We start from the raw sequence: 57671 nt of genomic DNA, 5'->3' as shown, positions 1-57671 counted from the left end.
GTCTCGCAACCGTCAGGGCGGTTTCAAAGGTCGACGCAGCAGCCGGGCGTTCGGCGCCGGAACTGCAGTGAGTGCGTTTCTCGCGTTTGGGTTGGGGCCGCTAGCTGCGGCGCCCGCTGCGCACGCAGACATCGAAGACGTGTGGGTGGATCTGTTCGGTCAGGATCTCGGTTCGGCCGTCGCGGATCTCAGCGTCAACTGGGGCGACCAGGCTGCCTGGGGAGTCGTTTTGGACTCGGCCAGCTGGGACGGGGTCTTCGATTCGTGGGGCGACACCGCCACCTGGGATGCAGTGCTGGCTGATCTGAACCTCAGCGGTATCGGGGCGGCAGACTTCGGCTGGCCGGGTTCTGCGGCAGGGTCCTTCAACTGGGGCGAGATCAACTGGCTGATGCCGTTCGGTAACGGCGCCGATGGCACGGCCGCTAACCCCGACGGCGGCGCCGGCGGCTGGATCTACGGCAGCGGCGGCGCGGGATGGGACGCCGATGGATCGGGCGGCGTCTACGACGGCGGTGCGGGCGGTCAGGGTGGCCTGTTCGGTGGCAACGGTGGCCACGGCGGAGACGGGTTTGACACCGGTGCCGGTGGCGATGGCGGTGCCGCCGGCTGGTTCGCCTGGCTGAGCCACGGCGGCGATGGTGGTGACGGTGGAACCGCGGTTACCGCGGGCGGCGACGGTGGTGCCGGTGGTGTCGGCGGCGACGCTGCGCTGTGGGCGATATGGAGCACGGCCGGTGCCGGCGGTACCGGTGGTGACGGTGCGGTCGGCGCGGCGGGGCTGGCTGGTGTGCTGGCCGGCGCCGATGGTGGCGCGGGACAAAACGGTGGCGCCGGCGGCAACGGTGGTGCCGGTGGCCGCGGATCGAACTGGTTCGGTGACGGCGGTAAGGGCGGTTCCGGTGGTACGGGTGCCGCCGGTGGTGTCGGTGGCCACGGCGCTGATGGCGCGGACGGCACCGTCAGCCACGTTGACGCGATCAGCGGCGGCAACGGTGGTGTCGGTGGTCACGGTGGTGCTGCTGGTAAGGCCGGCTCGGGTGGCGCCGGCGGCTGGTTCGCCGACTCGGGCGCTGCCGGCATCGCGGGTGGCCAGGGTGACGGAGCGATCGGTGGCAACGGCGGTGTCGGTGGAGACGGCGCCGACGGTGCCGACGGCGCCAACGGAAACGCCTCGCACGTTGACGGGTTCGCCGGCCAAACCGGTGGCGCCGGCGGCAACGCGGGTCAGGGCGGTGCCGGTGGCCAAGGTGCCAGTGGTCAGGCAGCCAGCGGTTCCGGCGGTACAGCCGGTACCGGCGGCCGGGGCGGTAACGGGGGAGCGGGTTACGCCGGAGCTGACGGCAGCGCCTCGTCGCACGACGGCGCGGCCGGCGGTAATGGCGGCGCCGGTGGCAACGGTGGTCAGGGCGGCCTAGAGGCCGATGGCGTGACGCGCGCCGCCGAAGGCGGCGGTGGCAACGGTGGTGATGGTGCCAAGGGTGGCCGCGGATATGACGCGCTCGCCGAGGGTGCGGCGGCGGGTACCTCGGGTGGACACGGCGGTGCGGGCGGCAATGGCGGTGTCGGCGGAACCGGCGCCACTACCGGTACGCATGGTGTCGGCGGCGTCGGTGGCAACGGTGGTTCCGGTACCGACGGCGGCGACGGTGCCGCGGGTGTCACGGGCACGGCATCGACCATGAACGGCAGCGCGGGCGGCAACGGCGGCAATGGTGGTAACGCCGGTGTCGGTGGCGCCGGTGGTGATTCCGGTGGCGGTAACCACGCCGCGTCGGGCACCCACGGTTCGGCCGGCAAGGGCGGCGACGGCGGCGTCGGTGGCAACGGCTACGACGCGGCCACGGACCCCGGCGCGCTTGCGGGCACGGCCGGCGGCAACGGTGGCGCCGGCGGTAACGCGGGCCTAGGCGGCCTGGAAGCCGACGGATCGCGCGCAACCTCCGGCGTCGCCGCGATCGGCGGTAACGGAGGCGACGGCAAGGACGGCGCCCACGGGGTCGATGGGAACGCCAACCACATCGACGGAACGGCCGGTCAAGCCGGTGGCCGTGGTGGCAACGGCGGGCAGGGCGGTCTGGAGGCCGACGGCACCTCCCGGGCTACCGATGGTGTCGGCGGCAACGGTGGCGCCGGTGGCAAGGGCGGCAGCGGGTGGGACGCGGTAGGCGCAGGGGCGGCCCCGGGCAGCGACGGTGGCGCCGGCGGCGCCGGTGGTAACGGTGGCGCGGGAGGAACCGGCTCGGTTTCTGGGCTGCACGGTATTGGTGGTGTCGGCGGCAACGGCGGCTCGGGAACCGCCGGCGCCAATGGTGCGGTCGGTACGGCCGGTAGTGCGCTGAACCCCGATGGTGGTGTCGGTGGCAATGGTGGCAATGGTGGTAACGCCGGTGCTGGTGGTGCCGGTGGTGATTCCGGTGGCGGCAACTACGCCGCGTCCGGCGCCAACGGTGTGGCCGGTAAGGGCGGCAATGGTGGTGTCGGCGGCGCCGGGTATGACGCGGCAGCCGATGGTGCCGCTGCGGCTGGCACGTCCGGCGGCAACGGTGGTGTCGGTGGTAACGCCGGGCTGGGCGGCTTGCTGGTCGGTGGTGGTCGTGCCGCGGACGGCACCGCCGGTGTCGGCGGTAATGGTGGCTCGGGTAAGGCGGGTGCTGCTGGTACGGCGGGTACCGCAGGCAGCGTCGACGGCACGGCCGGTACCGCCGGTGGTAATGGTGGCAACGGTGGCCAGGGTGGTCTGCAGGCCGATGGCAGCCATGCGGCGTCGGGTAAGGGCGGCAACGGTGGCGCGGGTGGTGCCGGTGGTGCCGGGTATGACGCGGTCAGTGCTGGTGCGGCGGCCGGTACGTCGGGCGGCAATGGCGGGGTAGGCGGCAACGGTGGTGTTGCCGGTACGGGTTCGACCGCTGGAACCCACGGCGCCGGGGGCGTCGGCGGTAAGGGCGGTAGCGGAACCGCCGGCGCCAATGGTGCGGTCGGTACGGCCGGTAGTGCGCTGAACCCCGATGGTGGTGTCGGTGGCAACGGTGGCAATGGTGGTAACGCCGGTGCTGGTGGCGCCGGTGGTGTCTCTGGTGGCGGGGTCCAGGCCGCGTCGGGCGCCAACGGTGTGGCCGGTAAGGGCGGCAATGGTGGTGTCGGTGGCGCCGGGTATGACGCCGCGAGCGACGCCGGTGCCGCCGCGGGTACCTCGGGTGGCAATGGTGGTGTCGGTGGTAACGCCGGGCAGGGTGGCTTGCAGGTCGGTGGTGGTCGTGCCGCGGACGGCACCGCTGGTGTCGGCGGTAATGGTGGCTCGGGTAAGGCGGGTGCTGCTGGTACGGCGGGTACCGCAGGCAGCGTCGACGGTACGGCCGGCACTTCCGGCGGTAACGGTGGCAACGGTGGCCAGGGTGGTCTGCAGATCGATGGCAGCCATGCGGCGTCGGGTAAGGGCGGCAACGGTGGTGCTGGTGGTGCCGGTGGTGCCGGGTATGACGCGGTCAGTGCTGGTGCGGCGGCCGGTACGTCGGGCGGCAATGGCGGGGTAGGCGGCAACGGTGGTGTTGCCGGTACGGGTTCGACGGCCGGCACCCACGGCGCCGGCGGTGTCGGTGGCAAGGGTGGTTCGGGCACCGATGGCGCCAACGGCGCGATCGGTGCGGCCGGTAGCGCGCTTAACCCCGACGGTGGTGCCGGTGGCAACGGTGGCAATGGTGGTAACGCCGGTGCTGGTGGCGCCGGTGGTGTCTCTGGTGGCGGGGTCCAGGCCGCGTCGGGCGCCAACGGTGTGGCCGGTAAGGGCGGCAATGGTGGTGTCGGTGGCGCCGGGTATGACGCCGCGAGCGACGCCGGTGCCGCCGCGGGTACCTCGGGTGGCAATGGTGGTGTCGGTGGTAACGCCGGGCAGGGTGGCTTGCAGGTCGGTGGTGGTCGTGCCGCGGACGGCACCGCTGGTGTCGGCGGTAATGGTGGCTCGGGTAAGGCGGGTGCTGCTGGTACGGCGGGTACCGCAGGCAGCGTCGACGGTACGGCCGGCACTTCCGGCGGTAACGGTGGCAACGGTGGCCAGGGTGGTCTGCAGATCGATGGCAGCCATGCGGCGTCGGGTAAGGGCGGCAACGGTGGTGCTGGTGGTGCCGGTGGTGCCGGGTATGACGCGGTCAGTGCTGGTGCGGCGGCCGGTACGTCGGGCGGCAATGGCGGGGTAGGCGGCAACGGTGGTGTTGCCGGTACGGGTTCGACGGCCGGCACCCACGGCGCCGGCGGTGTCGGTGGCAAGGGTGGTTCGGGCACCGATGGCGCCAACGGCGCGATCGGTGCGGCCGGTAGCGCGCTTAACCCCGACGGTGGTGCCGGTGGCAACGGTGGCAATGGTGGTAACGCCGGTGCTGGTGGCGCCGGTGGTGTCTCCGGTGGTGGCGTCCAGGCCGCGTCGGGTGCGAACGGCACCGCCGGTAAGGGTGGCGACGGAGGCGCAGGTGGCGCCGGGTATGACGCGGCCTCCGATGGTGCTGCTGCGGCTGGTACGGCCGGTGGTGACGGTGGCCTCGGCGGCAACGCCGGCAAGGGTGGTCTCCTGGTCGGCGGCGGTCACGCCGCGGACGGCGCCGCCGGTGTCGGCGGTAATGGCGGCGACGGTAAGGACGGCGCTGCGGGCTCCGCGGGTGACGTGGTCAACGTCGACGGCACGGCCGGCGGCAACGGTGGAGCCGGCGGCAACGGCGGCCAGGGTGGCCTGCAGACCGACGGCAGCCACGCCGCCCAGGGCAACGGCGGTAACGGTGGTGCCGGAGGCGTCGGAGGTCAGGGCTTCAACGGTCTGGCCGGAGTCGACGGGGATCCCAACGGCGGCCACGGTGGCGCCGGTGGGGTCGGTGGCACCGGCGGTGCGGGCGGAACCGGCAATGTCGGTGGCACCGGAGGCAAAGGCGGTACCGGTGGTTCTGGTGGTAACGGCGGCGAAGGCTTCAGCGCCACCGGCGGAGACAACTCCGGCGGTAATGGCGGCAACGCCGGAACGGGTGGCGCCGGCGGCGAGGGCGGCACCGGGGGTAACGGCAGCCTCGTCAACGGCAATGGTGGCGTCGGAGGCGACGGCGGCAACGCAGGAACGGCCGGCACCGGTGGTGATGGCGCCGGCGGAGGTGGCGGAGACACCGCCGGCGCCGGCGGTAACGGTGGTAACGGCGCCGCCGGTGGCGCGGTAGGTGGCGGCGGTGCCGCCGGTACTGGTGCGGGAACGGCAGGCGTCGACGGTGCGGCTGGCACGACGTCGGGCGCGACCAGCGACGGCGGCAACGGCGGCAAGGGTGGCGACGGCGATGGTGTCGGCAGCGATGGGCTGCTCGGCCAAGCCGGTGGTATCGGCGGCACCGGTGGTGCCGGTGGTGCGGCTGTCGATGGCGGAGCGGCCGGTAAGGGCGGTGACGGCGGTGCCGGCGGTACCGGCGCCGGCATTGGTGCTGGCGCGATCGGCGGCACCGGTGGTGTCGGCGGTAGCGGTGCCCTCAGCGCCGGCGCGGATGCCGGCTTCGGCGGTGCCGGCGGTGGTGGCGGTGGCGGTGCCTATGTGGGTGGCACCAACGGCGGTACCGCTACCGGTACTGCCACCGGTGGTAAGGGCGGCGACGGGGGCGCTGGCAGCACGGTCGCGGCCGGCGGTCACGGCGGAACCGGCGGAGGTGCGACCATCCACGCCGACGGCCCGGGCAGCACCATCACCGACGGCACTGTCGATGGCGGCAACGGCGGCAACGGTGGTCAGGGCGGTGTTGTCGGCGAGGACGGTGCCAGCAACTCGCTGATCGCTGCCGACGGCGGCTCCATCGAAAACACCACGGTGTCTAGCGGGCTAGACAGCGAAAACGCCCTTGGTGGCGGCGCCTCGCTACTGGTCACCAACGGCGGCAGTGTCGCTGGCAGCACAGTGACCGGCGGCAACGCCGGCGACGGCTTCGACGGCGGCGCGGCGGCAATTGTCGCTGACGGCGCGAACAGCAAGGTCACCAACGCCACGGTCACCGGTGGTAACGGCGGTTCGGGCGGTGCCGGCGGCAGCGCCAGCGTGACCGCGACTGACGGCGCTGTCATCGACACGGTCTCGGCCGCCGGCGGCAACGCCAGCGAGAGTGCGGCCGGTGGCGCGGCGAGCATCACCGCTGACGGGACGGGCAGCACCGTTGTGGGCAGCTCGGCGACCGGCGGCAACGCCGGGGCAGGAGATGCCAACGGTGGTGCCGGCGGCGTCGGTGGTGGCGCGACGGTCGAGGCCAACTCGGGTGGCAGCGTTGATAACGCCATCGTCACCGGTGGTGTCGGCGGCGCCGGCAGCGCCGGCGGCACGGGTGGTGCCGGTGGTGGCGGGTATGCGAGCGCAGGGCAGGGTGGCCTCGTCCACGACGCGACCATCACTGGCGCCAGCGGCGGTACCGGTAGCGATGGCGGCGTTGGTGGTGCCGGCGGTGCCGGGGCGGTCTATGCCGGCCTGGAAGGCTCCGGGACCGGCGGTGACGCGTCCGGCACGGCGACCGGTGGGGTCGGTGGCAGTGCCACGGGCGTCGGCAGTGTCGGCGGTGCCGGGGGCCTCGGTGGTATCCAGGCGGCCTGGAGTGACGGACAACCCGGTGGTTTGGGCGGAAACGGTGGCACCGCGTCCGGCACTGCGACGGGCGGTGCCGGTGGCAATGCGACCGGCGGCGGTACCGGTGGCATCGCCCGCAACGGTGCGATTATGGCGGGCGGTGCCGGCTCAGAAGCCTCAGGCATCGCGGTCGGCGGCTCGGGTGGTGATGGCCTCGACGGTGGTACCGGCGGCAACGGTATCGGCGGTCAGGTGTCGGCGCTGGCCGACGGCGCCAAGGCGGACGGCGAAGCCTACGGCGGCAGCGGTGGCGACGGCATCGGCGTGGGCAGCACGGGCGGCGACGGTGGGCTGGGCTGGGTCCGCTCTGTGGGCGAAGACTCCACGGTCACCGGTGCCCAGTCGAGCGGTGGCAATGGCGGTACGGGTAGCGATGGGCTGACCGGCGGCAATGGCGGCACGTCCTACGTACAGGCCAACTCGGACAACAGCACCAGCACCGACAGTTCGGCGATCGGTGGGCGAGGTGGCGACAGCGCTGATGGCGTCAACGGCGCCAACGGCGGCCGCGCGACGAACTTTGTCGGGGCTGAAGGCGCCAACCCGGGCACTGGTAATGACCACATCACCGACAGTCACGTCACCGGCGGCAACGGTGCTGCTGGGAGTGCTGGCGGAGCCGCCGGCATAACCGCTAGCAACGGCAGCACGGTCGAATCGAGCTCGGCGACCGGTGGCAACGCGTCTACCACGGCGGGCGGCGGAGCCGCGTCGATCACCGCCGACGATGGCAGCACCACCACCAACAGCCACGTCACCGGTGGTGACGGCGGTAGCGGCGGCAGCGGCTTTGCGCGCGGTGGCTTCACCACCTTCGCTGTCGACGGCACGGACGGTGCCGGCGGCGATGCCTATCTGATCGCCACCAACGGTGGTGTCATCACCGACACCATCGCGGTGGGCGGTACCGGTGGCCATGGCACCAACGGCGGCACCGGTGGTGCCGGCGGTGTGGGCTATGTCTTGGCCGATGGGGCTGGCAGCTCGGTGACCGGTGGTCTCGCCGTCGGCGGTGACGGCGGTATCGGCGACGGCGGTATCGGCGGTGCCGGCGGCACGGGCTACCTGGATGCCACCAACGGCGGCCAGATCACCGGCGACGTGGACGACCCGTCCGGCATCAGCACCGGCACCGGCGGCACCGGCGGCGACGGCACCAACGGCGGTACCGGTGGTGCCGGCGGCCTGGGGCACGTCACCGCCGGTCAGGACGGCACGTCCTACGGCCAGGCCACCGGGGGCAACGGCGGCAACGCCACCGACGCCGACAGTCAGGGCGGCAAGGGCGGCAACGCCGATGTCACCAGCGCCAAGGTGGCTCCCAACGCTGGTGCCGGCGCCAACGGTGGACCCGGTGGCACAGCGCACGGGACGGCGATCGCCGGTCACGGCGGCAACGCCACCGGCGGCGGCACCGGCGGCAACGGCAGCTACGGCAGCATCCTGGCCGGCGGCCAGGGCTCCGAAGCCAGCGGCACCGGCCACGGCGGCAATGGTGGTGACGGTTTGAACGGTGGCGTCGGCGGTAACGGCCAGAACGGCCAGGTCTCAGCGCTGACCGACGGCGCCAAGGCCAGTGGCACCGGCCAGGCCGGCAACGGCGGCACCGGCGACGGCGTTGGCAGCCGGGGCGGCGACGGCGCCATCGGCTGGGTGCGGGCGCTCGGTGAGAACAGCACCATCACCGACGGCCATGCCGTCGGCGGTGACGGTGGCGCGGGCAGCGCCGGCAACAACGGCGGCAACGGCGGCCAGGCCTACGTACAGACCAATGCCGAAAACGACGCCATCGCCAACAGCACCGCGACCGCCGGCAACGGCGGCGACAGCGCCAACGGCGTCAACGGCGGCGTCGGCGGCCGGGCGCAGGTCTTCGCCGGCAACCCGAACACCGTGACCAGCGGCAGTGACACCATCACCGGCAGCAGCGCCACCGGCGGTGACGGCGGCGCCGGCCACAACGGCGGGACCGCACTGGTGCAGGCCACCAACGGCGCCACCATCACCGGCAGTGCGGCGACCGGCAGCGACAGCAACGATGCCGCGACCGGTGGATCGGCCTCCATCTCCGCAGACGGAGCAACCACTTCGGTGGTCGACAGCAGCGCTACCGGCGGTAAGGCGGGCAGCGGGAGCGGTGGCGACGGCGGTGCCGGAACGATTCTGGCCACCGACGGCAGCCACGTCGACAACAGTCACGTGACCGGTGGCGACGGCTCGGACAGCGCCCGCGGTGGCGCCGCCGTCATCACGGCAGGTGGGACCCTTCCGTCGCTGGCGACCCCGGCGCCGGGGGTTGACCGGCTGGGCGGCCACGTCACCAACGTCACTGTGACGGGCGGTAACGCCGGTGCCGGTGATGCCAATGGCGGTGTCGGCGGCGCGGGCGGTGCTGCACAGGTGGTGTCTCAGCTGGACGGCAGCGTCCACGACGCCACGGCCACCGGTGGTAACGGTGGTGCCGGCGTCGACGGGGGCCGGGGTGGCGTCGGCGGTGAGTCGACGCTGTGGACCATCTACCAGGACAACGCGCACACCGCTCATGCCGGTGGCGACGTCACGGGTGCGACCGTCGGCGGCAACGGTGGAACCGCCACCGGGGGCGGCAGCATCGGTGGCGACGGCGGCTCGGCCCGCATCTCCACCGGCGCCTACTACCAAGACGGTGGCTCGGCCGCCGGCACGGTGACCGGCGGCAACGGCGGCAACGCCACCGCTGATGGCGCGGGCCACGGCGGGCACGGCGGTGCCGGGGCCGGCGGGCGGATCTACGCCGCCGGCGACGGCGCCACGGTCGACGCGAACAGTGTGGTCACCGGCGGCAACGGTGGTGACGGCCTCGACGGCGGCACCGGCGGCGGCTACACCTACTACGCGCAGATCGCCGCATTCGGCGAGAACGCGCACGCCGGTGGCACCGCGATCAGCGGCAACGGTGGTGACGGCGTGGGCGTGGGCAGCACCGGCGGTATCGGCGGTGACGCGCAGATCCGCGCCGACATGCAGAACGGTGGCGGTGGCAGTGTCACCGGCGTAGCCCGTGGCGGCGACGGCGGCACCGGCACCACACTCAACGGCGCGGGTCACACCGGTGGTGCCGGCGGAACCGGCCGGATCAGCGCGGGCGGCTACGGCGGCGTCATCGCGAACGGCTCGGCCACCGGTGGCAACGGTGGTGACAGTGCCGGCGGCCTCAACGGCGGCGCCGGTGGCGAAGGCAGGATCGGGCACGCCATCAACGGACCCGACGCGGCCGACGCCGGCATCAACGTCACCGACAGCAGCGCCACCGGCGGTAACGGTGCCGCCGGTGCCGCGGGCGGTAACGGCCTGGTGCAGGCGACTAACGGTGGCGCGATCTCCGATGGACACGCCATCGGCACGGCCGCCACGACGGGGGCTGCCGGCGGCGACGCCTCGGTGACTGCCGATGGGGCCGACAGCTCCATCACCAACAGCACGGCCCGCGGTGGTGACGCCGGCACCGGTGACGCCAACGGCGGCCAAGGGGGTGCCGGCGGCTCCGGTGGCCTCATCGTCACCAACGGTGCTCAAATCGCCGGCACCGAGGTCACCGGTGGAGCCGGCGGTAATGGCACAGACGGCGGTAAGGGTGGCACCGGCGGTGTGGCTATCGCCGATGCCAACGGCACCGGCAGCACCATCTCCGGTACCGCAAATGGTGGGACCGGCGGCGTTGGTGACGGAGATGGCAGCCAGGGTGGAACCGGAGGGGCGGGCTACCTGGTGGTTGACAACGCCGGCGGCACCGTCGGCGGCGGCAACGACGCGACCGCGATCGGCGGTAACGGCGGCGCCGGCTACGACGGCGGCAAGGGCGGCAACGGTGCCTTCGGTGAAGTCGAGGCCACCGGCCAGGGTGGCCTGTCGTACGGCACGGCCACCGGTGGTAGCGGCGGCACCGCCACCGGTGTCGGCAGCACGGGCGGCAACGGCGCAACCGGTGTCATCAACAGCGCCAGCGGTCATGCCGGCGGCAACGGCGGGACCGCGCACGGTACGGCCACTGGCGGTGACGGCGGTAACGCCAGCACCGGTGCGCTCGGTGGCGGGACCGGTGGCAACGGCGGCAAGGCCAGCATCATCGCCGACGGTGCCGATGCGGAGGCCAGCGGCTCGGCGACCGGTGCCACCGGTGGTGAGGGCATCAACGGCGGCACAGGCGGCGGTGCCGCCAGTGCGTCGACGCAGATCACCGCGCTGGGCGAGGGTGCCATAGCCACTGACAACACGGTGGCCGGCGGAACCGGCGGCGCCGGTATCGACGGCGGAAAGGGCGGCACAGCCGGATACGTCCACGTCGGTGCGACCGGTCCGGGCGGGCCGAATAACCCCGCCAGCGCCGGTTCGTACACCAACGGTGACCTCCAGGCCGGCAGCGGCGGCGCCGGTACCGGCCCCGGCAACACCGGTGGTAATGGCCAGTCCAACGAGAAGATCAATGGTGCTGGCCAGAGCAGTGACGGGGTGCAGTGGACCGGCAACAACGGCGCGGACAAGCCGTAGTTCCCCTCATCACATCGCCGCGGCCCGGTCTGTCGACCGGGCCGCGGGGCGTGCCGATACCGCTGCCGGCCCCCGAACTAGCTCAAAGTTTACTGAGATTATTTGCCCGTCGGCTGCCGGGTGGCGCCCTCTTCAGCAGTGCCCACACGGGGATAGGGGCCGGCATCGTCGGAAATTGCGGCAGCTGGAGCCCGGTAATTAGTGCATCAAATCGGGATTAGCCCAGATGGGACGGCTGCCGGGGTCGCCACGACATCTATGGGGCAGCACGGTCCGTCTGCTAGAGCCGGTGTTGACTAAGCGAAGGATGCCATTAGTGTGATCGCCAAGTTAGTAGCGGTTATCTTTCGCTGGGTGGGGGTTGGCATGTCCGGTCGGTCGGGCCGTTCCAATGGGCGTCGCGCCCAGCGGATCGTCGGCGCTGGTAGTGCGGTCGGCACGTTCCCGGCGTTCGCCTTGACCCGGTTGGATCTCGAGCCGACCGCACAGGCGGATGTGATCGATAAGTTCTTCGGCGATCTCAACGCACGCGGCTGCACCGGCAGCGTCACGTTCGACACCCTGGGGGGTTCCACCGAGGCGCTCTTGGGCGCGATCCGCGGGATGCGGCAGACCGCCGTCGTTGGGCGCGACTGCTTTGCTGTCGACGCGGACCCGTCGATGCTCTACCAGGCGGACGAGTCCCTGCCGGCCTGGCGGGTCACCCCGGATCAGATCGCCGAACCGGGCAACGCCGCGTGGCTGGACCCGATCAATGATTTTGCGACCCTGCTGAGAGAGCGTGACTTGATCGGCAATGGTCTCGACGGGCTGGCGGATGGCCGCGGCGAATTGATGGGCCTGACTGGTTCGGTCGGCCAGCAAGACCTCGGGGGCGTCGGAGGGAACGGTGGTGCCGGTGGCGAGGGGACCACCGGCACCACCGGCGCTGATGCCGGCCCTGCGGTCGCCCTGGCCTGAGTTAGCGCGCCCGGAAGATCAGCGTCCGCTGTACGACGAAATTGATCACGGTCGCCGTGCCCTGCGCCGCCACGAACGCCACCGGCAGCGCCCACCGCTGGTAATCGAGTAGCTGCAGGCATAGATGGTTGATTCCCACCTGCACGCCGAACGTCAGCGCGTAGAGCGCCATGACCGCGACGAACCGCCCGGCATGGGATGAGGACTGGAAGGTCCATCGCCGGTTGATCAGATAGGCGGTGGTGGTGCCGGCAACGAAGCTGATCGCCTTGGCTATGTCGACCGGAACGCCTGCCCCCAGGTACAGCAGCAGATACAGCCCGAAATCCACGACCGCCGACAGTGCCCCGGTGACAAGGAATCGCCATACCTGCGTCGACAACTGCAGGGGGCGCGGTGTTATCTCGGCCACCCGCGAATCCTAATCAGCAACTGCGCCCGACAGCCGGCCACGGCCGCAACGGTGACGACAGCGACTCGCGTCTCGCAGGACGCTCAACGGGCCGCCAGACCGCTCTAGTGAACCAAGGTGCACAAGCTTGACCTGCGGAAACATGACAGAAAACCTACGCGTTTCACAGTTTTCCGCTCAGCATGAGCATATTGCGATTTGCTGTGATCCGTTTCATATTTAGACACGTGTCCAACTAAACCCGTGGCAACTTCGGTAAACAAACTGTTCACGGGCATTTCAACTACCTGCCAGGTTCTTGATGTCGGCTCGGTTGCCTGAGTTGCTGCCCCTCTGTTACCTTAACGGCGGCTTAGCAATTTACGACCCTGTCAGCCGCCAATAGCTAATCCTCACCTGAAGGGAAAACATGTCGAACCGATCTGCCGCCAAGAGTAGGACTCGTCGCCTCAGTCGCGCCGTGGGCGCCACCAGTGCCGCAGGCGCATTCCTTGCGTTCGGCTTGACGCCGGTCACGGCGGCGCCTGCCAGCGCTGATTTCGAGGACTTCTTCGGCGACCTGTTCAGCTGGATCGAGCCGTCGGCTGCCGACACCTCCGGGTTTGACTGGTTGGGCTTCAGCGCGTTTGACGGTGACCTGGCCGGCGCAGCGGCCGCGAGCCCGCTCGATGGCCTCAACACGCTGGTGGCCAACACCCTCAACACGCTGATCTACCAGCCGATCTACGGCATCAACCAGTTCCTGATCAACGACCTGGGCCTGCGTATCGACGGTGTCTTCGACAACGGCGACAACGCCTACGTGGGCTTCAACGAGGACGGCGACCTGGTCTACAACGCCGCCTCCGCGGGTGGCTTCCTGTTCGGCGACGGCGGCAGCGGTGCGTTCCTCAACGCTGACGGTGAAGTGCTCGGCGCCAACGGCGAGGTCCTGCTCGACGAGAACGACAACGTTGTCACGCTCGCGGGCATCGAGAACGGCACCTACTCGTTCGCTTCGAACGACTTCAACCTCAACGGCGGCAACGCCGGCTTGATCGGCAACGGTGGCGACGGCGGCAACTTCTTCGGCCTCGGTGGCGACGGCGGTGCCGGTGGCTTCCTGATGGGCAACGGTGGCGCTGGTGGTACCGGCGGCATCGGTGACATCGGTGCGGTCGGCTTCGCCGGTGGCGTCGGTGGTGACGGTGGCTTCCTGATCGGCAACGGTGGCGCTGGTGGTACCGGTGGCATCGGTGGTACCGGCGCTGCCGGTGGCATCGGTCAGGCCGGTGGCGTTGCGGGCAACGGCGGCGCGGGCGGCAACGGTGGTGTGGCCGGCCTGTTCGGTAACTCCGGTGCCGGTGGCACCGGTGGTGTCGGCGGCGTCGGTGGCGCCGGCGGTGCGGGCGCTGCTGGTGCGGACACCGAGGACGGCAACGGTGGCAACGCCGGTGTCGGTGGTGTCGGCGGTAACGGTGGTGTCGGCGGTAACGGTGGCGCCGGCGGCTTCTTCGGTGTGCACACCCCCGGTGCTGCGGGCAACGGTGGTGCGGCCGGCGCCGGTGGTATCGGCGGTAACGGTGGCGACGGTGTGACCGGTGCGAACGGCAGCTTCGCCGACGAAGGCTCCGGCGACGGCTTCAACGGCGGCAACGGCGGCAACGGTGCCCTCGGTGGCGCTGGCGGCGTCGGCGGCGCAGCCGGGACTGGCTCCGTCGCGGGTGTGGCTGGTGCCAACGGTGACGGTGGCCTCGGTGGTAACGGCGGTCGCGGTGGCGACGGCGGTGTCGGTGCAGACGGCCTCGCGGTGAACGGCGCCGGGGCGAACGGTATGGCCGGCGGCAACGGCGGCAACGCCGGTAACGGTGGTGCTGCGGCTGCCGGTGGTGCCGCTGGTGGCGAAGGCGCCAACAACGGTGCGGCCGGTGTCGATGGCGACGGTGGTAACGGTGGTAACGGTGGTAACGCCTCCGCCGCGACCAACGGTGCCGACGGACAGGACACCGTCGACGCCCCCGCCATCCCCGGCCAGAACGGTGGCGTCGGTGCTGAGGGTGGACACGGCGGTGCCGGCGGCAACGGCGGCGGAACCGCCGGCAACGGTGGCAACGGCGGTGTCGGCGGTGCCGGCTCCAACGGTGGCAACGGCGGCAACGGCTCGGTCAACCAGCACTCGTCTCACGACGAGGTCCACGGGTTCTACGGAACGCCCGGTGACGGCGGTGCCGGCGGTGCCGGCGGCAACGGTGGTGCGGCCGGTCAGGGCGCGGCCAACGGCACCGATGGCCACATCGGCGACGGCGGCAAGGGCGGTAACGGCGGTTCCGGCGGCGACATCGCGAACGTGACCGTGGGCACGGCCATCGAGGGTCCGGCCGGTTCCGGCACCTTCGGTCCGCAGGGCGCGGCCGGTACCGGTGGCGCGGGTGGTGCCGGCGGCTTCGGTGCCAACGGCGGTGCCGGTGGTAACGGTGGCAACGGCGGCAGCGACCCCTACGCGGGCGGTAGCAACGGTGGTGCTGGTGGCGCCGGTGGCGCCGGCGGCGCTGGCCTGGCCAACACCGATGGCACCGGCGGTATCGGTGGCGACGGTGGTGCCGGCGGTAACGGCGGCGACGGCAGCACTATCCGTTGGGGCGACCCGAGCCAGGAGACCCAGTCCAACGACAACTCCTCGGGCCCGATCGACGGCATCCAGGGTGGCGCCGGTGGCGACGGTGGCGCTGGTGGCTCCGGCGACGTCCACGGTGGCAACGGCGGCAACGGCGGCAACGGCGGCAACGCCGTGGTCCCGGAGCTGGGTGACCCGGAGAACCCGAACGGTGGCGCCGGCACGACCCCGGGTGCCGACGCCCAGGGCGGTGCCGCAGGCGCCGGTGGCGCCGCTGGCGCAGGACCGGACGCCGAGAGCAACGGAACCGCCGGCCAGCCCGGTACCCCCGGTACCGCTCCGCAGCCGCCGGTCATCGAGGGTTAATCCCGGTAGTTCGGACAACGCAAAAGAAACACCCCGCACAATCGTGCGGGGTGTTTCTTTTGATGCATGGGGACCGCCGTGCCGGATTAAAAGTGCGGCCACCGCGCATGCGTTGCGTGTGCGCGAATCCCGCGCGGCGACACTAGCCGCGATACCGGCTAAATACCTTGTCGCAGTTGCCGTTTGAGCCCGGTGGACGTGACTGGTCGCCCGGATGAGCAACGCCGCAAATCACTGCCCACGGGTCGCAAACGATTTCATCTCAGTGTTCAGTTTTGGGTTCGAAAATTCCGTTGCACTGCAATACACTCAGTCCCTATGTGGACTGCGTCGAACGGATATTCTCGGGCCATCGCCAGCGTTGCGACCGCTGGTGTGGTCGCGTTTACGGCCGGCGGCGTCACGCCCATCCCTGCCGCGGCGTCCCCCGTGGCTCTCCCGCCAGCCGCCGTCTTCACCCCGGTCGAGTTGACGGCGCTGTCCTCCGACTCCAGCCTCATGGACATCATCGGCACTTTGACCGGATTGAACTGGATCATCCCGATTCTGGACGACCCGGGAACCCCGTGGTTCCCAGTGGTAATCGGCCTCGAGGCGCTCGGCGAGTTGTTCTTCGTCATCCCGCTGACGCTGCTGGTCGGTGCGCCTCTGCTGGTGCTCACCGAGGGCTGGCAGGGTGTCGAGGACACCATCACCTTGCTGGGCACGGCCGGCGACGCCCTAAAGGACCTGTTCGACAACATGGTGGAGTGGTACGAGACCCGTAACTGGCTTACCGGTGAATTGCTCGACCCCAGCTCCAGCGAGGCCGGCATCTTCGGCCTGGCCGATGTCTTCCACCCGGGCGGCATCGATGAGGTTGTCGCCCCGGGGAGCCTCGACGATGCGTTCACCGTGGGCGCTGTCGACGCCGGGCTGACCCCGGACGGATTCGATGCGGTGCTCACCGACTTGGGCCTGGCTGACCTGATCGCCTGACCCGCGGGGCGCTGGGCTCGAGCCTCGCTGAACCGCGGGCTCCTCGCGCGGTCCGAGCTTCGGCTCTCCTCCGTCGAGCTTCGCGCTGAGCGGCTACCCGCAACGCTGCGCGGATGCGTGCGAGGCGAACATCTAGATGGAGGCTAGGGCAGCCTGAGGCTTTGCCAGCCCAGGCTTATTGGTAAGACTCAGTCATCCTAGGTAACGCACAGTTCTTAGCCCAGGGCCGGGTGTAAAGCGAGTCGTAAAAACTCCCCATATACGAACCGATGTCTTCTGGATAAGACTCATTTCTACGCATATCTCCAGGTTGCCCGCGCTGCATGGCCCTTGACGCGGCGTATCGGCGGAATTGATTACCACCCTGTGGCGCCTCTGTTAACTTATCGCACGCTAAGCATTTTGCGTGTTCCGTCACCAGCTCATCTCGCCTTAGGGGAAGTCATGTCGCACCGCTCGGTCGCTAAAAGCAGGAAGAGTCGCCTTGGTCGCACCGTGGGCGCCACCAGCGCGGTGGGTGCGTTCCTCGCGTTCGGCATGACACCGCTGACCGCGGCGCCGGCCAGTGCCGACGGCTTCTTCGACGATCTGTTCAGCTGGATCGACCCGTCCCCCGCCGACACCTCGGCGTTCGACTGGTTGGACCTCGGGGCGTGGTTTGGCGGTGACCTGGCCGGCTCGGCGGCCGCCGTCGACCCGCTGCAGGGTCTTAACGAACTGGTCGCCACCACGATGAATACGGTGATCTACCAACCGCTGCACAGCATCGGTCAGTCGTTGATCAGCAGCGGTCTGCAGATCGATGGCGTCTTCGACAACGGCACCAACGCCTACGTCAGCCTCGACAGTGACGGCGGTCTGGTCTTCCACGCTGCGACCGGTGGTGGCTTCCTCTTCGGTGACGGTGGTAGCGGCACGTTCGTCAACGCCGACGGTGAGCTGCTCGGCGCCGGTGGCGCCGTCCTGCAGAACGCCAATGGCGACGACATCACCTGGGCCGACGTCGAAAACGGCACGTACCAGTTCATTCCGGGTTCGACTGTCAGCCTCGACGGCGCCAACGCCGGCATGCTCGGCGACGGCGGCGACGGTGGCAGCGGCCTGCTGCTCGGCCTGGCAGGCGGCGACGGTGGCGCCGGCGGTACCTGGATGGGCAACGGCGGCGACGGCGGCGCGGGCGCCTTCGGAGTCAACGGCGTCGCTGCAGGCGGCACGGACGGCCTGGCGGGTGGTGCCGGTGGCGCGGCCGGCTTCCTGTTCGGAAACGGCGGCAACGGTGGCGTCGGCGGCAACGGCGGAAACGGCGCGGCCGGCACGAACGGAAATGCGGGCACGACGGGTCTGAGTCCCAAGGGCGGCAGCGGCGCCACCGGCTTCGACGGAGGCAACGGCACCGACGGCACCAACGGCTTTGCCGGTGGCAACGGTGCCGCCGGCGGTAACGGTGGTGCGTCCGGCCTGTTCGGAAACTCCGGGGCCGGCGGTAATGGCGGTGTTGGTGGCGCCGGGGGAGTCGGCGGCAATGGCGGTAACGGCGGTGCCGGCGGCGACGGCGACCTGAACAACGGCCCCGTCATCGGCATTCAGGCCGTCGCCAGCGACCCGGGCGGCGACGGTGGCACGGGCGGAAACGGTGGTAACGCCGGCGCCGGTGGGGCCGGCGGCGTGGGCGGCGCCGGCGGTAACGGTGGTGGCGGTGGGTTCTTCGGCATCCACACCTCTGGGGCCGCGGGTAACGGCGGTGCCGGTGGTGCTGGCGGCGGTTCCGGGCAAGCCGGCAACGGTGGCAACGGTGGCGCGGGTGGTGCCGGTGGCGATCGAGCGTTCGAGTTTGCCCGTGCCGCTGACGATGACGTGACCGTCGGCGGCGGGCGAGGCGGCGACGGCGGCCAGGGCGGCAACCTGGGCGCGGTTGGTCTAGGTGGCAAGGGTGGCGCAGCCGGGGTGAGCCCGGGAACCATCTTCAGTGGACCGCACGGCACCGCGGGCGAGGACGGCGCCGACGGCACGCTGCCCACCGCAACCGGCAACGGCGGTAACGGTGGCGCTGGTGGCGCCGGGATCGGCGCCACGGGTGTGGCCGGCGGTGACGGCGGTAACGGTGGCGCCGGCGGCGACCACGGCAATGGCGGCAACGGCGGCGTGGGTGGTAATGGCGGCCAGGGCGCGGCCGGGTACGACAGCTACGACGTGACCACACCCGGCGGCACCGGCGCCGTCGGCGGCAACGGCGGTGCGGGCGGGCTCGGCGGTGCCGGCGGTTCGATTGCCGGCGACGGCGGCAACGGTGGTGCCGGCGGTGTGGGCGGCACGGGCGGCACCGGTGGCCGGGGCGCAGATTCGGAGACCCAGGGTGTGGCCGGCGGCAGGGGCGGCAACGCCGGCGACGGAGGCACGGGCGGCAGCGGCGGCAACGGTGGTGCGGCGGTCAACGGCAACGGCGGAAACGGCGGCAACCAGGGCCGCGGCGGTGACGGTGGCGTCGGCGGTAGGGGCGGCCACGGTGCCGACGGTGGGACCAGCAACGGCGGCGATGGTGGTACGGGTGGTAAGGGCGGCCAAGGCGGCGCTCTGGCCGGGGTGGGAGGCAAGGGTGGCGGTGGCGGCACCGACGGCACCTATGGCTTGATCGGAAACCTCGGTAACGGTGGCTCCGGTGGCGCGGGCGGTGACGGCGGCAACGCGGCCGCCAATGGCGGTTTCTATGCCGCGAACGGCGGCAACGGCGGCAACGGCGGAACCGGGGGCACCGGCTACGCGGCCGGCACCGGCGGCAAGGGCGGCACCGGCGGCGTAGGCATCACCGGCGGCACCGGTGGTAACGGCGGTACCGGTGGCGCGCTGACCGCGCAGGCCGACGGCGGCACGGGCACCGGCGGTAATGGTGGCACCGGTGGAACCGGTGGCCAAGGCTCGGCTCACGGTGGTATCGGCGGCCAGGGTGGTGCGGGCGCCGCCGCGACCGGCAACGACACCGTCGGCGGTAACGGTGGCACCGGCGGCGCGGGTGGCGACACCACTGGTGTCGGCAACATCGGTGACGGCTCGCTGACCGGTGGCAACGGCGGCGCAGGCGGTGTCGGTGGTAGCTCCGAGAACGGCAGGGCCGGTGTCGGCGGTACCGGCGGCAACGGTGGTTCCGGTGCACCGGCCGGCAACGACGCCGAGAACCCGGTGTTGACCACCGGCGGCACGGGCGGCGCCGGGGGTGCGGGTGGTGCGACTGTCGGCGGCCTCGCTGGCCGCGGCGGTGCCGGCGGTGCGGGCGGCGCGGGTAGCTTCACCGGCGGCCGGGGCGGCGTCGGCGGTAGCGGCGGCGGTGTGATCGACGGCGGTACCGGCAGCGCCGGAGCCGGTGGCTATGGTGGCGCGGGCGCCAACGGTGGCGGTATCGGCGGCAACGGCGCGACCGGTGGCGCCGGCGGCAACGGCGGCAGCGGTGCGGCTGCCAGCGGCAAGACCTCCGGGCTCGGCGGCGGTGGCGGCGGCGGTGGCGGCGGCGGCATCTTCAACCAGCTCAACGGCGGCACCGTGACCACCAGCACCGCGGTCGGCGGCAAGGGCGGGGACGGTGGTGCAGGCAGTCTGACCGGTACCGGCGGCAACGGGGGCAACGGCGGCTCTGCTTCCATCACCGCCAACGGATTCGGCATCAACAATGCTCATGTCACTGGCGGCAACGGCAGCAACGGTCAGGCCAACGGCGTGAACGGTGCCAACGGCGAAGACAAGCACATCCCCTAGGGAGTCATGATTCCGCGCAGCTGCGACGACTGCGGCCCGGTCGAAAGTCCGGGCCGCAGTCGTTTTTTCGGTGCCGCCTGAACCTACGAAGCGCTGGGTTCCGTACGCGTAGGTCGCGCCCAACGGACACCTGAGTCGCCCATGGCTACCGCAGTGCCTGGTTCTCAGGCTCGTGGATCGCCCGGTGTTGCCGGCGCAGCTACCACCCGATCCTGGCGCGCGGGCCTTCGAATTGCCCGTTAGCCCGTGGTCGGAACGGTGCTGCTTGCAAACAAGCACCCTTATCGCGACTTTGCTAGCAACGCAGGCAAAACGCCGGCCGTCCGTTTCCGGTGGACCAGAAAATGGACATAACACTCCTTATTGTCGCACCAAAGTCCTCTCGATAAGACTTCTTTCTACGCAAAGTGCCTGGTCACAGGGTTGCAGGCGGAGCGTGCACGACTTCTATTTGCCGCAATTGGTTGCCGAATTTAAAAAAGGTCTGTTACCTTAACGCCGGATAAGCAATTTACGTCCCTGTCAACAGTCAAGAGCTAATCTGCCCCGGGGAGATCTCATGTCACACCGCTCCGCTACCAAGACTGCAACTAGCCGAGTTCGCCGCGCCGTGGGCGCCACCAGCGCTGTGGGTGCGTTCCTGGCCTTCGGCATGACGCCACTCACGGCCGCGCCGGCCAGCGCTGACGGGCTCGACGGCCTGTTCGATGACTTGTTCAGCTGGATCGAGCCGCCCGCGGCTGACACGTCGGGGCTTGAATGGCTTGGATTCGACGCGTTTGGCGGCGACCTGGCCGGCACGGCGGCGGGCACCGACCCGCTGCAGGCCCTCAACGAGCTGGTGGCCAACTCGATCAACATGATCATCTACCAGCCGCTGTATGACATCGGTCAGTTCCTGATCGGCAGCGGCCTGCACCTCGACGGCATCTTCGCCAACGGTGCCAACGCCTACGTGGACTTCAACGCGGACGGCGACCTGGTTTACCACGCGGCGAGTGCCGGTGGATTCCTGTTCGGTGACGGCGGCAGCGGGTCGATCGTCGATGCCGACGGCGACGTACTCGCCGCGAACGGCAGCGTCTTGCTCGACGCTGATGGCAACGAGGTCACGCTGGCCGACATTGAGAACGGCACCTACAACTTCGCTGCCGGCTCGACGTTCACCCTCGACGGCGGCAACGCCGGCATGCTCGGAAACGGTGGTGACGGAGGCAGCGGCATCGGGCTCGGCCTGGTGGGCGGCAGCGGCGGGGCCGGCGGCTCCCTTATGGGCAACGGCGGCGACGGGGGCGCGGGTGCCTTCGGCATCGACGGCATCGGCGCGGCCGGCACGGACGGCTTAGTGGGTGGCATCGGCGGCGCCGGTGGGTTCTTCTTCGGTAACGGCGGCAACGGTGGCACCGGCGGAAACGGCGGAAACGGTGCGGCTGGGACCAACGGATCCGTGGGTGCGGACGGTCTGAGCCCGGTGGGCGGTACCGGAGCTGACGGAGTCGACGGCGGCAACGGCGGCGACGGTGGCGATGGGTTTGCCGGTGGTAACGGGGCCGTCGGCGGTAACGGTGGGGCCGCTGGCCTGTTCGGTAACTCCGGTGCAGGCGGCAACGGTGGCATCGGCGGCAACGGCGGTGTCGGTGGTAATGGTGGGAACGGTGGCTCCGGTGGCAACGGCGATGTGAACAACGGGCCCGAGGTCGTGCCCGCCGCGCTCGTTCCCGCCAGTGACCCGGGTGGTAAGGGCGGCGCGGGCGGAAGCGGCGGTAACGCCGGCTCCGGCGGCGCCGCTGGCGCCGGTGGTGCAGGCGGCAATGGCGGCGGCGGCGGCTTCTTCGGCGTGCACCCCTCGGGTGCAGCGGGCAATGGTGGCGCCGGTGGCGTTGGCGGTGGCTCGGGCCTTGCCGGCAACGGTGGCGCCGGCGGAAACGGTGGCGCCGGTGGTGGTAGCGCTCCGGAATTCGCAACTGAGGCGGTCGGCGACGAGGTTGTCGGCGGCGGTGCCGGTGGCGCCGGTGGTGCCGGCGGCAACCTCGGTGAGGTGGGCGCCGGCGGTGCGGGCGGCGCGGCCGGTGTCAGCGCTGGTCCCTTCGGCGGCGCGCCCGGCACCGCGGGTGCGGCCGGCGCCGACGGAGCGCTGCCGGACACGGTGTCGGGCAACGGCGGTGACGGCGGTGCCGGTGGCGCCGGAATCGGTGGCACGGGCGTGTCCGGCGGTACCGGCGGCGCCGGTGGTAACGGTGGCAGCCATGGCAACGGCGGTAACGGCGGGGCCGGCGGCAACGGCGACCAGGGCGCGGCCGGTTTCGACAGTCAAGACCCGGCCACGGCCGGCGGTGACGGCGCCGTCGGCGGCAACGGTGGCGCCGGTGGTGTCGGCGGGAACGGCGGATCGGTCTCGGGCAACGGCGGTAACGGTGGTGCCGGTGGTGTCGGCGGCACGGGCGGCACCGGCGGTCGCGGCGCGGATTCGAACGACACGGCTGTGGCAGCAGGCGCCGGTGGCAACGCCGGCAATGGCGGCAACGGTGGTGTCGGCGGCAACGGTGGTTCGGCGACCAACGGCAACGGCGGCAACGGCGGCAACAGCGGCAAGGGTGGCAACGGCGGCGTCGGCGGTGAAGGCGGCAGCGGAGCCAACGGCTCGAGCGTGTCCCCGTCGCCGGCCCCCACCCCGCCCAATGGCGGCGAGGCGGGCGCCGGCGGCAACGGCGGCAACGGCGGAGCGGCGGGCGCGACGGCCGGAACCGGTGGCCAGGGCGGCGGCGACGGCCACACCGACGGCACCGCCGGCAGCATCGGCCAGATCGGCAACGGCGGTGACGGCGGGGCCGGCGGCGTCGGCGGCAACGCGCCCACCGACATCAACACCGGTGACTTCATCGGCAACGGTCTGAGCCCGGCCCACGAGGACGCCACCGGCGTCGGCGGCTCCGGCGGCAGCGGCGGGAACGGCGGCACCGGCTACCAGGCCGGCAACGGTGGTTCCGGCGGCACCGGTGGCCAGGGTGTCTACGGCGGCACCGGTGGTAAAGGTGGTACCGGCGGTGCGGTGACCAGCACCGCCGATGGTGGCAACAACACCGGCGGCAACGGTGGTGTTGGCGGTGCCGGTGGCGAAGGTTCCGGTCATGGCGGCTATGGCGGCGACGGCGGGGCGGGTGCCAACGCGACCGGTGACCAAACCGCCGGCAACGGCGGCAACGGTGGCAATGGCGGCAACACCACCGGCCAAGGCAACATCGGTCAGAACGGGACGCTGGCCGGCGGTCACGGTGGCAACGGCGGCGCCGGTGGCACCTCCGAGGACGGCCAGGCCGGCAATGGTGGCAGCGGTGGCAATGGGGGCACCGGCGCACCGGTCGTCGGTGCTCTACCGGACGTGGGCTTGAGCACCGGCGGCTCCGGCGGCACCGGCGGTGACGGTGGCGCCGCCAGCGGTGCCGGCCACGGCGGCAACGGCGGCTCCGGCGGCAACGGCAACACCGGCAGCTTCGACGGTGGACACGGCGGTGCCGGCGGGAACGGCGGCACCTCCGGCACCGGCACCGCCGGTAACGGCGGCGCCGGTGGCGCGGGCGCCAGCGGCGTCGGGATCGGCGACGGCGCGACCGGCGGAAACGGCGGCAGCGGCGGTGCCGGCGGGGTCGCCGACGGCCAGACCGCGGGTCAAGGCGGTGGCGGCGGTGGCGGCGGCGGTGGCGCCATCGTCGGCGAAAGCAACGGCGGCACCGTTACCGACAGCACCGCGAGCGGCGGAAACGGCGGCAACGGCGCGGCGGGCAGCACCACCGGCGTCGGCGGCAACGGTGGAAACGGCGGCTCCGGTGTGATCGTGGCCGATGGTGAGGGCAGCACCATCGATGGAGCCCACATCTCTGGCGGTGACGGAACCGACGGCGGCGCAGGCGGTGTCAACGGTCAAGACGGCGCGGACAACTCACTGATCAACAATGGCGGTGGCGCGGTCAGCAACGTCACGGTGGCCAGCGGCCAGAATGTCGGCGACCACGTCGGCGGCGGCGCCACGGTGACCGTCGGCAACGGCGGCAGCATCTCCGACAGCACCGTCACCGGCGGTGACGCCAGCGCAACCGCCGACGGGGGTGCGGCCAGCCTGACCGCGACCGGAGCCGGCAGCGCCATCACCAACAGTCACGCGACCGGCGGCAATGCCGGTGTGGGCAGCGACGGCGGCGCCGGCGGTGCGGGAGGTGCGGCGAGCATCGTCGCGACCGACGGCGCGATCATCGACCAGACCACCGTCACCGGCGGCGCCGGTGGCACGGCACTGAACGGTGGCACCGGCGGTAGCGGCGGTGAGGCGGTTGCCTCGGCGACGGGTGCATACAGCACCATCACCGGCACCGCCACCGGCGGCAGCGGTGGCACCGGGGACAACGGCACCGGCGGTGACGGTGGGGCGGGCTACCTGGTCGTCGACAACGCCGGGGGCGGCATCGGCGGCGGCAACGACGCGATCGCACAGGGCGGCAACGGCGGTACCGGTACCGACGGTGGTGTCGGGGGCAACGGCGCCTGGGGTGAGCTGGAGTCCGGTGAGCTCGGGCAGGGCAGTGCTGCGGGCGGCAGCTCCTATGGCACTTCCACCGGCGGTGACGGCGGTAACGCCACCGGCGAGGGAAGTCACGGCGGTAACGGCGGCAGTGCGGACATCCAGAGCTCGAAGGTGACCAACGGCGGCACGCTGGGTGGTCCGGGCGGAACGGCCAGCGGCATCGCGACCGGCGGCAACGGCGGGGACGCCACCACCGACGAGGCCGGCAACGGTGGCACCGGCGGTGACGGTGGCAAGGCCAGCATCGCCACCGGCGGTGACCCGGGCAACGTCGCGAACGGTGTGGCAACCGGCGGCAAGGGCGGTGACGGCCTCGACGGCGGTACCGGCGGCAAGGCCGGGTCGAGCCGGCTCGACGCCTTCGGCAACGACGGCGGCGGGGGCACTCCATCCACGGCCACCAACGGCACCGCCACCGGCGGCAACGGCGGCAGTGGCACCGGCTCCGGTGCCACCGGGGGCAACGGCACCGACGGCAACATCGTCAACCAGGGCGGTACGCAGTCGGACGGCCAGACCGCAACCGGCAACAACGGGGCGAACAACCCGTAGCCCCAGACAAGAAGGGCCCCGGCTCTGGCCGCCTCTGGCGGCACAGGGCCGGGGCTTTTCTGTTTACTGCGGTGGATCCTGTGCAACATCTGGCCACCCACATGGCCCTGGGGCGGTACACAAGTGACGGTTGTGACCCGCTCTGGCCAATCTCAGCCAACCCGGCCGGCCCAGCGAACCGGCTACACCCAGTACGCCACCCGAGCCCGGTACTGGCGCAGCACCAGCGCGGCCACCACCCAGCCGACCACGGTGAGCACCAACACCACGGCCCAGTGCCGCAGTTCCTGGTGCGCTCCCAGCAGCGGGGCCCGCACGATGTCCAGGTAGTGCATCAGCGGGTTGAACTCCACCACCGCCGTCCAGCGCGACGCCCCCTGAGCGCGCAGGGTGTCGTAGTTCCAGATGATCGGCGTCATCAAGAACAGCAGCTGCACCACGGAGAACAACAGCGGGGCGATGTCGCGGTAGCGGGTGGCCAGAATGCCGAAGCATAGTGACACCCACACACAGTTCAGCGCGATCAGCAACAACGCCGGGATCACCGAAAGATCCGCCCACGACCAGGGTTTCGGGAAGATCAGCGCGATCGGTATATAGATGACGATGTTATGCGCGAACAGGATCATCTGTCGCCACACCAGCCGGTAGACGTGCACGCTCAACGGCGTCGGCAGCTGCTTGATCAGCCCCTCGTTGGCGACGAACACATCGGCGCCCTCCAGGATGGCCGCGTTCAATAGGTTCCACACGATCAGCCCCAGCGTCACGTACGGCAGGTGCAACGCCAGGTCGAGGTGGAACAGCTTGGAGTACAGCCCGCCCATTGCCACCGCGGTGGTGGCGGTGCCGATGGTGATCCAGAACGGGCCCAGCACGCTGCGCCGGTAGCGCTGCTTGATGTCCTGCCAGCCCAGGTGCAGCCACAACTCGTGACGGCGGAACCCGGCCACCAGATCGGCCCGCGCCCGCGCAAACGTCTTGGACTGCGCGGCAACGTCGTCGAAACTCATGATCTGCCGAACCTCTCTCGACGTCCCAAGCGGCGCAACCTGATCCACTCACGCAGTCCGGCCACGTCCCCGCGGCGCGACACCACGAAGAACCAGCCGAACCGCAGCCACTCCTGGACCAGCAGCCGGCGCATCCCGGGCTGGGCCATCAGATAGCCGCGATTGCGGTAGGTGAAAAAGCGCTTCGCGGCATTATCGGGATACTGCGTGTGCATCCGGCCGCCGAGGATCGGCTTGAATTCCTCGGTACCGCTGGGGTGTAGGTACGCCGCGGTCAGGCATGTCCCGAACGGCAGCCCGGAGCGCACCAGCCGCCGGTGCACCTCCACCTCGTCGCCGCGGATGAACAGTCGCAGATCCGGCACCCCCACCGCCTCGAATGTCTCGGCGGTGAACAGCGCCCCGTTGAACAACGATGCGATACCGGGCAGCAGATCGTCTCCGTCACGGACCAATTCGTCGACCCGCCGCCGCCATACCAGGCCACGCCGCAGCGGAAACGCCAGCCGCTCCGGCTCGTCGATGTTGCACACCATCGGCGAAACCTCGGCCAGGCCGTAGCGGGTCGCGCAGTACAGCAGCCTATCCAGCACCGCGGAATCCGATGGCCGTCCGTCGTCGTCGGCCAACCACACCCAGTCCGCGCCGGCGGCCAGGGCGTGCAGGATGCCCAGTGCGAAACCGCCTGCGCCGCCGAGGTTTCGCTGTGAGCCCAGGTAGGTTGAGGGCACTGCCACATCGGCGACCAGCCGGGCCACCGCGGCGTCGTTGTCGTTGTCGACGACGATCAGGTGGTCCGGGGCGCGGGTCTGGCTCACCAGTGCTTTCAACGACTCGGCCAGTTGCTCGACCCGCCGGTGGGTGACCACGACGGCATAGACGGTCTCAGCCACCGGCCGTCTCCGCCAGCACCTCGCGCACGTGCCGGGCCGCGTCGGGGCCTTCGTAGGCGCCGACCACCTCCTCGATCCCGCCGGTCATCCGGATGGTGCCGTGGTCGATCCACATCGCGGTCTTGCACAGGCGGGCCAGGAATTCGTTGGAATGGCTGGCGAACACCAGGATTCCGGACCGCTCCACCAGCTTCTGCAGCCGGGTCTGGGCCTTCTTCAAGAACTCGGCGTCCACGGCGCCGATGCCCTCGTCGAGCAACAGGATCTCCGGGTCGATGCTGGTGACCACGCCCATCGCCAACCGCACCCGCATGCCCGTGGAGTAGGTGCGCAGCGGCATCGCCAGATAGTCGCCCAGCTCGGTGAATTCGGCGATCTCGTCGACTTTGGCCGCCATCTGTTTGCGGGTCTGTCCGAGGAACAGGCCGCGGATGATGATGTTCTCGTAGCCGGAGATCTCCGGGTCCATGCCCACGCCCAGATCGAACACCGGCGCCACTCGCCCGACCACCGATGCCGACCCGCGGGTGGGCTCGTAGATTCCCGAAAGCAGCCGCAGCAGAGTGGATTTGCCCGCGCCGTTGTGGCCGACCAGGCCTACCCGATCCCCCAGCGACAGTGACATGGTGATGTCGCGCAGCGCCTCGACCACCACCACATTGGAGTTGTTGCGTCCGATCGCCCCGCCGGCCTTACCGAGGAACGCCTTCTTCAGCGACCGTGACTTGGCGTCGAAGATAGGGAACTCGACCCAGGCGTCACGAGTTTCGATACGAGGATCGTTGTCAGACACGGCAATTCCGCTTGCAGGCTTACAGATACTGGCCGGAGCCGTGGCTCTGGCTGTGCCCATGCGGCGCACCCGGGCCGGCGCCGGGGGGCAGGGCGCCGTGGCGCATCTGCTCCAGCTGTGCTCGGGCAGCCATCTGCTGGGCGAACAACGCGGTCTGGATGCCGTGGAACAGACCCTCCAGCCAGCCCACTAGCTGGGCTTGGGCGATTCGCAGTTCGGCGTCCGACGGTGTGGCGTCCTCGCGCAGCGGCAGAGTCAGCCGGTCCAGCTCCTCGCGCAATTCCGGAGCCAAGCCGTCCTCGAGCTCGCGAATGCTGGCGGAGTGGATCTCGCGCAGGCGCGCCCGGCTCGCGTCGTCCAGCGGTGCGGCCCGCACCTCCTCGAGCAGCTGCTTGATCATGGTGCCGATCCGCATCACCTTGGCGGGCTGCTCGATCAGATCGGTCAGCGGTGCCTCGTCATCGTCGGCGGCTTCGGTGGAGCCGTTGAGCCCGGCCGCCAGCAATCGCGGGTCGGCGCCGCTGATGATCTCGACGCCATCTGCGCTGTCCATGTCGTCTGCGCCGCTGGTGGTCACCGCGCTCTGTCTCCTTGCCATTCGTAGATGCTGGCCCCGCCATTGTCGTAGATCTTGGCCCACGACCGCGATTTCTCCAGTGACACTAGCCCGTCGGGTAGCGAGAACCCGCGGACCGTCGGGCTGCTGATCAGCACGTAACGGATATTCAGGTCGTGCACGGCGGTCGCCACCCGAGGATCGGTGTCTGCGTCGTCGGCGAAGGCCCAGAAGATGAACCGCTCCGGGCCGGGGCCTTGCTGCTGAGGGTAGTCGTAGTGCGTCCACAGCGGGTGCAGGTCGGCGACCGCGTACATCCAGGCGCTGCCGTCGACGTTGGCGTTGCCGACCACGGTGTCGTGGGCCCCGGGCAGGCCGGCCAGGTAGGCGTACGCCTGCAGGTCGCGGGCATCGACCATCACCGAGTCGTACTTGTCGCCGAACAAGAACGCGTGCCGCGGCAGGTAATGCCAGGCCAGCCCCACCGTCGCCGCCACCAGCAGCAGCCCGGTCAGTACCGGCCGCGCCCGCGCGCCCACCGGCTTGGACATCAGCCCGGCCAGCGCCGCCAGGCCCACTCCGGCCATCGGGACCAACAGCAGTGTCATCGCCGCCATGATTCGGCGCGGGTCGCTGTAGAACAGGTCGGTGAAGGTGCCCACCACGGCGCCGACCGGACCGCCGAGCGGAGCCGAGGACTGCACCACTCCCACCACCAGCACCGCCCACAGCGCCAACGGCCACCACACCTTGCGAGCCACCAGCAGTGCCGCCCCGATCACGACCAGGGCCACCAGTGCGTATTGGATCGGAAAGTCGTTGAGGTGGCGGGTGTGCATCAGCAGCGCATCACGCAAACCCGATTTGCGGCCCTCGTGGGTCAGAAACGCGTGCCCGGCGATGATCTCGGCCTGTTTGCGCACGCTCAGCAGTTGCGGCAGAAGCAGCAGCCCGGTCGGGATCAGGACCCCGGCCAGTGCGAGGGTGTCCCGCCGCTTCCCGCGCAGCGGATTCCACAGCGCGCCGTCGGAGGGGCACAGCCACCAGGCCGTCAGCAGCAAGACCGTGACCACGCCCCCGGTCAGGTGGACCGAGAACACCCCCAGCAGCGCCAGCACCGCCACGCCCATGCGGTCCCGCAGGATGCGGACCGCGGTGATCAGCGCGAACGCCGGCGCCACCAGGCCGTAGGCCACCAGGTTGGGCATGGCGGCGGTGCCGAACTCGACGTAGGGCAGCGCGGTGAAGGACGCCGACAGTGCGGCGGCGGTGCCCGCTGACACCGCCGTCACGGCGGTGCTCGTCACCCGCTGGAGCAGATTCCAGGTGAGCAGCGCTGCGCTGACCGGGAACAGCCACACCGAGGCGGCGAGGCCGGCCAGGGTATAGCCGGTGGTGGGTGCGGCGCCGGTCAGTTGGCACAGCACCGCGGTCAGCGCGTGGAACGCCGACGGGTAATACAGCGCGGCGTGGGTTTCGACATTGCGCAGCTCGCCCATGTGAGTCGGTGAGGCCTGGCCGGTGTCGAGGATGAATCGGACGGTGTTGGCGTGCCACACCGCGTCCCAGGTGCTGGGAATGCTCTGCCAATCCGGGATTCCCCGCACCGCGGCCCAGCCGATCAGCAATACGCCCAGCAGCGTTCCCGCAGCCACCGTCAGTATTGGCCACAGGGCCGGCGAGGGGGCCGCCACATGGATGCCGGGACGGCGCCCCAGCAAAGATCGCATTCCCCTTGCCGAGCCATAAACCACGGCGCCGACCACCGCCAGTGCAGCTGCTGCAGTGGTTGCGTTCCAAGGGATTCCGACGGCGCCGAAAGGGACGATGGCCAGGCCTACGACTCCGTAGGTAAGCGCCGGACCTATCGCCACGGCTAACGGCCAGTTCAGCCCGGCGCCGGCCGCTACGAGCGCGCCCGGAAGTACCAGCAGCAAAAGCGCGGCGACAATTCCGAAGCCCAGTAGCACTGCACTAGTATGTCTGCCAAGGTGGCCTGGCTCCGTATTGCGGGGGAGCTATCTCGTTATCCGAGACGTTCACCGATCGATCTTGAGAAGTTTTAAGGTGGCTGGCATGGCCTATGACGTCGCTCGCGTGCGTGGATTGCACCCGACGCTCGGTGACGGATGGGTTCACTTCGATTCGCCGTCGGGCATGTTGATTCCGGACTCGGTGGCCACCACCGTGTCGACCGCATTCCGGGGATCGCTGGCGAAGGCGGTCGGTCCGCACCCGGCGGCCCGCCGCAGTGCCGCAGTGTTGGTCGCGGCCCGCCAGGCGGTGGCCGATCTGGTGGGCGCCGATCCCGCCGCAGTGGTGCTGGGACCGGATCGCGCCGTGTTGTTGAGCGCTTTGGCCGACGCCGCGTCGTCGCGGGTGAGCCTGGGCTACGAGACAGTGGTCACCCGTCTCGACGATGAGGCCAACATCGCCCCCTGGGTGCGGGCCGCCAACCGCTATGGCGCCAAGCTCAAATGGGCTGAGGTCGACATCGAGACCGGGGAGCTGCCCAGCTGGCAGTGGGAGAACCTGATCACCCCGTCCACCCGGCTGGTGGCCCTCACCTCGGGGTCGGGGGTTTTGGGCACGGTCACCGATCTTCGGCCGGTCACCAAGCTGGTCCACGACGTGGGCGGCGTGGCCGTCGTCGACCACTCGGCCACGGCGCCCTACCAGCTACTCGACATCAACGAGGTCGAGGCGGACGTGGTGGCGGTCAACGCGGCCTCCTGGGGTGGGCCGCCGGTGGGCGCGCTGGTCTTTCGTGACCCGACGCTGATCGACACGTTTGGCTCGGTGTCACTGGACGCGCACGCCGTGGGCCCGGCCCGATTGGAGGTCGGTCTGCACCAGTTCGGTCTGCTGGCTGGGCTGGTGGCCAGTGTCGAATATCTGGCTTCGCTGGACGAGTCGGCCCGGGGTAGCCGCCGCGAGCGGCTGGCGGTATCGATGCAGTCTGCCGCGGCGTATCTGAACCGGCTGTTCGAGTACCTACTTGGTTCTTTGCGGTCGCTGCCGCTGGTGATGCTGATCGGCCAGCCCGAGGCGCGCATCCCGGTGGTCAGCTTCGCAGTACAGAAGGTGCCGGCCGAACGAGTGGTGCAGCGGTTGGCCGACAACGGTGTGCTGGCGATCGCCAATGCCGGCTCCCGGGTGCTGGATGCGATCGGGGTCAATGACATCGGGGGAGCGGTCACCATCGGGCTGGGCCACTACTCGACGATGGCCGAAGTCGACCAGCTGGTTCGGGCGCTGGCATCGCTGGGCTAACCGTCGCCGCAGCTGGAATCGCGCGTTTCCTCATTCGTGCGCAAGCTACGCTGTGGCCGTTACCGACGTATCTCCGAAGGCAGAGCAGACGATGGCAGAGCTGACAAGTTCCTTGGCCCCTTTGGCTCTGGACACCTTGGTCGACCTGATGCAGCAGCAGGCTGCGCGTTTTCAGGACACGCCCGCTTTCATCTTCTGCCCCGAAGGCGATATCGAAGAGGACCGGGTCACCTACCGCGATCTGGACCGGCGGGCCCGCTCGATCGCGGCGAACTTGCAGCTTCACGGTGCCGCCGGTAAGCGGGTGCTGGTGCTCTGCCGACCCGGTGTAGACAGCATCGCCGGGCTGTTCGGCTGTTTCTACGCCGGCGCGATCGCGATACCGGTCGACGAGCACTGGCCTATCCGGCGGATCGAGACCGTCGTGCCCGAAGCGGATGCGGGCTTCGCGCTGGCGACGGCCAAGACCCAGGCCAAGATGAAGTCTGCGGTGGACGGCCTCAGTTCTGGGCCGAAGCTGACGTGGCTGGCCATGGATGAGGCCGCCGACGGCGGCGCGGACTGGGAGCCGCAGGGCGTCCGTGGCGACAGCCTCGCCATGATTCAGTACACCTCGGGCTCCACCGGGGTGCCGAAGGGTTGCGTGCTGACGCACCGCAACTACCTCAGCAACCTGGAGATAATGCGGTGGGCGCTGAATCCGCCGGATGACGCGCCAGTGATGAACAGCCCGATCAGCGGGGTGTCCTGGCTGCCGCAGTACCACGACATGGGCTTCGTCGGTGGCATCCTCGGCACCATTTATGGCGGCCGCACCACCGTGCTGATGTCGCCGAGCGCCTTTCTGATGCGCCCGCTCCGGTGGATGCAGGCGATCTCGCGCTACCAGGCGACCATCACCGCCGCCCCCAACTTCGCCTACGAGGCCTGCGTCAAGCGCAGCACCGCAGAGCAGCGTGCCGCCCTTGATCTGTCGAGCTTGTCGATCGCCGTGGTCGGCGCCGGGCCGATCAGCTCTGAGACCCTGCAGTCCTTTACTGACGCATTCGCGCCCGCCGGCTTCCGACCGGAGGCCTTCATTCCGGCCTATGGGCTGGCCGAGGCGACCCTGGGCGTGACGGGCATGTCCGAGTCGGCGCTGCCGGTGGTCCGGCACTTCGACCGCACCGCGCTCACCGAGGACCGAGTCGTCGAGGTGGCAGCCGACGTCGCCAAGCCGGAGACCGCGCTGCCGCTGGTCGGCTGCGGTAAGAAGTCGGAGCTCCTGGACGTCCGCATCGTCGATGCCGAGACGCGGGTACTTCGCGGCCCTGAGGAAGTGGGCGAGATCTGGGTCTCCGGGCCGAGCGTGGGCGTGGGCTACTGGGGACGTCCCGAAGAGACCGAGCACGCCTTTGCGGCGCATCTGGCCGACACCGGCGAGGGCCCCTACCTGCGCAGTGGTGACTTGGGGTTCTTCGCCGGCGGCGAACTGTACGTCACGGGCCGGTGTAAGGATCTGATGACGATCGGTGGCTATAGCCACTACCCCAATGACATCGAGCTGACCGTGCAGGCATGCCACCCGGCACTGATGCCCAGCCGTGGCGCGGTGTTCCAGTTGCCGACCGAGCGTTACGCCCCCGAATACCTGGTGGTGGTGCAGGAGGTGCACCACCATGAGGCGGTCGGGGTCGATCCGAAAGATCTGATCGAAGCCATTCGGGCGGCTATCCGCACTCACCACGGAATCGACGCACAGGCCGTCGTGCTGCTCAAACCGATGCGGATACCGACCACCACCAGCGGCAAGATTCAGCGCGGCGCGTGCCGCGACCAGTACGTCGCGGGTGAGCTGACAGTGTTGGCGGAGTGGGCGCAGCCGCGGCCGGCAAAAGCGGGACCGGGACTCAAGGGTGCCCTGTTGGCCGGACTGGGTCGGGCCGTCGCGGCCGGATTGGCGCAGCAGCGGCGGGAAGGCTCGCCGGACCAGGGCTGACGCCGAGAGCCCGCTGGGACCGCCACGGTTGCTTGGTGCCAGTAGACCCAGGTGCAACAACATCCCGGCGCTGGCTGGTTATTCGGGCGGTGGGGCCCGAACCTTGCCCGTGTGTCGAGTTGCCGGCAGATGCCCGGGCTAGGCCGGCGGCGGCCGCCCCGCACGAAGGTCGCTACCTAAGCGTCGCCACACCCCGCAGAATAATCATTAACAAAACCCAAGAGTCCCGCGCGGGGTCATGGTGCACACCACGGTGACATGGGGATACGTCCTTCCTGCCTGATGGACATCTATCGCCTCACGTGCAATCAACCAGGGTTTTTACGACTGTTTTCCTTATAAAAATTACGGTTCGACAAAGCTCAAAACTCATGTAAGTTTAAGCAACGTCCGTAGTCAGTGTCCGTAGGAGAGCATGATGCAGCTCGCGCTTCGCCCGTACGTCACCCCCGGTGTCGCGATCGCGGGTGCCGCGTTGATCGCGGTAAACGGGGCGGTTCCCGCCGCGGTGCTGCGGCCCCAAGTTGAGCCTCGCCAGTCCTATGAGATGGCCCAGCACCATCCTGTGAAACTCACGGCCGACTTCTTCGGACCGTGGCAGGACCTGTTCAACAACACCGCCACCAACTTGGTGGCGATGGGATCTGACAACGGGTGGATCAACCTGCTCGAGCAGATCTTCAGCGACCCGAGCTCGCTGTCGCGGCTGCCGGAGGTCTTCGACTTCCTGACCAGCATCATGCCGTCGATCAGTGGCTCCGACCCGCTCATGGTGCTGCTCTCGCCGATCCTGACCATCGGCATGGGAATCATCGGCCCGCTCGTCACGGTCAACGACGCGATGCAGGACATTCTCAACCAGATCTTCAATCCCAGCGACCCGCTCGACCCGTTCGCCGCGATCTTCACTGCGGTCCCGCGCCTGCTCGACGCGTGGCTGAACGGCACCAGCACCATCGATGTGGCCGGCATCAGCATCCCTGTCTTCAACGGCCTCCTGGTCCCGGGGCAGAACCTGATCATCGACCAGACGGCCGAGGAGCTGGCCAACAACCTCAACATCGGCGACCAGACCATCGCCAGCCTGCTCGACCAGACCGGCATCGGCACGCTGCAGGTGGCCGGGATGTTGACCGGCCTGCTGGACAGCGTCGGCCTCGGTGACGACACCCCGGTCGACGTCATCAACGCCCTCGGCCTGGGCAGCCTTGAGGTCTCCAGCGTGCTGAGCACCGTCTTCGACGCGGTAGGCATCGGCAACCCCACCATCGCCGAACTCATGGACCAGTTGGGCATCGGCAACGTTCAGGTCGCCGACCTCGCGATCGACTTCACCCATGCCCTGGGCTTCGACAACCCGACCGTCGTTGACATCGCCGGCGACGTCGGTTTGGCCGACCTCAAGCTGGCCGACCTGGGCATGGACGTGCTCAACGCATTGGGCATCGGAGACCCGACGGTCAACGAGCTCCTCGCCGACATCGGCGCCGGCGACCTGACGCTCAACGGACTGCTGCAAACAGCCGTGGAAGCGCTGGGTCTCGGCGGTCAAACCCCGGCGGACCTGCTTGACGCCACGGGCCTCGGTGCACAGACCACCCACGAGTTCATCACCTCGCTGCTCGGCGGACTGGGTCTGGGCAACCAGACGATGATGGACCTGCTCAGCCAGGCTGGCCTTGCCGACGCTGACGTGGGGCAGTTGGCCGTTAGCGTCCTCGGCTCCTACGGCAATGTCACGGTGGCCGACGTTATGGGTTTCGCGGGCTTCGGCGCTGTCACGACCCGGGACATCACCGACCTGTTGGGTATCACGAACCTGTCGCTGGGCACGATCTTCGGCAACCTGTCCTACATCACCGGCAATCTCACGATCAACGACATGCTCGTCGCTACCGGCATGACCCCGCTGGACAAGGGTGGTGACGCCCTGCTGTCCGACTCCCTGGCGGGTACGACCATCGCCAGCATGCTGGGCGCCCAGTTGGACGAGCCCCTGACTTCGATGCTCGGCCCGATGGGCGAGATGAGCCTCAATGACATGATCCTGCAGAACTTCTCGATGACCCTGGGGCAGATGCTCGCCGACTCGGGCATGGCGGACCAGACCCTGACCGACCTGGTGCTGGCTGGTATGCCCGACGCGCCGCTGTCGTCGCTGCTCGGCATCATGGGCAACACCACCTTGGCGGATCTGATCGACCAGCTGGTGCCCGCCGACCAGACCATCATCGACATGCTCAGCGCGTCGGGTCTGGGCGACCAGACCATGAGTGAACTGCTCAACCAGACCTTCGGTGACCAAACCGTCGCCAACGCACTGGACGACGGCGGACTGGGCAGCATGCACCTCGACGACATCATCCGTCAGGCGCTGGGCCCGCAGACCCTCAACGACATGCTCAACGACTTCGGCCTCGGCGGCCAGTCGCTCAGCGACCTGTTCGACCAGTTCTTCGGCATCACCACCATCGCCGACCAGATGCTCGCCCTGGGCCTGGGCGATCAGACCCTCAACGAGCTGATCGACTCGCTGTTCGGGACCTCGACGGTCAGTGCGCTGCTCGGCGACTTCGGCACCCAGACCGTCGACGAACTCCTGACCTCCATGGGCCTTGGAGATATGACCGTGATCAACGCGCAGATCAGCGAGTTCTGGGGCTCGATGTCCTACTGGCTTGACGGCCTAGGGGACCAGATCACGGCGGTGCTCAGTGGCTAAACGACCTGAACGGCAAAGCAACTTCGGAACTTCCGTCCGGGAGGGCGTCATGCAGCAAACACTTCGTCCGTACGTCACCACCGGCCTGGCTGTTGCCGGGGTGGGCCTGGTCGCGGTTCCGCCCGTGGCCTCGAACCTGCCGCAGCTGCAACACCAGCTCGCGACGATCGAGCAGCGCGGCATTGCGCTCACGTCGGGCTTCTTCTCGCCCTATACCGATCTGTTCGAGCACACCATCGCGAACCTGCAGGCGCTGAACCAGAACTCAGTGGACATGTGGGGTCTGCTGCAGCACATCATCACCCACCCGCAAGAGGCGATCAACGGCATCCCGGATGTCATCAACATCTTCACCAACTCGATGCCCACCGTCGGCGTCCAGATCTTCCCGTTCCCGGCGGAGATCGACCTGCAGCTGCCGACCTGGGCCGCTTCGCTGCTGGCAGGTATTGGCCCATGGGTGACCATGGGCAACGCGTTCCAGCAGGTCATGGAGGAAATCTTCAGCAACCTCTTCACCGACCCGATGAAGGCGTTCTCGGCGCTGATCGGTGCGCCGGCGACGCTGTTGGACGCCTTCCTCAATGGCAGCAGCGGAGTCGACTTCGGGGGCGCCTACTTCCCGTTGTTCAACGGCATCTTGACCCCCGGACAGCCGATCGACGCCAACTTCAACATCGGTGATGTGGTCGATCTGTCCGGCATGGGTGACACCACCATCACCCAGCTGCTGTCGCAGGCCGGTATCGGCGATGTTCCGCTGGAAACGCTGATCATCGACCTGCTCGACGGGCTCGGCTTTGGCCACATGACGCCGGTGGACCTGCTCAACGACATGGGTATCGGCACCCAATCGCTCTCCGACCTGCTGATCGGCGTCTTCAACGAGGCCGGCATCGGCAACCCCACCATCGCTGAGCTGTTGGAGAGCCTCGGTGGAATCCAGCCCGGGGACTCGGTCGCCAGCCTGCTGATCGCACTGCTCAACCAGACCGACATCGGCAACCCCAGCCTGTCCGAGCTCATCCTGAGCTTCGTCGGCGGTGACGACGCCACCGTCGGTGGCCTGATCAAGGACCTGCTCGGCGCTACGGGCAACGAGTCCCTGGCCAGCCTGATCGACCCGACCTGGACTGTCGGAGGATTGCTGACGGACTCGTTCGGCGACCCGTCGCTGACCGACTTCTTCGAGCAGATGGGCCTCGGCACCATCACCATTGGCGCGCTCGCCGGAATGTTGGGCGAGTACGGCGACCAGACGCTGATTGACCTGCTCAACGAGGGTTTCCTCGGACCGGACATCACCGGCAGCACTCCGTTGACGGACATGCTGCTTTCCATGTTCCCGCCCGGCGCCACCTTGGGCGACCTGATGGGGCCGTTCGGCAGCCAGACCGTCGCTGACCTGATCGAGATGATGCCGATCGGCGAGAACACCATGGGCTACCCCCCCGACACTCCGATGAGCGACGTTGTGCTCGTGGACTTGATGTACACCCTTCCCAGCCCGGCGCCGGGCTACGCCAACCTGGCTGAGACGCCGCTGGGCGTGCTCGCCCCCGATCAGGCCAGCCTCCTTGAGAAGGCCGGCAACCCGACGCTGGGCGCGGTGATGGGCACCAACACCGTTGGCCAAGTTGTCGAGGGCCTGCACATGTCCAACATCACCGTGTTCCAAGGGCTTGACGCCATGGGCCTCGGTAACTACACGCTCGAGCAGTTGTTCGACGGACTGGGCAATCTGACCGGCAACGTCACTCTTGAGCAGTTCCTCACCGCATGGGGCTTCGACCCGACCCTGACGGAGCTCTTCACGAATGCTGTCGCCGGACTGGGGCTGACCGACACCACGCTGCTCTCGCTGTTCGAGGACTGGGGCATGGGCAGCGTTAGTCTGTCCGGCCTGATCGACAGTCTCGGCTTGAACGACATGTACATCCAGGCGATCTTCAACAACCTCGGCCTGAACAACATCGACATCGACATGTTCATCGACCGCCTCGGGTTGAGCAGCATCTCGATCGCCGGCATTCTCAACGGCCTGGGCCTGAACGACCAGTCGCTCGACGCGTTCATCAACAGCCTGTTGGGCGGGGTCTCGATCGAGAGCATCCTGGGTGGTCTGGGTCTGGACGAGGTCCACTTGGACACGTTCATCACCGACCTGATGACCAGTGTGCTCGGCGACCCCACTCTGGGGACCTTCCTCGGCTGGATCGGCCTGGACACCTTCGATCTGGACACCATCGTCTCCAACCTGGGGCTTGATGGCATCACGATCAACTCGCTGCTCACCGACCTCGGCCTGGGCAGCCTCGACATCAACGGCCTGATCGACGGGCTGGGGCTGTCCGACCTGGGCCTGTTCGGTATCAACGGCAACTTCTTCGGCGTGGCGTCGGAGTGGCTCAACGACATTCCGAACCAGATCGCCGCGGCATTGGGCTTCTACGGCTGAACCTGCTGAGCGGGTAAGTCGCCAAATCCAAACTTCATGACAGACAAAGCGAGCACAACTGTGGGCCACACAGATAGGAAAACCCAAATGGCAGTAGGACGTAACGCTTCGGGCAACGGTCATTCAGGTCGGCGTGGCCGCCGTCTGTTGGGCGCCGGTAGTGCGGTTGGGGCGTTTTTGGCGTTTGGGTTGTCGCCGTTGTCTTCGGCGCCTGTTGCGCATGCGGATGAGCTGGATTGGGTTGTTGATCTGGTTGGTTCGGATTTGGCTGGGGCTCTTGGTGATTTGAGTCAGGCGTCGTCGTGGGAGACGTTGTTTGATCAGGCTTCGTGGGAGCCGTTGCTGTCGAATGTGGGTTTGTCGTTTGATGCGTCGTTGGCGGGTGTGCCGGGTTCGGCTGCTGCTGATGATTGGTTTGGGTCGTTGTTCTATGACCCGTGGCATGACTTGGGTCAGGCGTGGATCAATAGTTCGTTTGGGTCTGCGGTTAATGACTTCATCAATATTTTTGGGTTCGGTCAGATTCTGATCGGCAATGGTGCTGACGGTATTGATGGTGGGACGCTGGCGCAGGCTGCTGGTGGTGCTGGTGGTTTGTGGTTCGGTGATGGTGGTGCTGGTGGTACGGCTGCTGATGGCACTGGTGGTGTTGGTGGTTCGGCGGGCATGTTCGGCGATGGTGGCGCCGGTGGTGCGGGTGTTGATGGTGGTGACGGTGGCGCCGGTGGTAACGGTGGCTGGTGGATGGGTATCGGCGGTGATGGTGGTGCTGCGGGTGCTGGTATCGCTGGTGGTGCCGGTGGTGTTGGTGGTGCCGGTGGTGATGGTCTTGGGTTGGCGTTCGGTTCGGGCGGTAATGGTGGTCTTGGTGGCGATGGTGCGGTGGGTGCTGCTGGGGCGGCGGTTGGTGCTGGGCTGAATGGTCTTGCCGGTGCTAATGGTGGTGCTGGTGGTAATGGTGGTGCCGGTGGTAAGGGTTCGTGGCTGATCGGTTCCGGTGGTAAGGGTGGTGCCGGTGGTGCTGGTGCCGATGGTGGTAACGGTGGCGATGGCGGCGACGGCATCGACGCCACTGTCGCCGGCGGTGCCGGCGGCGCTGCGGGTAATGGTGGTAACGGTGGTGCCGGTGGTGCCGCCGGTCTCGGTGGTGCCGGTGGCTCTGGTGGTCTGCTCGGTTCCGCCGGTGCTGCTGGTGCCGGTAGCACCGGCGGTAACGGTGGTAACGCCGGTCTCGGAGGTAACGGCGGCGACGGCGCCGACGGTGACTCGAAATATGTCGATGGCGGTGCCGGTGGTCGCGGTGGTGACGCCGGTGTGGCCGGTGCCGGTGGTGCCGGTTCGGCCCCGGGTACCGCGGGTGCTGCGGGTGCGGCGGCGACCGGTGGTGGTAACGGTGGTCGTGGTGGTGACGGTGCCGACGCCACCATCGCGGGCACGGCCGGTGGTGCTGGTGGCCGTGGTGGTGACGGTGGTTCGCTGGGCAACGGTGGTGCCGGTGGTGCCGGTGGTGACGGTGCGGTCGGTCTGGCCGGGCACACCGATGTCAACGGCAATGGCACCACGGGTCTGGCCGGTGGCGCCGGTGGTGTCGGTGGCGCTGGTGGTGTCGGTGGTTCGCAGGCCGGTAACGGTGGCGCCGGTGGTGCGGGTGGCCGCGGTGGCACCGGTGGTATCGGTGGTGCCGGTGCCGATGGTCTCGCAGGCGTGGACGCGGCTGCCGGTAGCGGTGACAACGGTGGCGACGGTGGTGACGCGACCAGCACCGCCGGTAACGGTGGCGTGGGTGGTGTCGGCGGCGCTGGTGGTGCTGGCGGTACTTCGGCGCACGGCACCGCGGGTGCGCACGGTGTCGGTGGTATCGGTGGCGACGGTGGCGCCGGTGGTCAGGCCGGCAATGGTGGTGCCGGTGGTGCCGGTGCCGGTGGCGGTAACGCCGCAGTGGCGGGTTCCGGCGGTAACGGTGGTAGTGCGGCCGGCTCCACCGCGGGGCAGGGCGGTACTGGTGGTAAGGGCGGCTCCAGCGGCGGGTCCGCGTACGCCGCGACCGGTGCGACGGGTGTCGACGGTGTCGAGGGCAATGGTGGTGCCGGTGGTGTCGGTGGAGCGGGCGAGCTCCTGGGCGACGGCACCGCGCAGGCCGGTGGCCAGGGCGGCAACGGTGGCGACGCCGGTACCGATGGCGATGGTGGCGCGGGCGGCGCCGGTGGCCGGGGCGCGACCGGTGAGCACGGTGTCACCGACGGCAACGGCAACGGCACCGCGGGTGCAACGGGTGGTGCCGGCGGCGCGGGCGGCATCGGTGGTGCCGGCGGCACCAACTCCGGCACGGGCGGCGTAGGCGGCGCGGGCGGAACCGGCGGCACCGGTGGTAACGGTGGCGCGGCCGACGACGCGACGGTGGCCGGCAACACCGGCGGCACCGGTGGTAACGCCGGTGCGGGTGGCATCGGTGGTGATGGTGGTGCGGGTGGTGTCTCCGCGATCGGCGCCGGTGGTGCCGGCGGAGCCGCGGGTAACGGTGGCGCGGCCGGCCAGGCCGCGGATGGTGGCGCGGGCCTCGGCGGTGGTGGCTTCGACGCAGCCGGCGCCGGTGGCCAAGGTGGCGATGGCGCGGTCGGCGGTGCGGCCGGCTCGGCTGGCGCCGGGACCGACGGCGGCGCTGCCGGCAGCGCGGGCAGTGTCGGTGCGGGAAGCAACGGTGGAGCCGGTGGTGCAGGTGGCAAGGGCGTCGGCCTGGCCAGTGATGGCGTAACCGGGCAGGCCGGTGGCGTCGGTGGTCAGGGTGGCAATGCCGCCATCGATGGCAACGGCGGCGCGGGCGGCGCTGGCGGTGCGGGTGCCAATGGCACGCACGGCACGACGGACAACAGTGGCAGCGGTACCGCGGGCGGCAACGCCGGCGCCGGCGGCCAGGGTGGCGCCGGCGGCGCGGCCGGATCCAACTCCGGCACCGGTGGCGCCGGCGGTATCGGTGGACAGGGTGGTGTCGGCGGTAATGGTGGTGCCGCCGACGACGCGACGGTGGCCGGTGCTGCCGGTGGTAACGGCGGCAGTGCCGGTACCGGTGGTGCAGGCGGCAAGGGTGGTGCTGGTGGCTCGTCGGCCAACGGCACCGGTGGCGCGGGCGGTGACGCCGGTAACGGTGGCGCGGCCGGATTGGCGGCTTCCGGTGGCAAGGGGCTTGGTGGCGGCGGCGCCGACAACGCCGGTGCCGGCGGTTCCGGTGGTAACGGCGCAGACGGCGGCGCGGCGGGCAGCGGTGGCGCCGGTGGCAGCGGTGTCACTGGCGGTGCCTCTGGCGATGCGGGCCTGGACGGTCTGAGCAGTGATGGCGCGGCCGGTGGTAGCGGCGGCGCCGGCAGTGGTCTGGCCAGCGACGGCCACACCGGTCAGGCCGGTGGAGCTGGTGGAGCCGGCGGTGACGCGGCCACGAACGGCAACGGTGGTGCCGGCGGCGCCGGCGGCGCGGGAGCCGATGGCGCGAACGGCACGACCGACGGCAACGGTGACGGCACCACGGGTGGCGTTGGCGGTGCCGGTGGCGCTGGCGGTGCCGGCGGTGCGGCGGGCAGCAACTCGGGCACCGGTGGTGCTGGTGGTGCCGGTGGTTCCGGTGCTTCCGGCGGTGACGGCGGCGCGGCCGATGACGCGACCGTGGCCGGTGCGGCCGGTGGTAACGGCGGTAGTGCCGGTGCCGGTGGTGCGGGCGGCGCCGGTGGTGCGGGTGGCACCTCGGCCAATGGCACCGGTGGTATCGGCGGCGACGCCGGCAATGGTGGTGCGGCCGGTACGGCTGCGGCCGGCGGCAAGGGCCTTGGTGGCGGCGGCGCCGACAACGCCGGTGCCGGCGGTGCCGGTGGCAATGGCGCCGACGGCGGTGCGGCGGGCAACTTCGGTGCCGGCGGAACCGGTGCGCAGGCGGGTGCCGACGGCGCCGCGGGCGACGCCGGTGAGAGCAGCGACGGTGCGGCCGGTGGTAACGGTGGCGACGCCAGCGGCTTGGCCAGCGACGGGCTGACCGGTCAGGCCGGCGGCCAGGGTGGCGCCGGCGGTAACGCGGCCACGAACGGCAATGGTGGTGCCGGTGGCGCCGGCGGTAAGGGCTTCGCTGGCGCTGACGGGTTCACCGACGGCGGAGGCAACGGCACGACCGGTGGCGTCGGTGGCGCCGGTGGTGCCGGTGGCGTTGGTGGTGCGGCGGGTAGCAACTCGGGCACCGGTGGTGCCGGTGGTGCCGGTGGTGCCGGTGCATCCGGTGGTAAGGGCGGCGCGGCAGCCGACGCGACGGTGGCCGGTGCGGCCGGTGGAAACGGCGGTAGCGCCGGTGCCGGTGGTGCGGGCGGTGCTGGTGGTGCGGGTGGCACCTCGGCCAATGGCACCGGTGGCGCGGGCGGTGACGCCGGCAATGGTGGTGCAGCCGGCACCGCTGCGGCCGGCGGCAAGGGCCTTGGTGGCGGTGGCGCCGACCACGCCGGCAATGGTGGTGCCGGTGGTAACGGCGCCGACGGTGGCGCGGCCGGCAGCGTAGGTGCCGGCGGCGCCGGTGCGCAGGTGGGTGCCGACGGTGGCGCGGGCAAGGCCGGTGTGAGCAGCGACGGCGCGGCCGGTGGTAACGGCGGCGACGGCAGTGGTCTGGCCAGCGATGGGCTGACCGGTCAGGGCGGTGGCCACGGTGGCGCCGGTGGTAATGCCGCAGCGGTCGGAAACGGTGGCACCGGTGGTACCGGTGGCGTCGGCGCGACGGTCGCTGGCATTACCGACTTCAACGGCAACGGCACCGACGGCTTCCTCGGCGGCGTCGGCGGTAACGGTGGCACCGGTGGTTCCGGCGGCACCACGTCCGGCAACGGTGGTGCTGGTGGTAACGCCGGCAACGGCGGCAACGGTGGCGCCGGTGGCGCTGGCGCAGACGCGACGGTTGCCGACACCGCGGGTGGCTACGGCGGTAACGCCGGAGCCGGCGGCCAGGGCGGCACCGGCGGTACCGGCGGTGTGGCCAACAACGGCACCGGTGGTGCAGGCGGTAACGCCGGTAACGGTGGCAACGCCGGCATCGCCGGCAAGGGCGGTACGGGCCTCGGTGGTGGCGGCGCTGCCAACGCGGGCGCCGGTGGAGCCGGCGGCGCCGGTGCCGATGGCGGCAGTGCGGGAACCCAAGGAGCCGGCGGCACCGGCACTCAGACCGGAGCCCAGGGCGGAGCCGGCAACAGCGGTCAGGGCAGCGACGGCGGCGCCGGTGGCCAGGGCGGCGCTGGTACCGGCCTGATCGGCGGAACCAACACCGGTCAGGGCGGTGGTGCCGGTGGTGCCGGTGGTGAAGGCTCGTCGGTGCGCAATGGTGGTGCCGGCGGTAACGGCGGCGTCGGTGCGACGGTCGACGGCATTACCGACCTCAACGGCAACGGCACCGATGGCGCCGACGGCGGTGCCGGTGGCGTCGGTGGCGCCGGTGGTGCCGGCGGCTCCGTCTCCGGCAATGGTGGTGCCGGCGGTAGCGGCGGCGCAGCAGGCCACGGCGGCAACGGCGGCAACGGTTCGGACGGAACTGCCGGTATCAACGCCGGTGCGGGCACCGGCGGCAACGGAACCAACGGTGGCGACGCCGGCGACGGCGGCAAGGGCGGCAACGGCGGCCAAGGCGGCAACGGCGGTGCGGGCGGCAGCGCGACCAACGGTGCCACTGGTGCCGCCGGGGCCGGTGGTGCCGGCGGTAACGCCGGTGACGCGGGCAACGCCGGTAATGGCGGCCAGGGCGGCCACGGTGCCGGCGGAGGCGCCGGGGTCAAGGCCGGCAACGGTGGTGCCGGTGGCCAGGGCGGTGTCCGTGGCGAGGCTGGCGCGACCGCAGGTGAAGGCGGTTGGAACGGTGACAACACCGAACAGGCTGCCGACGGCGCAGCGGGCGCCGCGGCCACCGGAGGTAACGGTGGCGCGGGCGGCAACGGTGGCGCCGGCGTGGTGCACGCCGATGCATCGCCGCAGGCCGGTGGTGATGGTGGCCGCGGTGGCGCGGCAGGACCGGTCGGCGTCGGCGGTGCCGGCGGTAACGGTGGCATCGGTTCGGCCGGCACCGCAGGTGTCGACGGGGTCGTCGATGGCGCCGGCAACGGCGGCAGCGGAACCAACGGCGGTCTCGGCGGTGCCGGTGGTGCGGGCGGCGACGGCGGCGAAGGCGGGAGCATCTCCGGTGACGCCGGTGCCGGTGGTGCCGGTGGCGCGGGTGGTGCGGGCGGTCGCGGTGGTTCCGGCGCCAACGGTGCCAATGCCGCATCGGTGGCATTCGGTAGCGGGCTTTCCGGCGGCAACGGCGGCTACGGTGGCGACGGCGGCTCGGGCGGCCTTGGCGGCGCCGGTGGCGCCGGTGGTGTCGGCGGCACGGCAACACTCGGCAACAACGGTGCGGCCGGTGCCGGTGGTGTCGGCGGCCAGGGTGGCGCCGCAGGTAACGCGGGCAACGGCGGTACCGGTGCCAATGGCGCCGGCGGTGGCTCGAATGCGATTGCCGGACACGGCGGTAACGGCGGTGACGGCGGTGACCGCGGTGCGATCGGTCTCGGCGGCAAGGGCGGCCTGAGCGGCGACGGTCAACAGGCCGTCAACGGCGGCAACGGCGGGGCGGCAACCGGCGGTAACGGCGGCGCCGGTGGTCGCGGTGGCAACGGTGCGGTGTTGGCCAACGGCAACCCGCAGAGCGGTGGCGCAGGCGGACTCGGCGGTGACGCCGGTACCTACGGCAACGGTGGCGCCGGTGGCGCCGGTGGCGCCGGCAGCGTCGGTGGCAACGGTGCGAGCGGCACGTCCAGTTCGGTCAATGGCATCAGCGGCCAGTCCGGTGGCGCAGGCGGCGACGGTGGCGCGGGTGGTAAGGGCGGCTCCATTGCCGGCAACGGCGGTGCGGGCGGCGGCGCCGGCGCTGCGGGCAACGGTGGCAACGGTGGCAACGGCTTCCAGGGCAAGGCGGGCCTTGACGCGGTCGCCGGCACCGGCGGGGCCGGCAGCAACGGCGGTAACGGCGGTAACGGCGGCAGCGGCGGCAACGGCGGCAACGGCGGTAACGGCGGTGCCGGTGGCACCGCCACCAACGGCACGGCCGGCCTCAATGGTCTGGGCACGGTGGGCGGTAACGCCGGTAACGCCGGAACGGGCGCGGATGGCGGTCGCGGTGGCAACGGGGCCGGCGGCGGCGTGAACAGCCTTGCCGGATCCGGTGGTAACGGCGGTGCCGGCGGCAACGTTGGCACGGCCGGTATCGGTGGCACTGGTGGCTTCAACGGTGATGGTGTAACCCAGCGGGCCGACGGCACCGACGGCTTGGCCGGAGCACACGGCGGCAACGGCGGCAACGGCGGTAACGGCGGTAACGCCCAAGGCACCACTCAGGCCGGCGGTAAGGCCGGTAACGGCGGCGACGGCGGCAACATCGGTAACGGCGGTAACGGCGGTAACGGCGGTTCCGGCACCACCGGCGCGGCCGGGGTCACCGGTGGCGACGGCAACGGAACCGACGGCACGTCTGGCACAGCCGGTGCTGTCGGCGGTAACGGCGGTAACGGCGGCTCCATCTCCGGTAACGGCGGTAACGGCGGTAACGGCGGTAACGGCGGCAGTGGCGGTAACGGCGGTAACGGCACCGCGGGCACGGGCGGCTCGGCCGGCGGCAGCGGCGGTGACGGCGGCAATGCCGCTGCGGGTGCGGCCGGCGGCAAGGGCGGCAGCGCCGTCAACGGCACCGCGGGCAACGGTGGAAATGGCGGAAACGCCGGCAACGCGGGTAACGGCGGTACCGGTGCCAACGGCTCGGGCGGCGGCAACAACGCCCAGGCTGGCGCAGGCGGCAACGGCGGCGACGGTGGCGACCGCGCGGCGGCTGGCCTCGGCGGTGCCGGTGGTAGCGGTACGGGTGGTTCGGGCAAGGCAGGCACCGACGGCGCGCTCGGAATCGGCGGTAACGGGGGCAACGCCGGCCATGGCGGTAGCGGCCAGCAACTCGGCAACGGCACCGTGCAGGCCGGCGGTAACGGCGGAGTGGGCGGCGCAGCCGGCACCATCGGTAACGGTGGTGCAGGTGGTAACGGCGGGACCGGCGCGCTCGGCGTGAATGGCGTCATCGACGGCAGCGGCAACGGCACCAACGGCGCCGATGGTGGCATGGGCGGTAACGGTGGCGTAGGTGGCGCCGGCGGCAGCATCTCCGGCAACGGTGGCGCTGGTGGACGCGGTGGCACGGGTGGTACCGGCGGCATCGGTGGTGTCGCCCAGGGCACCGACGGGCAGAACGCGGTGGCCGGTAGCGGCGCCGACGGCGGCAACGGCGGCAACGCGGGTATCAGTGGTAACGGCGGTGCCGGTGGTCACGGTGGTGCGGGTGCTCTCGGCGGCACGGCCACCAACGGAACTCAGGGCAGCGCAGGTGCTGGCGGTGTCGGTGGCACCGGTGGCGCGGGCGGTGCCGCAGGGCGTGGCGGTAACGGCGGTAACGGTGCGGGCGGCGGTGCCGACCACACTGCCGGTGACGGCGGTGACGGCGGTGCCGGCGGCTACGCCGGCTATGGCGGTGTCGGTGGAAATGGCGGCATCGGCGGCGACAACACCATCGCGGCCGACGGCAAGGCCGGCGCGGACGGTAACCCCAGCACCGGCAACGGTGGTAATGGTGGCCAGGGCGGCGCCGGTGTGATGCTCGGCGACGGCTTCGCGCAGACCGGCGGCAACGGCGGTGATGCCGGTGCGGCAGGTGCGGTTGGCAACGGCGGTCGCGGTGGCGACGGCGGCGCGGGCGCAGCCGGCACCAACGGGACCACCCTGGGCTCGGGTGACGGCACCGACGGTGTCGGCGGTGGTAACGGTGGCCAGGGCGGCGCTGGTGGTGCCGGCGGCAGTGTTTCCGGTAACGGCGGCGCGGGCGGCACGGGTGGCGCGGGCGGCAAGGGTGGCTACGGCGGTAGCGCCGCCAACGGTGTGGCCGGCAGCAACGCCGCCGCGGGCAGCGGTGGCAACGGTGGCAACGGCGGCGACGCCACTGGCGCTGCCGGCGATGGCGCCGCTGGTGGTAATGGCGGCAACGGTGGCCTCGGCGGCGGTGCCAACAACGGAACTGCGGGCGCTGTCGGCGCTGGTGGCGCTGGTGGCGCTGGTGGCGCCGCGGGCAACGCAGGCACGGGCGGTCGCGGTGGCGACGGTGCGGGCGGCGGCGCCAACGCTGTGGCCGGGTCCGGTGGCAACGGCGGCAACAGCTCGAGCACTGCAGGAAGCGCTGGCGGGGGCGGTACCGGTGGCTTCAGCGGCAACGGGGTGCAGGCTGCCAACGGTGCTGCGGGGGCAGCGGGCGCGACCGGCAACGGCGGGACCGGTGGTAACGGCGGCACCGGCGCGGCGAACCAGATTGGTGGCGACGGTGGCCGGGGCGGCAACGCTACTGGCGTCTACGGCGACGGTGGTAGGGGCGGTAACGGCGGGACGTCTGGTGCGGCCCCGAGCAACACCGCTGGGCTGGTCGGCGGCAAGGGCGGCGACGGCGGTAGCGCTGGGCAGCACGGCAATGGTGGCGTCGGCGGTAATGGCGGTACCGGTGGGGCGGCTGGCGCCAACACTTCTGTGGGAAGCCCCGGCACCGATGGCACCGGCACGAGCGGTGCGGTCGGCGGCACGGGTGGCACGGGAGCAGCCGGTTACACGGGTGGTAAGGGCGGCCTGGGCGGCAACGGTGGTTCCGGGGGCACCGAGTCCGGTGACGGCGGCGCCGCCGGAAAGGGCGGCGCCGGTGGTACGGGCGGTACGGGTGGTACGGGCGGTACGGGCGGCAAGGGCGGCCAGGGTACGACGGGCGGCTTCCTCGGTAAGGGTGGTACCGGCGGTAAGGGCGGTACAGGCGGTACTGGCGGTATCGGCGGTCAGGGCGGCGATGCAGGTGCTGGCGGTCAGGGCGGTGCCGCGCTCGGCACCGGCGTGGCCGGGGCCGACGGCGCCGGCGGAACGGTCGGCACGGGCGGCTCGGGCGGTGCCGGAGGAGCGGGTGGTGCTGGCGGCGCCGGCGGCAAGGGCGGTACCGGTGGCAGCACCGGGTCTGCAGGCAGCGTCGGAAGCACCGGCGCGACTGGCCCCCAAGGGCCGAACGGTAACCCAGCCCCCTGACCGCCTGACCTCATTCAACCCACGACTTCACAGATTAAGCAGATAAGGGAGTTTCCAGATGGCTGACAAGCGTCACACCGCGGGACGTCGTGGATCGCATGGCGACGGCATACGTGGCCGGCGTCGGATAGCAGCTGCCGGTAGTGCGGTTGGGGCGTTTTTGGCGTTTGGGTTGTCGCCGTTGTCTTCGGCGCCTGTTGCGCATGCGGATGAGCTGGATTGGGTTGTTGATCTGGTTGGTTCGGATTTGGCTGGGGCTCTTGGTGATTTGAGTCAGGCGTCGTCGTGGGAGACGTTGTTTGATCAGGCTTCGTGGGAGCCGTTGCTGTCGAATGTGGGTTTGTCGTTTGATGCGTCGTTGGCGGGTGTGCCGGGTTCGGCTGCTGCTGATGATTGGTTTGGGTCGTTGTTCTATGACCCGTGGCATGACTTGGGTCAGGCGTGGATCAATAGTTCGTTTGGGTCTGCGGTTAATGACTTCATCAATATTTTTGGGTTCGGTCAGATTCTGATCGGCAATGGTGCTGACGGTATTGATGGTGGGACGCTGGCGCAGGCTGCTGGTGGTGCTGGTGGTTTGTGGTTCGGTGATGGTGGTGCTGGTGGTACGGCTGCTGATGGCACTGGTGGTGTTGGTGGTTCGGCGGGCATGTTCGGCGATGGTGGCGCCGGTGGTGCGGGTGTTGATGGTGGTGACGGTGGCGCCGGTGGTAACGGTGGCTGGTGGATGGGTATCGGCGGTGATGGTGGTGCTGCGGGTGCTGGTATCGCTGGTGGTGCCGGTGGTGTTGGTGGTGCCGGTGGTGATGGTCTTGGGTTGGCGTTCGGTTCGGGCGGTAATGGTGGTCTTGGTGGCGATGGTGCGGTGGGTGCTGCTGGGGCGGCGGTTGGTGCTGGGCTGAATGGTCTTGCCGGTGCTAATGGTGGTGCTGGTGGTAATGGTGGTGCCGGTGGTAAGGGTTCGTGGCTGATCGGTTCCGGTGGTAAGGGTGGTGCCGGTGGTGCTGGTGCCGATGGTGGTAACGGTGGCGATGGCGGTGACGGCATCGACGCCACCGCACCGGGCGCCGATGGCGGCGCGGCCGGTAACGGTGGTAACGGTGGTGCCGGTGGTGCCGCGGGTCTCGGTGGTGCGGCTGGCTCTGGTGGTCTGCTGGGCTCGTCGGGTGTCGCGGGTGTTGGCGGCGCCGCTGGTGATGGTGGTAATGCCGGTGCCGGAGGCAACGGCGGCGCCGGCGCAGACGGCGATGGTGCGCACATCGATGGCGGCGCCGGTGGTCGCGGTGGTGACGCGGGTGTGGCCGGTGCCGGTGGTGCGGCTGCGCCTGGTGGCGCTGCGGGTAATGCGGGTACGGCGGCGACCGGTGGTGGTAACGGTGGTCGTGGTGGCGACGGCGCCGACGCCACCATCGCCGGTGGCGCCGGTGGTGCTGGTGGCCGTGGTGGTGACGGCGGTTCGCTGGGCAACGGTGGCGCCGGTGGTGCCGGTGGTGACGGTGCGGTTGGCGTGGCCGGACACACCGATGCCAACGGCAATGGCACCACGGGTCTGGCCGGTGGCGCCGGTGGTGTCGGTGGCGCTGGTGGTGCCGGTGGTTCGCAGGCCGGCAACGGTGGTGCCGGTGGTGCCGGTGGCCGCGGTGCCACCGGTGGTGTCGGCGGTGCCGGTGCCGACGGCACTGCGGGTCTGAATGCGGCCGCCGGTAGCGGTGACAACGGTGGCGACGGTGGTGACGCGACCAGCACGGCCGGCAACGGCGGCGTGGGTGGTGTCGGTGGCGACGGTGGTGCCGGCGGCACCTCGGCGCACGGCACCGCGGGTGCGCACGGTGTCGGTGGTATCGGTGGCGACGGTGGCGCCGCGGGGGCGACCGGTGTCGGTGGTAACGGTGGCGATGGTGCCGGTGGTGGTACCGGGGCAGCGGCCGGGAACGGCGGTAAGGGTGGCGCCGGTGGTGCCATCGGTAGCGGTGGCGCGGGTGGCGCCGGTGGTTCGAGCGGCAGCGGCAACCACGCGGCCTCGGGCGCGGCTGGCGCCGATGGCACCGGCGGCAACGGCGGTAACGGTGGTGCCGGTGGTGCCGGTGAGCTCCTGGGCGATGGCACCGTGCAGGCCGGTGGCCAGGGCGGCAACGGTGGTAACGCCGGGGCGGTCGGTGACGGCGGTAACGGTGGCGTCGGCGGTAAGGGTGCGACCGGCACGGCCGGGCACACGGACATCAGTGGTAACGGCACGGACGGCGTTGTCGGTGGGGCCGGTGGTGCGGGCGGCATCGGTGGTGCCGGCGGCACCACCGTGGGTAACGGTGGCGCCGGTGGTGCGGGCGGCGTCGGCGGCACCGGTGGTGCCGGTGGCCACGGGCTCGATGGTCAGGCCGGTGTCGACGCGGCGGCTGGCAGCGGCGGCGACGGCACGGTGGGTATCGGCGGCGGTGACAGTGGCAACGGTGGTGCCGGTGGTGTCGGTGGTCAGGGCGGTGCCGGCGGCACCGCGACCGCGGGCAACGCCGGCGCCGACGGCGACGGCGGCCAGGGTGGTACCGGTGGCGCGGCCGGTAATGCCGGCAATGGTGGTCGCGGCGGCGACGGTGCGGGTGGCGGCAACAACGCCACGGCGGGATCCGGTGCAGAGGGCGGTACCGGTGGTAACCGCGGCTCGGCTGGCGCCGGTGGTGCCGGTGGCTGGAACGCGGACAACAGTGCTCAGGCGGACCAGGGCGCTGATGGTGCCGAGGGCGGCGGCGGCCACGGTGGCGCCGGCGGCCGCGGTGGAGACGGTGAACTGCTCGGCGGAACTGTGCCGCAGGCCGGCGGCAACGGCGGTGCCGGTGGTACGGCCGGTATCGGCGGCGACGGCGGTGTCGGCGGCGACGGCGGCAACGGCGCGTCGGGAATCAACGGAACGACGGTGGTCATCGATGGCACCGCGGGTGGTACCGGTGCCGTAGGCGGCAACGGCGGTGCCGGCGGTGCCGCTGGTGTGGGCTCGGGCAACGGTGGCGCCGGTGGTAATGGTGGCGCCGGTGGTAACGGTGGCAACGGTGGCGCAGCCGACGACGGTTACCTGCTGGACCTCGCGGGCGGCAACGGTGGAGCCGCCGGTGCGGGTGGCGCGGGCGGCACCGGTGGTGCCGGCGGTACCTCGGCTGAAGGCACCGGCGGCCAAGGTGGCGCCGGTGGTACCGGCGGCAACGCGGGCACGGCGGCCGTCGGCGGTCAGGGCAGCGGCGGCGGTGGCGGCGCCAACGCCGGTGCCGGTGGCAACGGCGGTGACGGCGCCCTCGGCGGCGCAGGCGGCCAGGCCGGCGTGGGTGGCGTCGGGGTCGACGCGGGCGCGGACGGGGCCACCGGCACCGATGGCATCGCGGCCGACGGTGCCGATGGCGGTCGCGGAGGCGACGGATACGGCCTGATCAGCGGGACGAACACCGGCCAGGGCGGCGGCAACGGCGGCCAGGGTGGCAACGCCGCCGCGGTCGGTAACGGCGGAATGGGTGGCACCGGCGGCGCCGGTGCGACGGTAGACGGTGTCACCGGCAACGACGGACACGGCACCGACGGAGCGGTCGGTGGTATCGGTGGCGACGGTGGCCTGGGTGGTGCCGGCGGCAGCATTTCGGGTAACGGCGGCGCGGGCGGCTACGGCGGTGTCGGCGGCCAGGGTGGCGCCGGCGGTGCGGGCGCGGACGCCACGGTGGCCGACACGGCCGGTGGTAACGGCGGCAACGCCGGGGCCGGCGGCGCGGGCGGCAACGGTGGCCAGGGTGGCGCGGCCACCAATGGCACTGGTGGCACCGGTGGCAACGCCGGCATGGGTGGCAATGGTGGCGTCGCGGGCAACGGCGGTAAGGGCCTCGGCGGCGGCGGTGCAGCGAACGCGGGCAACGGCGGTAACGGCGGAAACGGTGCCGACGGCGGTGTAGCGGGCCAGGTCGGCCTCGGCGGTGCCGGCACGACTAACGGTGCGGATGGCTCCACTCGCCCCGACGGCGTTGCCAGCGATGGCGGCGTCGGTGGCCAGGGCGGCGCCGGCGTGGGTCTGAGCGGCGGGGTCGGCCAGGGCGGCGGTCATGGTGGTGCTGGTGGCAACGCGGCTGCGATCGGCAACGGTGGTGCCGGTGGTGCCGGTGGTGTCGGAGCGACCGTGGACGGGATTACGGGCGGCGACGGCAACGGGACCGCGGGGGCGGTCGGTGGCGTCGGCGGTAACGGTGGCACCGGCGGTCTCGGTGGCTCCACGTCGGGCAACGGTGGTGCTGGCGGCAACGCCGGTAAGGGTGGCAACGGTGGTGCCGGCGGCGCGGGCGCGGACGCGACCGTGGCCGACGCCGCGGGCGGTAACGGTGGCAACGCCGGTGCTGGCGGCCAGGGTGGTGTCGGTGGCCAGGGCGGTGACGCTGTCGCCGGCACCGGTGGTGTCGGCGGTAACGCCGGCGACGGTGGCAACGCTGGTACGGCCGGGTCCGGTGGTAAGGGCCTTGGTGGCGGCGGCGCTGCCAACGCGGGCGCGGGCGGTGCGGGTGGCGATGGCGCCGATGGTGCCGCTGCGGGCACGGCGGGTGCGGGCGGTACCGGCACGAATGGCGACGGTGCGGACGGCAGCGGTGGCGTGGCCGGTATCGGCAGCGACGGTGGTGCCGGCGGCAATGGTGGCATCGGCGCGGGTGTGATCAGCGGCAGTGACACGGGCCAGGGCGGCGGCGCCGGTGGGCACGGCGGTAACGCGGCTTCGGTGGGCACCGGTGGTGCCGGCGGCAACGGTGGGGCAGGTGCGGCTGGTGAAGACGGCGTCACTCTGAACGACGGCAACGGCACCAACGGCACCCACGGCGGTGTCGGTGGTACGGGCGGTGTCGGTGGTGCCGGCGGAACGAATGCCGGCAACGGCGGTGCCGGCGGCCAGGGTGGTGTCGGTGGTGCGGGCGGTAACGCCGGCCATGGCGCCAACGGCGTCAGTGGTGCCGTGGTGACTCCCGGTAGCGGCGGCTCCGGCGCGGACGGGACCAACGGTGGCAACGGCGGGGTCGGTGGTAACGGCGGGGTCGGTGGTAACGGCGGGGCCGGCGGTACTTCGAGTCACGGCACTGCCGGTGTGGACGGATTTGGTGGCGCGGGTGGTAACGCCGGTAACGCCGGTAACGCCGGTAACGGTGGTCGCGGTGCCGACGGTGCCGGTGGCGGCACGGGCGCGGTGGCGGGCTCGGGTGGTCACGGCGGCGACGGCGGTGTCCGTGGCACCGCCGGTACGGCCGGCGCGGGCGGTTGGAACGCCGACAACAGCGCCCAGGCGGCCAGCGGCAACGCGGGTACCGCGGCTATCGGCGGTAACGGCGGGGCCGGCGGCAAGGGCGGTACCGGCGTGCTGCTCGCCGATGGCACCGCTCAGCTTGGTGGTGCGGGCGGTGACGGTGGCAATGCCGGACCCGTGGGTAACGGTGGTGCCGGCGGCAACGGTGGCGCCGGTGCCGCGGGCGCGACCGGCTCGACGGCTCTGGCCAACGGCGGAACGGGTGGCAACGGCGCGGCTGGTGGTAGCGCGGGCAACGGCGGTAAGGGCGGCTCGATCTCCGGCAACGGCGGTCAGGGTGGTGTCGGCGGTGCCGGCGGTAACGGTGGCGCCGGTGGCGCGGGCGTGCAAGGCCTCGCTGGCACCGACGCCGCTGCGGGCAGTGGCGGGAATGGCGGCGACGGCACCGATGGCGGCAACGGCGGCAACGGTGGATCCGGCGGCGCCGGCGGCAGCGGCGGAAAGGGCGGTAGCGCGAGCAACGGCACGGCCGGCCTCAACGGCAGCGGTGGTATCGGCGGTAACGGCGGTGCCTCCGGTCAGGCCGGTGACGGTGGCCGCGGCGGCAACGGTGCCGGCGGTGGCATTGAAGAAACCGCGGGACACGGCGGTAACGGCGGCGCCGGTGGCGATCGGGGTACGGCTGGTTCCGCCGGTAAGGGCGGCCTGAACGGTGACGGTGTCACCTACCGGTCCGACGGTGCGGCCGGCGTGGTTGCCGGCGGCGGCAACGGTGGTGTCGGTGGTGCCGGCGGTAACGGCGCAATGCTCGCCGACGGTGTCACCGGCCAGGCCGGCGGCTACGGCGGCAACGGTGGCGCGGCCGGTGCGATCGGAACCGGTGGCGCGGGCGGTGCTGGTGGACACGGTGGTAGTGGCCTGGCTGGCGGCACCGACATCGACGGCAACGGCACTCTCGGTGGCGACGGTGGCACCGGTGGCCACGGCGGTAACGGTGGTGCAGGCGGCACCACCTCGGGTGCTGCAGGTGCTGGTGGCGCCGGCGGTACCGGCGGTAGCGGCGGCAACGGTGGCGACGGTGTCATTGGCTTGGCCGGCGACACTGGCGGAAACGGCGGCCAGGGCGGTAACGCGGCCTCCGGTGGTGCCGGTGGCCAGGGCGGCACGGCCAGCAATGGCGCCGGCGGCGTCGGTGGAGCAGGCGGTAACGCCGGCAACGCCGGTAACGGTGGTGCGGGCGGCCACGGCGGCAACGGCGGTATCGACGCGGCTGCCGGAAACGGTGGCATCGGCGGAGACGGCGGAAACCGTGGCGTCGGTGGTGCCGGCGGCGCCGGCGGCATCGGCCAGGGTGGTGCTCAGGCGGGCGACGGCCAGGACGGCACCAACGGCTCCGGCGGTGACGGCGGGGCCGGCGGTAACGGTGGTGCCGGCCAGACCCTGGGCGACGGCTCGGCGCAGAACGGTGGTTCCGGCGGTAAGGGCGGTAACGCCGGCGTGATCGGCACCGGTGGCGCCGGTGGTAATGGCGGCGTCGGCTCGGCCGGCGTCGATGGCGGCACCGACATCAGCGGTAACGGCACGGCTGGCACGGCCGGCGGTCACGGCGGCAGCGGCGGCCGGGGTGGTGCCGGTGGTACTGAGGCGGGCAATGGCGGTGTCGGCGGTGCCGGCGGTGCCGGCGGTACCGGTGGCCACGGCGGCGCCGGCGACAACGGTGCCACCGGGACCAATGCGGCGGCCGGCAGCGGCGCCAACGGTGGCAACGGTGGCGACGCCACCAGCACCAACGGTGATGGCGGAGCCGGTGGTAACGGCGGCAGCGGTGGAATCGGCGGCGACGCCACCAACGGCAACATTGGCGCTGCCGGTGCCGGCGGCAAGGGCGGCGCGGGCGGTAACACTGGCGACGGCGCCAACGGCGGCAACGGCGGCGCTGGTGCCGGCGGTGGCAGCGACACGATCGCTGGCTCCGGTGGTAACGGTGGTCAGGGCGGCACCGCGGGTACGGCGGGCCAAGGTGGCACCGGCGGAATCGGCGGCAACGGCACGGCTGCTGCCGACGGCCAGGACGGCCTGGTGCTCGGCGGCAACGGCGGCAACGGTGGCGATGGCGGTAACGCAGCACTCGGCCAGACCGGCGGTAACGGCGGTGCCGGTGGCGCTGCCGGCACGATCGGACACGGCGGCATCGGCGGTGACGGCGGCGCTGGATCCAACGGCGTGGCTGGAGGCACCAGCGGCGTCAATGGCACCGACGGTACGGCCGGTACGGCCGGCGGCAACGGTGGTGTCGGTGGCGCCGGTGGCTCCATCTCCGGTGACGGTGGCGCCGGTGGCCAGGGCGGTATCGGTGGTGACGGTGGCGCCGGCGGAAACGCCGCCAACGGCACCGCGGGAACCAACGCCACGGCCGGAACCGGCGGCAACGGTGGTGTCGGCGGTGACGCCACCGGCGCCGCCGGGGCTGGCGGGGCCGGTGGTGCCGGTGGCCAAGGCGGTGCCGGCGGTACGGCAACGGTTGGCAACAACGGTGCGGACGGCTCAGGTGGCCATGGCGGTAACGGCGGCAAGGGCGGTAACGCCGGTGTCGGCGGCCGCGGTGGTGACGGCGCGGGTGGTGGAACGAATGCTGCGGCCGGTAACGGCGGTAAGGGCGGTAACAGCAGCAGCACCTTCGGAGCCGGCGGCGCGGCCGGTGCCGGCGGTCTCGGTGGCGATGGGGTGACCCAAGCCGAGAGTGGCGCTGCAGGTAACCACGGCGCGGTCGGCGCTGGTGGTACCGGCGGTAACGGCGGCACTGGCACGACGCTGGGCAGCGGCTTGGCGCAGGCCGGTGGCAACGGCGGTACCGGCGGTAGCTACACCGGCGAGTACGGCAACGGCGGTGCCGGGGGTAACGGTGGTACGGGTGCCAACGGCACGTCGGGTACCAACGCCGCCAACGGCGCCGGCGCCGCCGGCGGTAACGGTGGTAACGGCGGTGCGGCCGGCCAACACGGCGACGGTGGCACCGGTGGTAACGCGGGCAAGGGTGGCAATGCCGGAGCCAACACCTCGGTCGCCGCGAACGGCGGCACGGGTAACCAACCCAAGGACCCGAACGGCAACTCGATGGCCGGTGGCCCGGGCGGCGACGGCGCCAAGGGCGCCACCGGGTTTGCCGGTGGAGTAGGTGGCACCGGCGGTGTCGGCGGTGCGGGCGGCACGGTGACCGGTGACGGGGGCAAGGGCGGCCTCGGTGGCAGCGGCGGGATCGGCGGCACCGGCGGT

General features: G+C 70.8%; 18 protein-coding genes (2 of these 18 cut by a window edge). 12 read left to right on the top strand and 6 right to left on the bottom strand.

The window, feature by feature from the left end; translation table 11 throughout:
• Nucleotides 1-11152: the 3' portion of a hypothetical protein gene (locus tag ACKY0X_RS21455; protein WP_409427625.1), read on the top strand. It extends 2 nt beyond the left edge of the window; only the last 11152 of its 11154 coding nucleotides appear in the window; only part of the start codon is in view: it crosses the left edge, with 1 base visible at nucleotide 1; it ends in the stop codon at nucleotides 11150-11152.
• A 366-nt stretch (nucleotides 11153-11518) separates the two neighbouring features.
• On the top strand, nucleotides 11519-12112 hold the full coding sequence (locus ACKY0X_RS21450; protein WP_409427624.1) for a hypothetical protein: 594 nt from the start codon (nucleotides 11519-11521) through the stop codon (nucleotides 12110-12112).
• Nucleotide 12113: 1 nt separating this feature from the next.
• Here ACKY0X_RS21450 and ACKY0X_RS21445 read toward each other — a convergent pair whose 3' ends face one another.
• A complete protein-coding gene (locus tag ACKY0X_RS21445) occupies nucleotides 12114-12524 on the bottom strand; it encodes a GtrA family protein (RefSeq protein WP_409427623.1) in 411 nt (136 codons plus the stop codon).
• 460 nt (nucleotides 12525-12984) lie between these two features.
• Between ACKY0X_RS21445 and ACKY0X_RS21440 the strand changes: the two genes are divergently transcribed.
• From ACKY0X_RS21440 to ACKY0X_RS21425, 4 genes are all read left to right on the top strand, one after another.
• A complete protein-coding gene (locus ACKY0X_RS21440; RefSeq protein ID WP_409427622.1) occupies nucleotides 12985-15483 on the top strand; it encodes a PE family protein in 2499 nt (832 codons plus the stop codon).
• 318 nt (nucleotides 15484-15801) lie between these two features.
• Entirely contained in the window at nucleotides 15802-16461 is a 660-nt protein-coding gene (locus ACKY0X_RS21435; RefSeq protein WP_409427621.1) for a hypothetical protein, read from the top strand.
• 1068 nt (nucleotides 16462-17529) lie between these two features.
• The gene (locus ACKY0X_RS21430; protein ID WP_409429732.1) at nucleotides 17530-20205 is read left to right on the top strand and encodes a PE family protein; all 2676 of its coding nucleotides are present in this window, start codon (nucleotides 17530-17532) and stop codon (nucleotides 20203-20205) included.
• Nucleotides 20206-20815: 610 nt separating this feature from the next.
• Complete coding sequence (locus ACKY0X_RS21425) at nucleotides 20816-25333, top strand: PE family protein (protein WP_409427620.1); 4518 nt, start codon at nucleotides 20816-20818, stop codon at nucleotides 25331-25333.
• A gap of 182 nt (nucleotides 25334-25515) precedes the next feature.
• Here the strand turns inward: ACKY0X_RS21425 and ACKY0X_RS21420 are convergent, their stop codons facing one another.
• The 5 genes from ACKY0X_RS21420 to ACKY0X_RS21400 are packed head-to-tail and all read right to left on the bottom strand — an operon-like array spanning nucleotide 25516 to nucleotide 30558.
• Complete coding sequence (locus ACKY0X_RS21420; RefSeq protein ID WP_409427619.1) at nucleotides 25516-26346, bottom strand: ABC transporter permease; 831 nt, start codon at nucleotides 26344-26346, stop codon at nucleotides 25516-25518.
• Nucleotides 26343-27239, bottom strand: coding sequence for a glycosyltransferase (locus tag ACKY0X_RS21415; RefSeq protein WP_409427618.1), 897 nt, complete (start codon nucleotides 27237-27239; stop codon nucleotides 26343-26345). The genes ACKY0X_RS21420 and ACKY0X_RS21415 overlap by 4 nt, the downstream gene beginning before the upstream one ends.
• Complete coding sequence (locus ACKY0X_RS21410) at nucleotides 27232-28032, bottom strand: ABC transporter ATP-binding protein (protein ID WP_109413614.1); 801 nt, start codon at nucleotides 28030-28032, stop codon at nucleotides 27232-27234. Before ACKY0X_RS21410 ends, ACKY0X_RS21415 begins: the two co-directional genes overlap by 8 nt.
• A 19-nt stretch (nucleotides 28033-28051) precedes the next feature.
• Complete coding sequence (locus ACKY0X_RS21405) at nucleotides 28052-28630, bottom strand: bacterial proteasome activator family protein (protein ID WP_409427617.1); 579 nt, start codon at nucleotides 28628-28630, stop codon at nucleotides 28052-28054.
• Nucleotides 28606-30558 carry a DUF6541 family protein gene (locus ACKY0X_RS21400; protein ID WP_409427616.1) on the bottom strand — a complete coding sequence of 651 codons (1953 nt, stop codon included), beginning with the start codon at nucleotides 30556-30558 and terminating at the stop codon, nucleotides 28606-28608. Before ACKY0X_RS21400 ends, ACKY0X_RS21405 begins: the two co-directional genes overlap by 25 nt.
• A gap of 106 nt (nucleotides 30559-30664) precedes the next feature.
• Between ACKY0X_RS21400 and ACKY0X_RS21395 the strand changes: the two genes are divergently transcribed.
• The 6 genes from ACKY0X_RS21395 to ACKY0X_RS21370 all read left to right on the top strand — a co-directional run.
• On the top strand, nucleotides 30665-31861 hold the full coding sequence (locus tag ACKY0X_RS21395) for a cysteine desulfurase-like protein (RefSeq protein WP_409427615.1): 1197 nt from the start codon (nucleotides 30665-30667) through the stop codon (nucleotides 31859-31861).
• Nucleotides 31862-31952: 91 nt separating this feature from the next.
• The gene (locus ACKY0X_RS21390; protein WP_409427614.1) at nucleotides 31953-33839 is read left to right on the top strand and encodes a fatty acyl-AMP ligase; all 1887 of its coding nucleotides are present in this window, start codon (nucleotides 31953-31955) and stop codon (nucleotides 33837-33839) included.
• Nucleotides 33840-34254: 415 nt separating this feature from the next.
• Nucleotides 34255-36561: a hypothetical protein gene (locus tag ACKY0X_RS21385; protein WP_409427613.1), complete on the top strand. Its 2307-nt coding sequence runs from the start codon at nucleotides 34255-34257 to the stop codon at nucleotides 36559-36561.
• Nucleotides 36562-36610: 49 nt separating this feature from the next.
• A complete protein-coding gene (locus tag ACKY0X_RS21380; protein ID WP_409427612.1) occupies nucleotides 36611-39019 on the top strand; it encodes a hypothetical protein in 2409 nt (802 codons plus the stop codon).
• A 666-nt stretch (nucleotides 39020-39685) separates the two neighbouring features.
• Nucleotides 39686-49150 carry a hypothetical protein gene (locus ACKY0X_RS21375; RefSeq protein WP_409427611.1) on the top strand — a complete coding sequence of 3155 codons (9465 nt, stop codon included), beginning with the start codon at nucleotides 39686-39688 and terminating at the stop codon, nucleotides 49148-49150.
• Nucleotides 49151-49799: 649 nt separating this feature from the next.
• On the top strand, nucleotides 49800-57671 hold the 5' portion of the coding sequence (locus tag ACKY0X_RS21370; protein WP_409427610.1) for a PE family protein. The gene runs 621 nt beyond the window's last position; 7872 of the gene's 8493 nt are visible here — the first part of the coding sequence; its start codon is at nucleotides 49800-49802; its stop codon lies off the right edge, out of view.

It is taken from the genome of Mycobacterium sp. SMC-11 (assembly GCF_046250095.1).
GTDB classification, from domain to species: Bacteria; Actinomycetota; Actinomycetes; order Mycobacteriales; family Mycobacteriaceae; genus Mycobacterium; species Mycobacterium heraklionense_A.
This window is presented reverse-complemented; position numbering and strand designations above follow the sequence as displayed.

Bases quoted from the DNA above. Each gene is read 5' to 3' on its own strand.
- ACKY0X_RS21430 (WP_409429732.1), top strand. From the start codon at position 17,530: ATGCTCGGCGACGGCGGCGACGGTGGCAGCGGCCTGCTGCTCGGCCTG.
- ACKY0X_RS21405 (WP_409427617.1), bottom strand. From the start codon at position 28,630: ATGGCAAGGAGACAGAGCGCGGTGACCACCAGCGGCGCAGACGACATG.
- ACKY0X_RS21450 (WP_409427624.1), top strand. From the start codon at position 11,519: ATGTCCGGTCGGTCGGGCCGTTCCAATGGGCGTCGCGCCCAGCGGATC.
- ACKY0X_RS21380 (WP_409427612.1), top strand. From the start codon at position 36,611: ATGCAGCAAACACTTCGTCCGTACGTCACCACCGGCCTGGCTGTTGCC.
- ACKY0X_RS21435 (WP_409427621.1), top strand. From the start codon at position 15,802: ATGTGGACTGCGTCGAACGGATATTCTCGGGCCATCGCCAGCGTTGCG.
- ACKY0X_RS21385 (WP_409427613.1), top strand. From the start codon at position 34,255: ATGATGCAGCTCGCGCTTCGCCCGTACGTCACCCCCGGTGTCGCGATC.
- ACKY0X_RS21390 (WP_409427614.1), top strand. From the start codon at position 31,953: ATGGCAGAGCTGACAAGTTCCTTGGCCCCTTTGGCTCTGGACACCTTG.
- ACKY0X_RS21375 (WP_409427611.1), top strand. From the start codon at position 39,686: ATGTTCGGCGATGGTGGCGCCGGTGGTGCGGGTGTTGATGGTGGTGAC.
- ACKY0X_RS21420 (WP_409427619.1), bottom strand. From the start codon at position 26,346: ATGAGTTTCGACGACGTTGCCGCGCAGTCCAAGACGTTTGCGCGGGCG.
- ACKY0X_RS21395 (WP_409427615.1), top strand. From the start codon at position 30,665: ATGGCCTATGACGTCGCTCGCGTGCGTGGATTGCACCCGACGCTCGGT.